The organism is Streptomyces johnsoniae (assembly GCF_031845565.1).
GTDB lineage: Bacteria > Actinomycetota > Actinomycetes > Streptomycetales > Streptomycetaceae > Streptomyces > Streptomyces johnsoniae.
Genome location: NZ_JAVREV010000003.1, coordinates 1 through 56899, shown reverse-complemented (window position 1 = coordinate 56899; position 56899 = coordinate 1). Strand labels below are relative to the sequence as shown.

The 56899-nt window shown below is 74.4% G+C and carries 49 protein-coding genes (1 of these 49 cut by a window edge); 21 read left to right on the top strand and 28 right to left on the bottom strand.

Going from position 1 to position 56899, the window contains the following annotated elements; translation table 11 throughout:
• Both RM779_RS06205 and RM779_RS06200 read right to left on the bottom strand, forming a co-directional pair.
• Positions 1-892: the 5' portion of an APC family permease gene (locus RM779_RS06205; RefSeq protein ID WP_311616631.1), read on the bottom strand. Its footprint begins 383 nt before the window's first position; 892 of the gene's 1275 nt are visible here — the first part of the coding sequence; it begins with the start codon at positions 890-892; the stop codon falls past the left edge of the window.
• Positions 893-1009: 117 nt separating this feature from the next.
• Complete coding sequence (locus RM779_RS06200) at positions 1010-2533, bottom strand: isocitrate lyase/phosphoenolpyruvate mutase family protein (protein ID WP_311616630.1); 1524 nt, start codon at positions 2531-2533, stop codon at positions 1010-1012.
• Positions 2534-2598: 65 nt separating this feature from the next.
• Here RM779_RS06200 and RM779_RS06195 point away from each other — a divergent pair, with 65 nt between their 5' ends.
• On the top strand, positions 2599-3273 hold the full coding sequence (locus tag RM779_RS06195) for an ArsR/SmtB family transcription factor (protein WP_311616629.1): 675 nt from the start codon (positions 2599-2601) through the stop codon (positions 3271-3273).
• 58 nt (positions 3274-3331) lie between these two features.
• Here the strand turns inward: RM779_RS06195 and RM779_RS06190 are convergent, their stop codons facing one another.
• The 3 genes from RM779_RS06190 to RM779_RS06180 all read right to left on the bottom strand — a co-directional run bounded on the left by RM779_RS06190 (position 3332) and on the right by RM779_RS06180 (position 7826).
• Entirely contained in the window at positions 3332-4552 is a 1221-nt protein-coding gene (locus tag RM779_RS06190; RefSeq protein ID WP_311616628.1) for a sensor histidine kinase, read from the bottom strand.
• A 7-nt stretch (positions 4553-4559) separates the two neighbouring features.
• Positions 4560-6734: an MMPL family transporter gene (locus RM779_RS06185; protein ID WP_311616627.1), complete on the bottom strand. Its 2175-nt coding sequence runs from the start codon at positions 6732-6734 to the stop codon at positions 4560-4562.
• A 276-nt stretch (positions 6735-7010) separates the two neighbouring features.
• Positions 7011-7826: a nucleotidyltransferase domain-containing protein gene (locus RM779_RS06180; protein ID WP_311616626.1), complete on the bottom strand. Its 816-nt coding sequence runs from the start codon at positions 7824-7826 to the stop codon at positions 7011-7013.
• Positions 7827-8832: 1006 nt separating this feature from the next.
• Here RM779_RS06180 and RM779_RS06175 point away from each other — a divergent pair.
• The 6 genes from RM779_RS06175 (at position 8833) to RM779_RS06150 (ending at position 16518) form a co-directional block, all read left to right on the top strand.
• Entirely contained in the window at positions 8833-9945 is a 1113-nt protein-coding gene (locus tag RM779_RS06175; protein WP_311616625.1) for a non-reducing end alpha-L-arabinofuranosidase family hydrolase, read from the top strand.
• An 87-nt stretch (positions 9946-10032) separates the two neighbouring features.
• Positions 10033-10983: an alpha/beta hydrolase family protein gene (locus tag RM779_RS06170; RefSeq protein ID WP_311616624.1), complete on the top strand. Its 951-nt coding sequence runs from the start codon at positions 10033-10035 to the stop codon at positions 10981-10983.
• A gap of 49 nt (positions 10984-11032) precedes the next feature.
• Positions 11033-12697 carry a family 43 glycosylhydrolase gene (locus RM779_RS06165; protein WP_311616623.1) on the top strand — a complete coding sequence of 555 codons (1665 nt, stop codon included), beginning with the start codon at positions 11033-11035 and terminating at the stop codon, positions 12695-12697.
• 80 nt (positions 12698-12777) lie between these two features.
• Positions 12778-13902: an endo-1,4-beta-xylanase gene (locus tag RM779_RS06160; protein WP_394813233.1), complete on the top strand. Its 1125-nt coding sequence runs from the start codon at positions 12778-12780 to the stop codon at positions 13900-13902.
• Positions 13903-14075: 173 nt separating this feature from the next.
• A complete protein-coding gene (gene hydA / locus RM779_RS06155; RefSeq protein ID WP_311616622.1) occupies positions 14076-15479 on the top strand; it encodes a dihydropyrimidinase in 1404 nt (467 codons plus the stop codon).
• 25 nt (positions 15480-15504) lie between these two features.
• Positions 15505-16518 (top strand): TIGR03842 family LLM class F420-dependent oxidoreductase, encoded by a 1014-nt coding sequence (locus RM779_RS06150; RefSeq protein WP_311616621.1) that lies wholly within the window; start codon positions 15505-15507, stop codon positions 16516-16518.
• 74 nt (positions 16519-16592) lie between these two features.
• On the opposite strand, the gene RM779_RS06145 is transcribed toward RM779_RS06150, so the two are convergent.
• Together RM779_RS06145 and RM779_RS06140 are read right to left on the bottom strand one after the other, a co-directional pair.
• A complete protein-coding gene (locus RM779_RS06145; protein WP_311616620.1) occupies positions 16593-17474 on the bottom strand; it encodes a hydrolase in 882 nt (293 codons plus the stop codon).
• Between the two features lie 48 nt (positions 17475-17522).
• Positions 17523-18272 carry an SIR2 family NAD-dependent protein deacylase gene (locus RM779_RS06140; RefSeq protein WP_311616619.1) on the bottom strand — a complete coding sequence of 250 codons (750 nt, stop codon included), beginning with the start codon at positions 18270-18272 and terminating at the stop codon, positions 17523-17525.
• A 23-nt stretch (positions 18273-18295) separates the two neighbouring features.
• On the opposite strand from RM779_RS06140, the gene RM779_RS06135 reads away from it, so the two are divergent.
• From RM779_RS06135 to RM779_RS06115, 5 genes are all read left to right on the top strand, one after another.
• The gene (locus RM779_RS06135; protein WP_311616618.1) at positions 18296-20104 is read left to right on the top strand and encodes a gamma-glutamyltransferase family protein; all 1809 of its coding nucleotides are present in this window, start codon (positions 18296-18298) and stop codon (positions 20102-20104) included.
• 116 nt (positions 20105-20220) lie between these two features.
• Complete coding sequence (locus tag RM779_RS06130) at positions 20221-21606, top strand: hypothetical protein (protein WP_311616616.1); 1386 nt, start codon at positions 20221-20223, stop codon at positions 21604-21606.
• Between the two features lie 321 nt (positions 21607-21927).
• On the top strand, positions 21928-22746 hold the full coding sequence (locus RM779_RS06125; RefSeq protein ID WP_311616614.1) for an inositol monophosphatase family protein: 819 nt from the start codon (positions 21928-21930) through the stop codon (positions 22744-22746).
• 110 nt (positions 22747-22856) lie between these two features.
• Entirely contained in the window at positions 22857-24278 is a 1422-nt protein-coding gene (locus RM779_RS06120) for a phytoene desaturase family protein (protein WP_311616612.1), read from the top strand.
• Between the two features lie 104 nt (positions 24279-24382).
• A complete protein-coding gene (locus tag RM779_RS06115) occupies positions 24383-25519 on the top strand; it encodes a glycerate kinase (RefSeq protein WP_311616610.1) in 1137 nt (378 codons plus the stop codon).
• A 166-nt stretch (positions 25520-25685) separates the two neighbouring features.
• Here RM779_RS06115 and RM779_RS06110 read toward each other — a convergent pair whose 3' ends face one another.
• From RM779_RS06110 to RM779_RS06095, 4 genes are read right to left on the bottom strand one after another with little or no spacing between them, the layout of a single operon-like run.
• The gene (locus RM779_RS06110; protein WP_311616608.1) at positions 25686-27122 is read right to left on the bottom strand and encodes a hypothetical protein; all 1437 of its coding nucleotides are present in this window, start codon (positions 27120-27122) and stop codon (positions 25686-25688) included.
• A gap of 34 nt (positions 27123-27156) precedes the next feature.
• Entirely contained in the window at positions 27157-27798 is a 642-nt protein-coding gene (locus tag RM779_RS06105) for a GNAT family N-acetyltransferase (protein ID WP_311616606.1), read from the bottom strand.
• A gap of 16 nt (positions 27799-27814) precedes the next feature.
• Positions 27815-28372 (bottom strand): hypothetical protein, encoded by a 558-nt coding sequence (locus tag RM779_RS06100; RefSeq protein WP_311616604.1) that lies wholly within the window; start codon positions 28370-28372, stop codon positions 27815-27817.
• The gene (locus RM779_RS06095; RefSeq protein WP_077058305.1) at positions 28369-29517 is read right to left on the bottom strand and encodes an ROK family glucokinase; all 1149 of its coding nucleotides are present in this window, start codon (positions 29515-29517) and stop codon (positions 28369-28371) included. The genes RM779_RS06100 and RM779_RS06095 overlap by 4 nt, the downstream gene beginning before the upstream one ends.
• Positions 29518-29760: 243 nt before the next feature.
• Between RM779_RS06095 and RM779_RS06090 the strand changes: the two genes are divergently transcribed.
• Positions 29761-30801: a LacI family DNA-binding transcriptional regulator gene (locus RM779_RS06090; RefSeq protein ID WP_311616601.1), complete on the top strand. Its 1041-nt coding sequence runs from the start codon at positions 29761-29763 to the stop codon at positions 30799-30801.
• A 238-nt stretch (positions 30802-31039) separates the two neighbouring features.
• On the opposite strand, the gene RM779_RS06085 is transcribed toward RM779_RS06090, so the two are convergent.
• The 3 genes from RM779_RS06085 to allB all read right to left on the bottom strand — a co-directional run bounded on the left by RM779_RS06085 (position 31040) and on the right by allB (position 34112).
• Positions 31040-31489: a ribonuclease domain-containing protein gene (locus tag RM779_RS06085; protein ID WP_311616599.1), complete on the bottom strand. Its 450-nt coding sequence runs from the start codon at positions 31487-31489 to the stop codon at positions 31040-31042.
• Positions 31490-31620: 131 nt separating this feature from the next.
• Positions 31621-32748: an allantoicase gene (gene alc, locus RM779_RS06080; RefSeq protein WP_311616597.1), complete on the bottom strand. Its 1128-nt coding sequence runs from the start codon at positions 32746-32748 to the stop codon at positions 31621-31623.
• On the bottom strand, positions 32745-34112 hold the full coding sequence (gene allB, locus RM779_RS06075) for an allantoinase AllB (RefSeq protein ID WP_311616595.1): 1368 nt from the start codon (positions 34110-34112) through the stop codon (positions 32745-32747). The genes alc and allB overlap by 4 nt, the downstream gene beginning before the upstream one ends.
• Before the next feature lie 138 nt (positions 34113-34250).
• On the opposite strand from allB, the gene RM779_RS06070 reads away from it, so the two are divergent.
• The 3 genes from RM779_RS06070 to aceB are packed head-to-tail and all read left to right on the top strand — an operon-like array spanning position 34251 to position 37302.
• Positions 34251-35066: an IclR family transcriptional regulator gene (locus RM779_RS06070; RefSeq protein ID WP_311616593.1), complete on the top strand. Its 816-nt coding sequence runs from the start codon at positions 34251-34253 to the stop codon at positions 35064-35066.
• Between the two features lie 4 nt (positions 35067-35070).
• A complete protein-coding gene (locus RM779_RS06065; protein WP_311616590.1) occupies positions 35071-35658 on the top strand; it encodes a nucleotidyltransferase family protein in 588 nt (195 codons plus the stop codon).
• 45 nt (positions 35659-35703) lie between these two features.
• Positions 35704-37302, top strand: a complete 1599-nt coding sequence (gene aceB / locus RM779_RS06060; protein ID WP_311616588.1) for a malate synthase A — start codon at positions 35704-35706, stop codon at positions 37300-37302.
• Positions 37303-37321: 19 nt separating this feature from the next.
• Here aceB and RM779_RS06055 read toward each other — a convergent pair whose 3' ends face one another.
• The 8 genes from RM779_RS06055 to RM779_RS06020 form a co-directional block, all read right to left on the bottom strand.
• A complete protein-coding gene (locus tag RM779_RS06055) occupies positions 37322-38566 on the bottom strand; it encodes a sulfite oxidase (RefSeq protein ID WP_311616586.1) in 1245 nt (414 codons plus the stop codon).
• 150 nt (positions 38567-38716) lie between these two features.
• The gene (locus tag RM779_RS06050; protein WP_311616584.1) at positions 38717-39322 is read right to left on the bottom strand and encodes a dihydrofolate reductase family protein; all 606 of its coding nucleotides are present in this window, start codon (positions 39320-39322) and stop codon (positions 38717-38719) included.
• Positions 39323-39646: 324 nt separating this feature from the next.
• Positions 39647-41020: an 8-oxoguanine deaminase gene (locus RM779_RS06045; protein ID WP_311616582.1), complete on the bottom strand. Its 1374-nt coding sequence runs from the start codon at positions 41018-41020 to the stop codon at positions 39647-39649.
• Positions 41021-41037: 17 nt separating this feature from the next.
• On the bottom strand, positions 41038-41928 hold the full coding sequence (gene pucL, locus RM779_RS06040) for a factor-independent urate hydroxylase (RefSeq protein WP_311616580.1): 891 nt from the start codon (positions 41926-41928) through the stop codon (positions 41038-41040).
• Between the two features lie 7 nt (positions 41929-41935).
• Positions 41936-42778, bottom strand: a complete 843-nt coding sequence (gene uraD / locus RM779_RS06035) for a 2-oxo-4-hydroxy-4-carboxy-5-ureidoimidazoline decarboxylase (protein WP_311616578.1) — start codon at positions 42776-42778, stop codon at positions 41936-41938.
• A gap of 32 nt (positions 42779-42810) precedes the next feature.
• Positions 42811-43188, bottom strand: a complete 378-nt coding sequence (locus RM779_RS06030) for a helix-turn-helix domain-containing protein (RefSeq protein ID WP_311616576.1) — start codon at positions 43186-43188, stop codon at positions 42811-42813.
• On the bottom strand, positions 43185-43439 hold the full coding sequence (locus tag RM779_RS06025) for a hypothetical protein (protein WP_311616574.1): 255 nt from the start codon (positions 43437-43439) through the stop codon (positions 43185-43187). Before RM779_RS06025 ends, RM779_RS06030 begins: the two co-directional genes overlap by 4 nt.
• A 61-nt stretch (positions 43440-43500) precedes the next feature.
• Entirely contained in the window at positions 43501-43800 is a 300-nt protein-coding gene (locus tag RM779_RS06020) for a DUF5955 family protein (protein WP_077058320.1), read from the bottom strand.
• A 328-nt stretch (positions 43801-44128) separates the two neighbouring features.
• Between RM779_RS06020 and RM779_RS06015 the strand changes: the two genes are divergently transcribed.
• Positions 44129-44812, top strand: a complete 684-nt coding sequence (locus RM779_RS06015) for a hypothetical protein (protein ID WP_311616571.1) — start codon at positions 44129-44131, stop codon at positions 44810-44812.
• 52 nt (positions 44813-44864) lie between these two features.
• Here RM779_RS06015 and RM779_RS06010 read toward each other — a convergent pair whose 3' ends face one another.
• From RM779_RS06010 to RM779_RS05995, 4 genes are read right to left on the bottom strand one after another with little or no spacing between them, the layout of a single operon-like run.
• The gene (locus RM779_RS06010) at positions 44865-46013 is read right to left on the bottom strand and encodes an XdhC family protein (protein ID WP_311616569.1); all 1149 of its coding nucleotides are present in this window, start codon (positions 46011-46013) and stop codon (positions 44865-44867) included.
• Positions 46014-46026: 13 nt separating this feature from the next.
• A complete protein-coding gene (pucD, locus tag RM779_RS06005) occupies positions 46027-48405 on the bottom strand; it encodes a xanthine dehydrogenase subunit D (RefSeq protein WP_311616567.1) in 2379 nt (792 codons plus the stop codon).
• Between the two features lie 2 nt (positions 48406-48407).
• A complete protein-coding gene (locus tag RM779_RS06000; RefSeq protein ID WP_311616565.1) occupies positions 48408-48950 on the bottom strand; it encodes a (2Fe-2S)-binding protein in 543 nt (180 codons plus the stop codon).
• A complete protein-coding gene (locus RM779_RS05995) occupies positions 48941-49837 on the bottom strand; it encodes an FAD binding domain-containing protein (RefSeq protein ID WP_311616563.1) in 897 nt (298 codons plus the stop codon). The genes RM779_RS06000 and RM779_RS05995 overlap by 10 nt, the downstream gene beginning before the upstream one ends.
• Positions 49838-50036: 199 nt before the next feature.
• Between RM779_RS05995 and RM779_RS05990 the strand changes: the two genes are divergently transcribed.
• Positions 50037-51728, top strand: a complete 1692-nt coding sequence (locus RM779_RS05990) for a PucR family transcriptional regulator (RefSeq protein ID WP_311616561.1) — start codon at positions 50037-50039, stop codon at positions 51726-51728.
• On the opposite strand, the gene RM779_RS05985 is transcribed toward RM779_RS05990, so the two are convergent.
• Entirely contained in the window at positions 51661-52716 is a 1056-nt protein-coding gene (locus RM779_RS05985) for a YhgE/Pip domain-containing protein (RefSeq protein ID WP_311616559.1), read from the bottom strand. The two genes, RM779_RS05990 and RM779_RS05985, sit on opposite strands and share 68 nt — an antisense overlap.
• Before the next feature lie 123 nt (positions 52717-52839).
• On the opposite strand from RM779_RS05985, the gene RM779_RS05980 reads away from it, so the two are divergent.
• On the top strand, positions 52840-53721 hold the full coding sequence (locus RM779_RS05980) for a hypothetical protein (protein ID WP_394813232.1): 882 nt from the start codon (positions 52840-52842) through the stop codon (positions 53719-53721).
• A 51-nt stretch (positions 53722-53772) separates the two neighbouring features.
• Here the strand turns inward: RM779_RS05980 and RM779_RS05975 are convergent, their stop codons facing one another.
• On the bottom strand, positions 53773-54492 hold the full coding sequence (locus RM779_RS05975) for a GntR family transcriptional regulator (RefSeq protein WP_311616557.1): 720 nt from the start codon (positions 54490-54492) through the stop codon (positions 53773-53775).
• A gap of 138 nt (positions 54493-54630) precedes the next feature.
• On the opposite strand from RM779_RS05975, the gene RM779_RS05970 reads away from it, so the two are divergent.
• Together RM779_RS05970 and RM779_RS05965 are read left to right on the top strand one after the other, a co-directional pair.
• Positions 54631-55458, top strand: a complete 828-nt coding sequence (locus RM779_RS05970; RefSeq protein WP_311616555.1) for a (2Fe-2S)-binding protein — start codon at positions 54631-54633, stop codon at positions 55456-55458.
• A gap of 169 nt (positions 55459-55627) precedes the next feature.
• A complete protein-coding gene (locus RM779_RS05965; RefSeq protein WP_311616553.1) occupies positions 55628-56617 on the top strand; it encodes a DUF2637 domain-containing protein in 990 nt (329 codons plus the stop codon).
• Positions 56618-56899 lie beyond the last annotated feature (282 nt).

Here is a 56899-nt window from a genome sequence, read left to right as displayed (position 1 = left end):
GCGAAACGCCGAGGATCAGCGCGAGCAGCGAGCCGAGCGCGGCCACCGCGGCGCCGACCCGTACCACGGGCGCCAGGCCGGGCAGCCCGGCGGCCCGGACCGCGTCCGCCAGCGGGGCGTCCGCCTCGCCCAGGCCGCCGCTGCCGAGCACGGCCAGCGCCGAGACCGCGACTGCCGCGTACACGACCAGCGTGATGCCCAGCGCCGTGGGGATGGCCCGGGGGATCGTCCGGGCCGGATCGCGCACCTCCTCCCCCAGCGTGGCGATGCGCGCGTACCCGGCGAAGGCGAAGAACAGCAGGCCCGCGGCTTCGAGCACCCCGCCGAACGTGGCATCCGCACCGAGGTCCAGCCGTCCGGCCCGCGCGTGTCCTGAGGTCAGGGTGGCGGCCACCACGGCGGCCAGCACCGCCAGGACGACGGCGACGATCACGCGGGTGAGCCAGGCGGCCTTCCGTACGCCGGCGTAGTCGAGGGCGGTCAGCGCCACCACTGCCCCGACCGCGACCGCGTGGGACTGGCCGGGCCACACGTACGAACCGACCGTGAGGGCCATGGCCGCGCAGGACGCGGTCTTGCCGACGATGAACGCCCAGCCCGCCAGGTAGCCCCAGAAGTCGCCCAGCCGCTCCCGGCCGTACACGTAGGTACCGCCGGAGGCCGGGTACCGCGCGGCCAGCCGGGCGGAGGAGGTCGCGTTGCAGTAGGCGACCACGGCGGCCAGGGCCAGGCCCGGCAGCAGCCCGGAGCCGGCCGCGTGCGCGGCCGGCGCGAGGGCGGCGAAGATCCCCGCGCCGATCATCGATCCCAGACCGATCACCACCGCGTCGAACGTGCCGAGCCGTCGGCGCAACGCCTCGGGAGGACCGGGCGCGGGCGATGACTTGGGCATGAGGTCACTCCTCGGCGGTACGGCGGCCCATCTTACGGCCTCCGATATCGGCAGACGATATCCCGGGCCCGACGAGCCCGGCCGCGAGCCCCGGGATGTGCGGCGGCGTCCGTCCCCTCACGGCGTTCCCAGCGCCTGAACCTCCGCGTAGGAAAGGCTCGCGAGGTCCGTCGGCCGGCCGTCGCGGACGGCGGTCGCGGTGGTCACGGCCGCCGCCAGGGCCCTGCGGTAGAGCAGCGAGCCGAGGCTGACCCGGCGCACGCCCAGCGCGGCCAGCTCGGCGAGGGTGGGGCCGGTCGGTGTGTACAGGACGTTCAGCGGCACGACGAGGCTCGCCGTCAGGGCGGCGATCCCGCCCGGCTCCGCCAGCCCGGGCACGAACACCCCGTCCGCGCCTGCCTGTTCGTAGACCGCGAGGCGGGCCGCGGTCTCCTCCCTTTGGCATCCGAGCCAGTGGGTGTCCGTGCGGGCGTTCACGAACAGTCCGGGCACCGCGGTTTTGACGGCGGCGATCTTCGCGGCGTGCAGCTCCACGGCGGCCAGGGTGCCGTCCGGGCGGCCGTCTTCGAGGTTGATCCCCGCGGCGCCCGCGTCATGCAGCCTCCGAGCCAGCTCGGCCACTTCCTCCGGGTCGTCGCTGAAGCCGCCTTCGGCGTCGACGGTGAACAGGAAGGAGCCCTGCCCGAGCCGGCGGGCCAGCGCCAGGGTCGCGTCGGCGGTGGCGGCTGCCCCGTCCGGCAGCCCGGCGGCCGCGGCCACGCCCAGGCTCGTGGTGCCGATGGCCCGGAAGCCCTGCGCCGCCAGCGCGGCGGCGGAGGCGTGGTCCCAGGCGTTGGGCAGCAGCAGGGGGGCGGCCTGGTGGTGCAGCCGGGCGAAGGCGGTCAGCGGACGTCCGAGCAGGCCGTCGGCCAGGGCGAGGGCGTGGGCGCGGCCGGGACAGACCCGGGGCGGCGCGCCGAACGTGAGGGGCACGGGGTGCGCGCGCTGGGCGGCCACCAGGTCCAGGAGCACCACATCGCCCTCGGCGATCTCCCGGCCGGCGACCCGGGTGGCACGCGCGGCGACCCGGCGCATGGTCCGCACCGGCGGAGCGTCCCGGAGCACCCGGGCCAGCGGCGCGTCACCGCCGGCCGCGGCCGCCACCAGCGCGGCCGTCGCCGCGCACGCCTGCACCAGCAATCCGATGCGGTTGGCGGCGGCCTCAAGACCGGCTTCATCCGCCCGACCGGGCGCCAGTTGCGCCACCAGCCGGGCCACCGCCTCGTCGGCGGCCGGGTCCACGCCCCCGAAGTAGGCCCCGGCCACCACGGTCACCGCCTCCGCAACCGCCGCCGGCTCCGGCATCCCCAGGGCCTCGGCGAGCGCACACACCACCCGCACCCGGACTTCCCCCTCGGGCCCCGACGCCGCCGTCCGCCGCAGCGCGGCGGGGTCAAGACGGGCCAGTTCGGCCGCCACCAGGGCCCGCCGCCGCCGATGCGGCTCACCGGAGCTGAACCGGGCCACGGTGGCACGCAGCCACGCGACACTCGCCCCGGCCCGGCCGCCGTCCGCGGCCGGCAGTTCGGGGACGAGCGCCGGGTCGGCGAGCGCCGCCCGCACGTCCGCGGGACGGCCGAACTCATGCGTCGTGTGCGTCATGGCCCTGACGCTAGGCCCGGAACGGTTCGGCGCCGCCCGAACCATCCCTGCGGCATCATGACCCCATGCCCACGCTCGCCGAGACCGCCGGCCTGTTCGCCGACCGCACCAGGGCCGCCTTCTGCCAGGCCCTGCTCGACGGGCGCGCCTGGACCGCGGGAGAGCTGGCCCGGCACGCGGGAGTGCGGCCCTCCACCGCCAGCGAGCAGCTTTCCCGACTCGTCGCGGGCGGTGTGCTGGCCGAGGAACGCCAGGGCCGGCACCGCTACGTCCGGCTGGCAGGACCCGAGGCGGCCGCCCTGGTCGAAGCCCTCACCTCGTACGCCCCGGACACCCCGCGCCCGCGGACTTTGCGCGCATCAGTACGGCTCGGCGCCGAAGCCCGGGCCCGCACCTGCTACGACCACCTGGCGGGGCGACTGGGCGTGGCCCTGGCAGACGCCATGATCGCCCGGGGTCTGGTCGCCGACGAATCCGGGCTCGCCGTCACCCCGGCAGGCCGGGCGTGGCTGACCGGCGCCCTGGGCCACGAGCAACGGCCGGGCGTCCGGCGGCCCCTGGTGCGGAGCTGCCTGGACTGGACGGAGCGTCGCCCCCACCTCGCCGGAGCGCTGGGCGCGGCCCTGTGCGCCACGGCACTGGAACGGCGGTGGGTGCGGCGAGTCGGCTCCGGGCGCGCGGTGCAGGTGACCCCGGAAGGGACCGAGGCCTTCCGGGAGTTGCTGGGGGCAGAGGTCTAGGTCCGCCGAGGGCACGGGGCCGCGGTGCGCCGTTGTCCGACGCGCATGGCGAGACCGGTCATGCCTGCTGCCCGAGCTCCTCGATCACGGCGATGGCGGGGAGTTGGGCGGTGACGGCGAAGCCGGGGGCGTCCGCGCGCGGGGCGGCGGCGAGGGTGCCACCGATGCTGCGGGCGCGTTCCCGCATGCCGGTGATGCCGAAGCCGGGCTCGGCGTCCCGGGCGGCCTCCGCCCGGACGCCGCCCGCCGGGCCGTCGTCGACGACCCCGAGGCGGAGCGCGGCGCCCCGACGCACTATCGACACGTCGATGGAGACGCCGGGCCCGGCGTGGCGGACGGCGTTGGTCAGCGCCTCCTGCACGATGCGATACGCCGCCGCGCCGGTGACCGGCGGGACCGGGCCCTCGGCGTCCAGGGTCAGCTTCACCTCGGCACCGGCCGCCTTGGCGACGCGGACGAGACCGGGGATGCCGCCGAGGCCGGGCAGCGGGTCGTGACCGCCGCGGTCGGGCTCGTCGCCGCGCAGCACTTGCAGCGTCGTCCGCAGCTCGACGCGGGCGTCGCGGCAGGTCTCGGCGATGCTGTCGAGGGAATCGGCGAGCGCGGTGCGGTCGAGGCGTTCGGGGTCGGCGATCAGGACGTGGGAGGCGACGGAAGTCTGCACACCGATGAGGGTGATGCTGTGGGCGAGCAGATCGTGCAGGTCGCGGGCGATGCGCAGACGTTCCTCTGCGACGCGGCGGGCGGCCTCCTCCTCGCGGGTGCGTTCGGCGCGCTCGGCGCGCTCGCGGATGGCGGCGATGTACTGGCCGTGCCAGCGCACGGCCTCGCCGAGCACGATGGGCACCAGGAACCAGCCGGAGACCCGCAGCATGTCCACGCCGGTGTCGGTGTCGGTGTTCATCCAGACGACGGCGATGAGGACGGGGACCCCGGTGGCCAGCACCAGGCTGCGGCGCAGCGTTCCGGACACGGCCACCGAGTACAGGGCGAGTCCACCGGCCAGCAGCGGCGCGAGGTGCGGGTAGTCGAGCGCGTGATACGGCTGCACGACGCACGCGTGCGCGAAGAGGACCGCCAGCGGACTGCGGCGGAACCAGGGCAGCGGCAGCATCGCGCCCGCGAGGATCAGCCAGCCGGTGAGGTCGAGCGCCTTGCCGTCCGGCTCGGCGACGACAGCCGTCAGCGCGCAGAACGCGCTGACGAGGACCGCGACGAGTATGTCGTGCCGCGGTACACGGGCGCCCGTGTACCGCGGCAGCTTGAGAGCCCTCACCATGCGGCCATCATCCGGCACCGGCACCGGACTTGTGGGAAATGGGCTCCGGAGAACCGGACTCGGGGGAAGCGGACGTGCGGGAAAGGGGCCCGGGCGACCACACGCGGCGGCCCAGCAGCCAGCTCGCGGCGGTGACGATGTAGGTACGCACCAGGAAGGTGTCGAGCAGCACGCCGATCGCGACGATGAAGCCGATCTCGATCATCATCACCATGGGCATCGACATCAGCACCGCGAAGGTGGCCGCGAGCACGATCCCGGCGGAGGCGATCACGCCCCCCGTGGTGCGCAGCGCGGTGAGCGCCGCCTGACGCGTCTCCAGACCGTTCAGATTCTCCTCGCGCATCCGGTGCATCAGGAAGATGCCGTAGTCCACGCCGAGGGCTACTCCGAAGACGAACGTGATCACCGCCATCGACTGGTCGACGCCCTCGAAGCCGAAGACGGAGGAGAACAGCAGGCCGCCCAGGCCCATGGCCGCGCCCCAGGAGGCGACGACGGCGGCGAGCAGGATCACCGGGGCGGTGACGCTGCGCAGCAGGGCGATGAGGATCAGCAGCACGGCGCCGAGCACGAGGGGGATGACGAGCGTCCGGTCGTCGGCATTGGTGCTGGCGAGGTCCAACTGCTCGGCCGTGGAACCGCCGACCACCGCTTCGGCGCCATCGACGGCGGCCAGGTCCTCGCGCAGCGTCTCGATGGTGCTCTTCTCGCCGTCGGACTCGGGCGGATCGGTGGCGTAGACACTGATCTCGGTCCAGCCGTCGCCGCTGCGGCCTGTCTGGACGTCGGCGACGCCCTCGGTGGCCCGGGCGACGTCGAGGACGGCGTCGGCCTGGTCGCTGTGCGCCATGACCGCGATGGGCTGGGCGCTCTGCTCCGGATACGCCTCGCCCAGTTGTTCCATGGCGGCGATGGACTCGGGGGTGTCGACGAAGGAGTCCTCGCTGCTGAGAGGGCCGGGCATGTTGAAGTTGCCCAGCGCCAGCGCGCCCATCAGCGCGAGGCCGCCGGCGAGGATGGCGACGGGGCGGCGGGTGATCGAGCCGCCGACGCGGGCGAAGTAGCCCCGTTTGGCGTCGGTGCCCTCGCTGCCGTGGGCGGGGACGAAGGGCCAGAACACGCGCCGTCCGCACATGACCAGCAGAGTCGGCAGCAGGGTCAGCATCACCAGCAGCGAGCAGACGATGCCCGCGACGCCGACCGGGCCGAGTCCGGCGGTGCTGTTGAGGTCGGCGGCCATGAGGCAGAGGAGACCGGCGGAGACGGTTGCGGCGGAGGCCAGCAGCGCCGGACCGCAGCCGCGGACGGCGCGGACCATCGCGTCGTAGGGGCGTTCGTGGCGGCGCAGTTCCTCGCGGTAGCGGGCGACGAGCAGCAGTGCGTAGTCCGTTCCGGCGCCGAAGACCAACACGCTCATGACCGCGAGGTTCATGCCGTTGACGGTGACGTCGAACATCTCCACCAGGCCGTAGACCAGCGCCCTGGAGGCCATGACGGCGACGCCCACGCAGAGGAGGGGGAGCAGCCACAGCATGGGGCTGCGGTAGGTGAGGATCAGGAGGACGGCGACGATGGCGGCGGTGGTCATCATCAGGGTGCCGTCCACCGAGGCGAATACCTCGTCGTTGTCGAGGGCCAGTCCGCCGGAGCCGCCGACCATCACGGTCAGGCCGTCCGGGAGCCCTTCGTCGACATCCTCGCGAACGTCGCGGACGGCTTCGACGCGTTCCTCGGGATCGGCGATACCGGTGATCGTGACCGGGTACATCTCGGTGGTGCCGTCGGCGGAGGGTATGCCTTGCGGCGTGGTGTCACCGGCGATCTCGTAGCGGGCGGCGATGCCGTCGACCTGGGCACGGGCCGCCTCGCGGTCGGCGTCGGTGAGGCCGCCGTCGCGCTCGTACACGAGGATCAGTTCGGTGGTCTCGCCGCCGGGCAGGCGTTCCTGTAGCTCCACGACCTGGGTGGAGTCGGCGCTTTCCGGCAGGTAGTCGATGGTCTCGTTGCTCTCGACGTCCCCCACCTTGCCGCCGAGGGGCGCTGCGATGGCGAGCAGGCCGACCCAGAGCGCGACGATGCCCCACAGTATGGCCCGGCGCCGGCCGGGCGGGGACGCGGATGGGCGTTCGGGCGGGGGCGACGTGCGGCTCGGCCCGGTCTCGACGGTTGCGGCTCCCATGCGGGGCTCCTTTGGCGTCTTCCGTGAATCGTGGTCCCAGGCTCCCGTGACGGAACGGCGGATTCGTCGGCCGCCGGAGCGAACTCGGCGTTACTGCGGGCGGCGGAGCGGGCGGGGCGTTACTCCCCGGGGAGTACACCGGCGGAGGGCCCGGCCGGGCAGGGCCTCACGGCATCTCTCAGGCCGGGAAGCAGATTTCGTTCCCACCCATGGCCAACAGGCCAGGGCTGACGGCCGATCGGCGCCCCGGCCCCTGGCCGAGGCACTGGCCGGCCCTCACCGGGCGAGCTGGTGGCATACCTCGGCGGTGAGCCTGTCGGCCTCGTCGAGCGCCGCGGTGAGCGCCGCCGGGGTGGTGCCGAGCGCGGAGAACAACGCATGAGCCCGTTCGGCGAAGTGCACGGGGCCGGCAGCGAGTTGTCCGGCGGCCCGCACCGCGCCCTTCTCGTTGAGCACCCAGCGTCCGGCGTGAGCGTGGAGGGCGTGCATGAGAAGTCCGACGGCGCGGAAAAGACAACCGGCGACATAGAACGTGTCCCCGCCGGCTGCCCCCTTGCGGGCGCCGGCCAGGATGAACGGCGCCTCCCATCGCGCATTGCCGATGAGCGCTCGGCGCAACGGCTCCGGATAGCGGCGCGTCTGCTCCTGGAGCGTGCCCAGCTCGCCGCCGGGATCGGCGAGGACACGTCCGAGCGCCACCTCACCGGCATAGGCGTGGGAGTACACCCCCAGGGGGTGGCCGGGCTGGGCGCCGATCTCGAAGTGTCCGGCCTGGCACTGCTGCCAGACGCGGTGCACCCGGTCCAGGTCGCGGTAGATCCAGTCGACGCGATGGCCGTCGATGGTCAGCCAGCCGCCGCCGTCCACCCACGGTCCCCAGCCGCCCGGCTCGGTCACCTCCACCGGCCCGCCGGTCAGCTCGGCTGCCAGCAGACGCAGAGCACCGGTATCAAGCGGCGGCCGGTAGTACAGCCCCAGGTCATAGTCGGAATCGGGACCGTGCGTTCCCCTCGCCCGGCTGCCTCCCAGGCACACTCCGACGATGCCGCCGATGTCGGCCAGCCGGTTCGCGATCTCCACCAAACGGTCCACGGGCCCCAGTCTGCAGAGCCGGATCACCGCCCGCGACCGACTTTCCCACGTCGGCTCGGGGTCTTCGAGCAAGGTGCGGGCCTTGCGGTACCGCGGGCGCCGACGGCTACCCCGTCATTCTCCCGGTGGAAGTCACCGGACACGACGAGTCCGGCCTGCGCCTCACGGCACCGGCATAAGGGCGGCCGGTGAGTCCTGGCGGGAATTCCCTCCGCATAACCGGCGACCGTTCGGCGTGAAAAGACTGCGGCAATCCACCTGCACCAGGTTGGGCGCACTCGTGCCGGGCCATATGGCGGCTCGCCCTGCATTTCTCGTGCGTGCGGTTCCGCAGGCCGTCGGCAGCACCCTGGCCGGGCGGCGTCAGTTCGGCGGCGGCGAATACTGCCCTTCCGGAGATGGGTCGGCTGACGGTGGAGGGGGACGTGGGCTCACTGCGGCTCCATGGACAGAGGGGGGACGACCCCCGGTAGCTTCCGCGCTTTTTCCGGAAGGTTCTGCAGGGGGCACAGGAGCCAGGTTGACCACCTACCTCGCAGTTCGTCAATCCCCTGTGCGTGACCGGAAGTTGCGCAGGGCGGTCCACCTGCCGTTCCCCGCGGAACTTTTCGGAGCGCTCCGGCGCGGCCGAGCCGGCTCAAGGGCCGGGCCGGCTGATGGAATGCGTGCGTTCTCGCAGTTTTCCGATCTACGCTGTGGAGATATGTAGCACTCAACTCATGTGAGGGCTTCCCGCTGTTTGGGAGCACGCACCCCCGGCCACCATTCGTTTTCCCTCTGATCAATGTGCGGTTCTCCTGGTATTCGAGTAATCGGGCCCGACGCATTGACGGGCTCTTGCACCCTCCCTATTCTTTGTTCGCACTGATGAACGTCGTTCGAGATCTCGGACGCTACTCGGACCGAGCACTGACCGCAGGTCAATTTCCGCGGGCAGGCGTCCCGGTCGCGGTGGCGCCTCGGCGCCACCGGGGCCGCTCCCCCATACACCAGCCTTGGAGTTCTCATGTCCGTTCAACGACACCGGGGCCGCCGCCGCCCGCTGCGTGCGGCGCTCGCCGCCTTCGCCGGCCTGGCGATGGCCCTGACCGCAACGCCCGCCATGTCTTCCGCCTCGGCCTCGGTCGAGGAGCCCGCCGCCGGGCAGCCGTCGGCCGCCGACCTGCCCGGCAACTTCCAATGGACCTCGCCAGGCCCGGTGGTGTCGGTCAAGCCCGACTCCGGCCACGACGTGGTCTCCGTGAAGGACCCCACCGTGGTCCACTACAACGGCGAGTGGCAGGTCTACTTCACCGTCGCCAACACCGACGGAGCCTGGAGCCTGGCCCACACCAGCTTCACCGACTGGTCCCAGGCCAACAACGCCCCGCACACCTTCCTGGACACCAACCCCAACATCGGCAACCGCTACGCCGCCGCCCCGCACCTGTTCTACTTCGAACCACGCGACGAGTGGCACCTCGTCTACCAGACCGGCCTGCCCTCCTACTCGGTCTCCGACGACCCGAGCGACCCCCACAGCTGGTCGGCCCCCCGCAACTACCAGGACGAGATGCCCGACATCGTCCGGGAGAACATTGGCAACGGCCACTGGCTGGACTACTGGGTCATCTGCGACGACACCATGTGCTACCTCTTCTCCGCCGACGACAACGGACACCTCTACCGCGCGGAGACCACGGTCGCCGAGTTCCCCGAGGGCTTCGACAACACCCAGATCGTGCTGGAGGACACGCCCAACAACCTCTTCGAGGGCGAGGCGGTCTACTACGTCGAGGACACCGGCACCTACCTGCTGATCATGGAGGCGATCGGCAGCGACGGCCGGCGCTGGTACCGCTCCTTCACCGCCGACACCCTCGACAGCCCGTGGCAGCCCCTGGCCGACACCCAGGACAACCCCTTCGCCCGGGCCAACAACGTCAGCTTTCCCCAGGGCGCCTGGACCCGGGACATCAGCCACGGCGAACTGCTCCGCAACGGCTATGACCAGCGCATGACCATCGACTCCTGCGAGCTCCAGTTGCTCTACCAGGGCCTGGACCCCGCGGCCGGCGGCGACTACTCCCAGCTCCCCTGGCACCTCGGCCTCGCCACCCAGACCAACTCCACTTGCTGACAGCCGCGTTGACGGGGTGGTCGGCCCGCCGACAGGCGGCCGGCCACCCCGGGAGTCACGGCCCACCCCCCACACCAGGAGCCGCTCATGTCCCCCACCAGGCGCACGCTTCTCACCCTCGGCGCCGGCTCGGCGCTCGCCATCGGCGCGTCCGCTCTGACGGGCAACGCCCTCGCCACCCCCACAGCTCCCTACCGCCCCGCCAGGGTGCGGCCCGCGGCCGACGCGCCGGCCGAGCCGTTCGCCGTGGGGTTGCGCGAGTTCAACTGGAGTCGCGGCGGCCGCACGTTGGTCACCCGCGTCTGGTACCCCGCGCAGGGCTCGCCCGGCGGCGACCCGATCCGCGACGCCCCCGTCGCCGACGGCCCGTTCCCCGTCGTCGAGTGGAGCCACGGCCTGTACGGCACGCCGGAGGTCTACCTCTCGGAGATCCTGCCCCTGGCCGAGGCGGGGTTCGTCGTGCCGGCACCCGTCTTCCCCACCACCGCGGAGGGCACCGAGGGCAACATTCAGGACGTCTACAACGGCAACCAGTCGCGGGACGTCTCCGAGGTCATCACGCGCACCCTCGCGCTCAACGACGCCTCGGGCGACCCCTTCGCCGGGCGCCTGGACGTGGCGGCCGGGGTCGGCGTCGCGGGCCACTCCCTCGGCGGGATGACCACCCACGGCCTGCTCACCGCCTGGCCGGACAGCAGGATCAGGGCCGCCGTCCCGTTCGCCTGCGTGGACATGGGCGACCCGACCGGCGAGGTCGCCGCGAACACCCTGTTCATCCACGGCGACCAGGACCCGGTCTGCCAGTACTCCCTGGCCCGCCAGGCGTACTCCGAACTGGCCGCGCCGAAGGCATTCCTGACACATGTCGGCCAGGGCCACGACGAGTACGTCTGGGGCAATGGGGTGACCTACCCGCAGACTCGCGCCACCTTCGTGGACTGGATGCGCTGGAGCCTCTACGCCGACACCGCCGCCCGCGACCGGCTGGCCGACGACGCCGCCTCCGACGGCACCGCCTGGGAAGCCGAACTCGGCTGACCCGGGCCGCCCCCACGCCCGTCACCTCCCGGGAAGGACACCTCCAGCGATGTCACCCACCCCCCACCCCAGCCGTCGCGGCCTCATCGCGGGGGCATCCGGCCTCGGCCTCGCCGCCGCCCTGCCCACCTGGGCCTCCCGCGACTCCCCGGCATCGGCGGCGCCGACCACAGCCGGCGCCTCGGCCGCCGACGCCTCGGCCGCCGGCGTCCGCCCGCTGGCGGACTTCACCAACCCCGTGCTCTGGCAGGACTTCGCCGACATCGACGTGATCCGCGTCGGCGACACCTTCTACTACTCCGCCTCCACCATGCACTACTCCCCGGGCGCGCCCATTCTGCGCTCCTGGAACCTGGTGGACTGGGAGTTCGCCGGACACTCGGTGCCCCGGCTGGACTTCGGCGCCAAGTACGACCTGGACGGCGGCCGGGCCTATGTGGACGGCATCTGGGCCTCCACCCTCAACCACCGGGCGAGTGAGAACCGTTTCTACTGGCTCGGGCAGACCGACTTCTCCCGGACCCATGTCTACACCGCCACCGATGTCGAGGCGGCCTGGCAGAGGATCGCCACCATCCCGCGCGCCTACTACGACGCCGGGCTGCTCTTCGACGGAGACACCCCGTATGTCGCCTACGGCAACACCCAGATCTCCGTCGCCCAGCTGTCCGACGATCTGACGAGCGAGGTGCGCGACGAGCAGGTGTTCAGCACCCCGCCCGGCATCGGCACGTTGGAGGGTGCCAGGTTCTACAAGATCAACGGCAATTACTACATCTTCCTCACCCGGCCGGCCAACGGCCAGTACATACTCAAGTCCACCTCGCCCTTCGGCCCCTACGAGCTGCGGGAACTCCTGCTCGACCTCCCCGGCCCGATCCAGGGTGGCGGGGTGCCGCACCAGGGCGGGCTGGTCGACACCCCCGGCGGCGACTGGTACTACCTGGCGTTCATCGACGCCTATCCCGGCGGCCGGGTCCCCGCGCTGGCCCCGATCGGCTGGACCGGCGACGGCTGGCCCGAACTCCAGCTCGTGGGCGGCGCCTGGGGAGCCTCCTACCCGGAGCCCGACGTACCGGCGCCGCCGCGCGAGACCAGGCCCATGACCGGCCTCGACACCTTCGACGGCACGGCGCTGGCCCCGCACTGGGAGTGGAACCACAACCCGGACACCAGCAGGTTTTCCGTCGACGACGGGCTGACCCTCGCCACCGCGACCGTCACCGACGACCTCTACAGCGCGCGGAACACCCTCACCCGCCGCATCCAGGGCCCCACCTCCACCGCGACCATCGACATCGACCACAGCGCGCTGACCGACGGGGACCGCGCCGGCCTCGCGCTGCTGCGCGACTCCTCCGCCTGTATCGGGCTGGTCCGTGAGGGCGGCAGCACCCGGTTGGCGATGGTCGACGGCATCGCCATGGATAGCGACTGGAACACCGTCTCCACCGGCACCGAACGGGCCACCGCCGACGTCTCCGGCACCCGGATCTGGCTGCGCGCCCAGGCCGACATCAGCCCCGGCGCCGGGCGGCAGGCCCACTTCTCCTACAGCACCGACGGCTCCAGCTTCACCCCCCTCGGCCCCGGCTTCACTCTCAGACACGAGTGGCAGTTCTTCATGGGCTACCGCTTCGCGATCTTCCACTACGCCACCCAGACCCTCGGCGGCAGTGTCCGGGTCGCGAGTTTCGACCTCACCGCCCCCTGACCCGGGGACGTCCCCCCACCACAGCGCCGCCACCTCGCGGGCGCTGATCCTCTCCCCCACCGAAAGAAAGAGGAGCTTCCATGACCAGCACTTCCGAGAAACGCCCCGCACGCCACCGCGCCCGGACAGCGGTCGCCGCGTTGACGTCCGCGGGACTGGCGGCGACCGGGATGCTCGCGTTCGCGGGCAGCGCGCACGCGGCGGACACCCTCGGCGCGGCAGCGGAGCAGAGCGGCCGATACTACGGTGCCGCCATCGCGCCCCAGTTCCTCGGCGAGGCGGACTACGCGTCCACCCTGAACCGGGAGTTCAACAGCGTGGTGGCCGAGAACGCCATGAAGTGGGACGCCACCGAGCCCAGCCGCGGTCAGTTCAACTTCAGCGGCGGCGACGAGATCGTCAGCCACGCCCGGAGCCAGGGCATGGAGGTGCGCGGCCACACCCTGGTCTGGCACTCCCAGCAGCCCTCCTGGGTCGGCGGGCTGGGCGGGAACGACCTGCGCCAGGCCATGCTCAGCCACATCGACGGGGTGGCGGGGCACTTCGCGGGCCAGATCTCGTCCTGGGACGTGGTCAACGAGGCGTTCGAGTGGGACGGCAGCCGCCGTCAGTCCAACCTCCAGCAGCAACTCGGCGACGGCTGGATCGAAGAGGCGTTCCGCGCCGCCGACGCCGCCGACCCGAGCGCCAAGCTCTGCTACAACGACTACGGCACGGACGGCATCAACGCCAAGAGCGACGGCATCTACGCGATGGTCGAGGACTTCCTCGCCCGCGGAGTGCCGATCGACTGTGTCGGGTTCCAGAGTCACCTCGCCTCGAACTCCGACCTCTCCACTTACCGGAGCAACCTGCAACGCTTCGCGGACCTCGGCGTGGACGTCGAGATCACCGAGTTGGACGTCGGCGGTTCCGGCGCCGCCCAGGCCAACGTCTACCGAGCGGTCACCGAGGCGTGCGTGGCCGTCTCCCGCTGCACCGGCGTGACCGTCTGGGGCGTCACCGACAAGTACTCCTGGCGGTCCGACGAGTCCCCGCTTCTGTTCGACGGCAACTACCAGAAGAAGGAGGCGTATCAGGCCGTTCTCGACGTGCTGAACGGTGCCTCGGCCGAGGGCGAGGGCGAGGGCGAAAGCCGGGGCGGCGACGAGGCCACCGCCTACCAGCCGGCCACCTGGCGCGAGAGCGGCCACGCCACCCCCTGATCGCCGGTCCGACGCGCCGGACGGGTCGGCTCCGCGGAACCGGCGCCCGGAGTCCCCGGACCCGGGCGCCGGCCGCGCTGATCATTTACGGTTACGCTCTTGCCACGGTGTGTGATGCGGTCTACGGTCGCCCCCTCCGGGATCTGAAGTCGTGGACGAAAGGGGGCGGGCGCATGGGGCGCGTCGTCATCCGGGGCGGGCTGGTCGTCACCGCCGCCGACGAGATCGAAGCCGACGTCCTCGTCGAGGACGAGAAGATCGTCGCACTGGCGGCCGGCGGCAGCACGCCGGCCGAGACGTGGACGGCCGGGCAGGTCATCGACGCCACCGGCAAGTACGTCATCCCCGGCGGGGTGGACGTGCACACGCACATGGAGATGCCGTTCGGCGGCACCTTCGCCTCCGACACCTTCGAGACCGGGACGCGTGCCGCGGCCTGGGGCGGGACCACCACCGTGGTGGACTTCGCCGTGCAGACCCGGGGCCGGTCGCTGCGGGAGGGACTGGACGCGTGGCACGCCAAGGCGGCGGGGCGGTGCGCGATCGACTACGGCTTCCACATGATCCTGTCCGACGTCGACGACGGTTCGCTGAAGGAGATGGATCTCCTTGTCGACGAAGGCATCACCTCGTTCAAGCTGTTCATGGCCTACCCCGGCGTCTTCTACAGCGACGACGGGCAGATTCTCCGGGCCATGCAACGGGCCGCGGGGAACGGCGGGACGGTCATGATGCACGCGGAGAACGGCATCGCCATCGACGTTCTGGTGGAGCAGGCGGTGGCGGCCGGGCGGACGGACCCGCGGTATCACGGCGAGGTGCGGAAGGTGCTGCTCGAGGCCGAGGCGACGCACCGGGCCATCCAGCTGGCGCGGGTGGCGGGCGACGCGCCGCTGTACGTGGTGCACGTGTCGGCCCAGGAAGCGGTCGCGGAACTCGCGGCGGCCCGGGACGCCGGGCTGCCGGTGTTCGGCGAGACGTGTCCGCAGTACCTGTTCCTGTCCACCGACAACCTGGCCGAGCCGGACTTCGAGGGCGCCAAGTACGTGTGCAGTACGCCGCTCCGCCCCGCCGCGCACCAGGCCGCGCTGTGGCGGGGCCTGCGCACGGACGACCTCCAGGTGGTCTCGACGGACCACTGCCCGTTCTGCTTCAGCGGGCAGAAGGAGCTGGGCCGCGGGGACTTCTCCCGTATCCCCAACGGGCTTCCCGGCGTTGAGAACCGCATGGACCTGCTGCACCAGGCCGTCGTCGACGGGCATCTCACGCGGCGCCGCTGGATCGACATCGCGTGCGCCGCGCCGGCCAGGATGTTCGGACTCTACGGGCGCAAGGGCACCATCGCGCCGGGCGCGGACGCGGACATCGTCGTCTACGACCCGGCCGCGGAGCAGACGCTGTCGGCCCGGACGCATCACATGAACGTCGACTACTCGGCCTACGAAGGCAAGCGGGTCACCGGCCGCGTGGTGACCGTCCTCTCGCGCGGCCGGACCGTCATCGAGGAACGGCGGTACACCGGGCACGCCGGGCACGGAGTCTTCCTGCCGCGCGACACCTGCCAGTACGTCGGCTGAAGCGGCTCAAGTGAGGGGTGTCGGCATGGACTTCGGACTCGTCCTCCAGACCGATCCGCCCGCGGCGGAGGTCGTCGCGCTGATGCGGCGGGCCGAGGACGCCGGGTTCCGTTATGGCTGGACGTTCGACTCGGCGGTGCTGTGGCAGGAGCCGTTCGTGATCCACAGTCAGATCCTCGCGCGGACGGACCGGCTGCGGGTGGGGCCCATGGTGACCAACCCGGGCACCAGGACCTGGGAAGTGACGGCCTCCACGTTCGCCACGCTGAACGAGATGTTCGGCAACAGGACGGTGTGCGGCATCGGGCGCGGCGATTCGGCGATGCGGGTCGCCGGCCGCAGGCCGGACTCGCTGGCCAGACTCGGCGAGGCGATCGGCGTCATCCGCGATCTCGCCGAGGGCCGCGAGGCGGTGGTGGGCGGCGCGGCCATGCGGCTGCCGTGGGTCAGGAACGGTCGACTGCCGGTGTGGATGGCGGCCTACGGGCCGAAGGCGCTGGCGCTGGCAGGACAGCGGGCCGACGGGTTCATCCTCCAACTCGCCGATGTCTTCCTCACCGAGTGGATGGTGCGGGCCGTCCGGACGGCGGCGGCGGAGGCCGGGCGCGACCCGGCGGCCGTCACGGTCTGCGTGGCCGCTCCCGCGTACGTGACGGCGGACGACTCCCCCGCGGCCCTGGCGCACGCGCGGGAGCAATGCCGGTGGTTCGGCGGCATGGTGGGCAACCACGTGGCGGACCTGGTGGCGCGCTACGGGGCGCGCTCCGGGCTGGTCCCGGAGGAGCTGACGGCCTACATCGCGCGGCGGCGCGGCTACGACTACCGCCACCACGGGCGCTCGGGGAACCCGGACACCGGCTTCGTGCCGGACGGCATCGTGGACCGCTTCTGCCTGATCGGCCCGCCGGAGGCACATGTGGCGAAGCTGCGACGCCTGCGCGCCCTGGGGGTCGACCAGTTCGCGGTGTACGCGATGCACGACGCGCGCCGCGGGGTGGTGGACGCGTACGGCGCCCACGTCATCCCCGCCCTCACCTGACGGCGGAACGGCCCCGCGTACACGGGGGCCCGCCGGGGCCCGAGGGCGCCGGGGCGGCAGCCCTCGGGCGGGGGTCAGCAGCCGGTGCGGGAGGTGCCCACGGCGATGTTGTCGTACCAGAGGGTGTCGGCGCCCTCGCCGTAGCTCTCCCAGCCGAACCTGAGGTTGACGAGGTCCGGGTGCCAGTCGCCGCGGTTCAGCCACTGCGAGTCGATGTCGTGCGTCGGGGTGCCGTCCACGGCGAGGCCGGTGACGGGTTCCCCGTTCAGCCAGGTGGTCAGGTGCCCCGCGGCCGGGTCGATCTCGTACTCGACGCACACCCACTCGTCCACGGGCAGCGGCGCGCTCAGGGCCACGCCCGCCGGGCTCTGTTCCGGGAGGGTGGCGTCGTCGGATTCGCGGTTCCACTGGAGGGCGGCGTTCTGGCCGCCCATCCGCAGGTCGCGGCTGCCGTCGGCGGCGTCCTCCATGGTCAGGAACGTCACGTGCTGGGTGGGCAGCGCGCTGGTGTGCCGCACGTAGTAACGCACGTACAGGCCGGCCGTGGTGTCGACGTCGGCGAGGTCCGTGCCGACGAAGACGTGGTTGCAGTAGCCGGTGCCGCCGTCGACCCGCAGGGACGTGGTGCCCTCCTGGGCGACGGACGTGTCCACGCTCGCGGTGCCGGTGCCGGAACAGTCGGGGAACTCGGTGGCCCACCGGCCGGAGGGTTCGGTTCCGGTCTGGCTCTCGAAGCCCTCGCAGAAGCCGTCGGTGGTGCAGGCGGCCGCGGGTTCGGGCTGTTCCGCGGGGGCGGGTGCGGCCGCGGCCCCGGTGGCCGCGAAGGCCAGGGCGACGGCCGCCGCGGCCGGCCCGGCGAGCCGGAGTCCCGGCCGGGGCCCGGCCGGTGCGGTGGCGGAACGCGCGGAGGGGCGTGTGATGGAACGTGCGGAGGAACGTGTGGGGGGATGCGTCATGTCGGGCTCCTCGTGAGTGCGGCTCTTGGGAGCGCTCCCACGCGGACCTTAGCCGGAAGCCGCCAGCCGGTCCAGAAGGGCGGGCAGGGCCCGGCCGATCGGTTCGCGCACGACTTCGGCGGCCTGCCCGTCGTACGGGGTCGGCTCGGCGTTCACGATGATCAGCCGGGCGCCGTGGTCCGCGGCGAGCCCGGCGAGCCCGGCGGCCGGGTGCACCTGGAGGCTGGTGCCTACCGCGATGAACACGTCGCACGCCTGCGCGACGGCGGTGGCCGCCGCGAGCACCGCCGGGTCGAGGGGCTGTCCGAACATCACGGTGGCCGTCTTCAGGATGCCGCCGCACTCCAGGCAGGCCGGGTCCTGCTCCCCCGCCGCGACGCGCCGCAGCGCGGCCTCGGTCGTGGAGGTGGCCGCGCAGCCGGTGCACACCACCGACCGGGCGCTGCCGTGCAGTTCGAGAACCTTGCGGTCCGCCAGCCCGGCGGCCTGGTGCAGCCCGTCGACGTTCTGGGTGAGCACCCGTACCGGCACGCCGGACCGTGCCAGGCGGACGACGGCCTCGTGGGCGGCGTTGGGGCGGGCGCGGAACACCGGGTTCTCGCCGCGCATCAGCCAGGAACGGCGGCGGATGTCCGGGTCGTTCATGTAGTAGTCGTAGGTCACCAGCTTCTCGGCCTCGGGGTCGCGCCGCCACAGGCCGTTCGGCCCACGGTAGTCCGGGATGCCGGAGTCCGTGGAGATGCCGGCGCCGCTGAGGATGGCCACCAGGGGCCGCCGGGAGACCTCGTCAGTGTTCATGCGAAAAGCGTATGCTCCGCCGCATGTTCACCACCCGGCCCACGCTCCGCGGCACCTTCGGCATGGTCTCAAGCACCCACTGGCTGGCCTCGCAGTCCGCGATGTCCGTGCTGGAGAACGGCGGGAACGCGTACGACGCCGCCGTGACCGCCGGGTTCGTGCTGCACGTGGTGGAGCCGCATCTGAACGGTCCGGCCGGGGACGTTCCGATCATCCTCGCGCCGGCCGGCGGCGAGGTCCGGGTGCTGTGCGGGCAGGGGCCCGCGCCCGCGGGGGCCACCATCGCCCACTACACGGGGCTCGGTCTGGACCTGGTGCCGGGCACGGGGCCGCTGGCCGCCGTGGTGCCCGGCGCGTTCGACGCCTGGCTGACGCTGCTGCGCGACTACGGCACCAAGGAGTTGGCCGAGGTGCTCGATCACGCGATCGGGTACGCCGAGGGCGGGCACCCCGCGGTGGAGGGGGTCGGGCGGACGGTCGAGAGCGTGCGGGCGCTGTTCACCGAGGAGTGGACGACGTCCGCGGCGGTGTACCTGCCGCACGGCCGCTCCCCCGCCGCCGGTGCGCTGCTGCGCAACGCGGAGCTGGCGGCCACCTGGCGGCGGCTGCTGAACGAGGCGGCGGCGGCGAACGGCGGGCGGGAGGCGCGCATCGAGGCCGCGCGCCGCGCCTGGCGCGAAGGCTTCATCGGCGAGGCGCTCGCGGCGCACGCCGCGCGCCCGGCCATGGACTCCTCGGGCCGCCGGCACGCGGGGGTGCTCACCGGCGAGGACCTGGCGGGCTGGTCCGCGGGCTACGAGGCGCCGGTCACCTATGAGTGGCGCGGCTGGACGGTGTGCAAGGCGGGGCCGTGGAGCCAGGGGCCGGTACTGCCGCAGCAACTGGCGCTCCTGGACGACGGGATCGACGCCCGCGGCTACGGTTCGCCGGATTATGTGCACGCGCTCGTCGAGGGGGGCAAGCTTGCCATGGCCGACCGGGAGGCGTGGTACGGCGACGCGGCGCCCGTTCCGCTCGCCGAGCTGCTGTCGCCGGAGTACAACGCGGGCCGCAGGAAGCTGATCGGTGCCGGTGCCTCGCCCGAGCTGCGCCCGGGCTCTCCCGGCGGCAGGGCCCCGCGGCTCGCCGGGCACGTGCGCGCCGCCTTCGACGCGCCGCGGGCCGCGGCGGCCGGGCTCCGGACGGCGGCGGGCGCGGGGGAGCCGACCGTCGCGCGGACCGGCGAGACCAGCGGCGACACCTGCCACGTGGACGTCGTGGACCGCTGGGGGAACATGGTGAGCGCGACGCCGAGCGGCGGCTGGCTCCAGTCGAGCCCGGTGGTGCCAGGACTCGGCTTCCCGCTCGGTACGCGCCTGCAGATGACCTGGCTGGAGCCGGGGCTGCCGTCCTCGCTCACGCCTGGGCGCCGCCCGCGCACGACGCTCAGCCCGTCGCTCGCGCTGCGCGGCGGCGAGCCGGTGCTGGCGTTCGGCACCCCGGGCGGGGACCAGCAGGACCAGTGGCAGATGCACTTCTTCCTCGCCGCGGTGCTGCGTCCCGCGGTGCGTGGCGGCCTCGACCTCCAGGGCGCCATCGACGCGCCGAACTGGCATCAGGAGGCGTTCCCCAGCTCGTTCTTCCCGCGGGGGGCGCGGCCCGGCGCCGTCACCGTGGAGCCGGGAATCGGCGCGGAGACCATAGCCGGGCTGCGGCGGCGCGGCCACGAGGTGACGGTCGGCGAGCCGTGGAGCGAGGGGCGGCTGTGCGCGGTGGCCCGCGATCCGGAGACGGGGGTCGTGTCGGCGGCGGCCAATCCGCGGGGGATGCAAGGTTACGCCGTCGGACGCTGATCGCATTCGATCGGCTGCGCGGTGGATGAAAAACAAGGGCCCGCCGGAGCAGTACGAAAACTGCCTGTAGCCGTCCGGAAACACGACTCGTAACATGCCTTGGATTCAGTACGCCCATGGCAGATGTGCCTTCGGCTCACCAGGACATGGCGGCAGGACGCGCGGCCTTCACGGCCGAGCTGCGCACGCTCACGGGCGTCCTCGACCCGGACGCGGGCTGGTATGCGGCCTTCGCCCGGCGCGAGGGCGGGGAGTTGGCGGACTGGCTGTCGGGGCGAAGACTTCCGCCGTGGGACGCCGTCGCCGATCTGCTCCAGGACCTCGCGGGCCGGCAGGGCACGGCCGTCGCCGAACGGGTGGGCCGGCGGCTCAGGTCCGCCTACGAGTCGGCGGTGGGCACCGAGGACGCGCTGCCCGGCAGCCGCGGGACACTGACCGGGCGGCTGGCGGAGCTTGACCACCGGGAGCGTGAACTGCAAGGCAGGGAACGGCAGTTGACCGCCGCCATGGATGTCGCGCAGCGGGCGGGGCAGTCGCGGGAGGCCGACCGGCTGGCGACCTTGAAGCTGTGGGCGCAGGACGATGAGGGCCGCCTCCTGTCCCGGCGCGCGGAACTGCGGTCCCGCCTGGCGGCGCTCGGGGAAGGCGCCGCGGGAGCGGAGCCGGCGGGAGCGGCCCAGGGGCCCGCGGCGGCGGAGCGGCAGGAGACCGGGAAGAAGGACACGGGAAAGGGAAAGGGAAAGAAGAAGGACAAAGGCAAGGACAAGGACAAGGGCAAGGACCGGGCGAAGAAGACGGCGGCGCGCAGGCCGCGCGGGGCCAGGTTCGCCGGTCTTGAGGAGACGGCCGAGCCGGGGCCGCCCGCGGTGACCGCCGCGGCGCCCGAGGGGGCGGCGGCGCCGACGCCCGGCGGCTCGCGGTTCGCCGGTGCGGTGCGCGAAGCGCCGCGGGAGCGGCCCGTGCCGCGGCTGTCGGCGGAGGACCGGCGGGCGGCGCTCGACACCGCCGAGCGGCTGCGGCGGCTGCGGGCGGACGGGCAGGGCGGGGCCGCGCACGTGCTGCTGTGCGAGGCGGCCGGAGGGCCGGCGGTGCGGCTGCCGGTGCTGGTGGCGGAGCTGGAGCGGACGGGGATGCTCTCGGACGTGACGACGCTGCTGTGGGAGGCGGCACTGCTGCCGGCCGGTCCGCTGGCCGCCGCCGCGGAGGCGCTGGCCGCGGCCGGGCGGGCCGGGGACTGCGGGCAGTTGCTGCGGCAGGCCGCGGCGCGCCCCGCCGCGGAGGCGGGCTCGATCGCCGCGGAGCTGTGTGCCGCTGGCCGCGAGAGCGAGGCGATCACTCTGCTGGCGGCACTGGTGCGGTCGAGGACGGCGGAGGAGGCGGCGCGGACCGCGGCGCCCGCGCCCGGCGTGGTGGTGCCGCTGCTGCTGGACGCGGCCCGCACGGTGTCGGCCGGGCACCACTGGGCGGTGACGAGCGAGCTGCGGCGCGCGGGCATGGCCTGACGGCGCGGGCACGTACGGCCAGGTCCTGTCCGGTGGATCTTCGTGGAGCAGTGAGCGGCGTCCGGTGCGTGCGATCGCATGGGCCCCTCTTGCACGTTGCGTGCAAGAGGGAGCCGGATCGCAGCTCGTACTTGGCCGTACTCGCGCGATTCGGCAACGCAGCGTGGGGGCACCTCCCAGCCGCCAGGCTGGGGGAGTGCGTGCCGGGCGTCGCGAGCCCGCGGAGATCCACCGGACAGGGCCTGGGTCGCGCGGTGGGCGGCGGCACCGGGTCGGGGCCCCGTGGCGAGCGGTACGCGGGGGCCGTGCTTCGATGGACAGGTGATCGATGAACAGCTGGCCGGACAGGTCGAGGAGGCCGTGCGCGCCGCCGCGGCGGCGGAGATCATGCCGCGCTGGCGGCGGCTCGCGGTGGACGAGGTGTCCGAGAAGACCGGACCGCACGACCTGGTGACGGACGCCGACCGGAACGCGGAACTGATGCTGGCGGCAGAGCTGGGCGCGCTGCTGCCCGGCTCCGTGGTCGTCGGCGAGGAGAGCGTGCACGCCGACCCGGCGGGCTACGCGCTGCTGTCGGGCGACGCACCGGTGTGGATCGTCGACCCGGTGGACGGGACGCGGCCTTTCGTCCGCGGCGAGACGGGTTTCTGCACGCTGGTGGCGCTGGCGCACCGCGGGGAGCTGCTGGCCTCCTGGACGTTCGCGCCGGCGCTCGGCCTGCTCGCGTTCGCGCGCCGCGGCGGCGGCGCGTGGCTGAACGGGGAACGGCTGGCGGCGGGCTCCCCCGCGCCGGGCTCGCCGCTGCGGGTGGCGTACTCGCACCCGGACTACACCTCGGGTGCGCAGAAGGACGCGCTGTCGGGACTGTGGGCGGCGGGCGTCGCGCCGCGTCCGTGCGGGGCCGCCGGGATGGAGTACGTGGGCATCGCGCGGGGCGAGGTGGACGCGGTGGCGTTCAGCTGGGAGCTGGCGTGGGACCACGCGGCGGGGCTGCTGCTGGTGGCGGAGGCCGGCGGGACCGCGAGGACGCTGGCGGGTGAACCGTTCCGCCTCGTGGGCGGCAACGCGCTGCCGTTCACCGCGGCACGTGACGCGGCGACGGCCGAGCGGGTGCGGGATCTGCTCACGGTGCCCGCGTGAGGAACTGACGGGCCGTCGGCGCGGCGGCCCGGCCGGAGGGGTACCGCGCGTTCCGCGGGGGTGGCGCGGCGTATCCTCGGGGTGCTGTCCGCCGGTGAGGGGAGTTGCACGTGCCGTCGTTGCGCGACGTGGTCGTGGTGGGCGCCGGGCCGAACGGGCTGACCGCGGCCGTCGAGCTGGCCCGCCGTGGGATGTCCGTGGAGCTGTTCGAGGCGCGGGACGCGGTGGGCGGCGGGGCGCGGACGGAGGAGCTGACGCTGCCCGGGTTCCGCCACGACTCCTGTTCCGCCGCGCATCCGATGGGCGTGGGTTCGCCCGCCTTCCTGGCGATGCCGCTCCACGAGTACGGCCTTGAGTGGCTGCACGCGGAGCTTCCGCTGGCGCACCCGTTCCCCGATGGCTCCGCCGCGGTGCTGGCCCGGTCGGTCGGTGAGTCGGCCGCGTCGTTCGGGCCGCGGGACGCCAGGGCGTACCGCAGGCTGGTCGCCCCCTACGTGGGCAAGTGGGACACGTTGGCGGCCGACTTCCTGAAGGTGCCGTGGGACGGGCTGCCGCGCGATCCGGTGACGCTGGCCCGGTTCGGGCTGACGGGGCTCCAGCCCGCCGCGTGGGTGTCGCGGCGGTTCCGGGACGACCGGGCCCGTGCGCTGTTCTCCGGCCTTGCCGCACATGTCATGGCGCCGCTGTCGACGCCGGCCACGGGTGCCATCGCGCTGGTCTTCGCGCTGGCGGCGCACGAGGTGGGCTGGCCGCTGGCGCGCGGCGGCTCCCAGGCCATCTCGGACGCGCTCGCGGCCTATCTGCGCGATCTCGACGGCGTGGTGCACACGGGGGTGGAGGTGAAGCGGCTGGACGAGCTGCCGCCCGCGCGGGCCTATGTCTTCGACACCTCGCCGACGGCCCTGGCACGGATCGCCGGGCTCGGCCGGGCCTACCACGGCTTCCGGTACGGCCCCGGCGCGTTCAAGATCGACTACGCGCTGGACGGCCCGGTGCCGTGGACGGCGCCGGAGGCGCGGCGGGCGGGGTCGGTCCACATCGGCCCGAGCAGCAAGGAGATCGGGGCGGCGCTGCGGGCCGCTTCGGTGGAGGGGCGGGCGCCCGAGGTGCCGTTCCTGGTCACGACGCAGCCGACGCTGGTCGACCCGGACCGCGCCCCGGCGGGCAAGCACGTGTACTGGGCGTACGGGCACGTGCCGAACGGCTGGGACGGAGATCTCACGGACGCGGTGGAGCGGCAGATCGAACGGTTCGCGCCGGGTTTCCGCGATCTGGTGCTGGCCCGGGCCGTGGCCGGGCCGCCGCAGCTGGCGCGGCGCAATGCCAACTACGTGGGCGGCGACATCGGGTGCGGGGCGTTCTCCGGTCTCCAGACGATGCTGCGTCCGCGCCCCGCGTTCCACCCTTACGGCACCGCGCACCCCGCGGTCTTCCTGTGTTCCTCGGCGGCCTGGCCGGGGCCAGGGGTGCACGGGATGTCCGGGCACAACGCGGCCAAGGCCGTGTGGCGGCGGCTGCGGGGGAACCGCTGACCGCCCGGGTGTGATCCATCCCATCCGGCGACGGCGGCCCATGGTCCCCGGCCGGGGGTGGCGGATAGGGTCGCTGCGAGCCGAGTGATCAAAAAGGGCGGAACATGACGGACACGAGGCGCGTACTGATCGCCGCTGACAAGTTCAAGGGATCGCTGACGGCCCCGGAGGTGGCCGAGCACGTCGCCGCGGGCATCCGCGCGGCCCGGCCGGCGGCCGAGGTGGCGGCGCTGCCGGTCGCGGACGGCGGGGACGGCACGGTGGACGCGGCCGTGGCGGCGGGTTTCTCGCCCGTCGAGGCGGAGGTGACGGGGCCGCTGGGACTGCCGGTGCTCGCCTCGTTCGCGCTGCGCGGCGACGTGGCCATCGTGGAGATGGCGCAGGCGGCGGGGCTGCGGCTGCTGCCGCCGTTCACGTTCGCGCCGATGACGGCGACCACGTACGGCACCGGAGAGCTGATCGAGGCGGCCCTGGACGCGGGGGCGCGCACGGTGGTGCTCGGAGTCGGCGGTTCGGCGACCACGGACGGCGGCGCGGGCATGCTCGCGGCGCTCGGGGCGCAGCTGCTCGACGTGGACGGCGACCCCGTGGCGCACGGCGGCGGGCCGCTGCGCGAGCTGGTGGCGGCCGACCTCTCGGGGCTCGACCCACGACTGAAGGACACCGAGTTCGTGCTGGCCGGCGACGTGGACAATCCGCTGACCGGCCCGCTGGGCGCCGCCGCGGTCTACGGGCCGCAGAAGGGCGCCGACCCGGTGGATGTGGAGACGCTGGACGCGGCGCTCACCAACCTGGTGCGCGTGCTGGAACGCGCCGTGGGCGCGCGGGCCGTGGAGTGCGCCGACGCGCCGGGCGCGGGCGCCGCGGGCGGCATCGGATACGCCGCGCTGCTCGGCCTGAACGCCACCTTCCGCCCGGGCATCGAGGTGCTGCTCGACGTGCTCGGCTTCGCCGCGGCGCTGGAACGGGCCTCCCTCGTCATCACCGGCGAGGGCTCGCTGGACGAGCAGACGCTGCACGGCAAGGCACCGGCCGGCGTGGCCGCCGCGGCCCGCGCCGCGGGCCTGCGGACGGTCGCGGTCTGCGGCCGCCTCGCGATCGGGGAGGACGCGCTGCGCGGTGCGGGCATCGAGAAGGCGTACCCGCTGACCTCCGTCGAGCCGGACGTGGCGGCGTGCATCGAGAACGCGGGCCCCCTGCTCGAACGGGTGGCCCGGCTCCTCGCGGAGGAACAGCTCTGAGGGCTCCGCCCCCGCGGCACCGGTACCGGCGACGGCCGCACCGGACGCCGCCCGGCGCCCCGGGCCGGCGCTCACCCCGCACCCGGCGTTCGGGGGGCGGTGCCCCTGAGACCCGCACGATCGGCACACCGCGAGGAGGCCGCGGGCCGGTCCGTGCGCACCGGGGCTACGGCCGGGCGGGGCGGGCGCGGGCCTCGCGGGTTTCCCTGGCCGCGGTGAGGGCGAGGCCGCCGGCCAGGACGACGAGGCCGGCGCCGGTGACGGCGGCCCACGCCCAGGCGAGGCCGAGGCGCTCGTCGGCCACCGGGCGGGCCCAGTCCAGCGGGTCGGCGGAGACGTCGAGTTCGGCGCCGACGTGGACGGCCTCGTTCGGGCCCGTCCACATGCGGCCGAGGTCCTCGCCGCCCGAGCGCTCCTCGACGGAGTAGTGCGTACCGAAGTCGTACCTGGTCCCGTCGGCCTTCTCCCGCGCGGTGACCAGCGCCGCGGTCCGGTCGCCGAGCAATTGGTGATAGGCGAGTGGCCCGGTCAGCGCGACGACCAGACAGGTGACGCAGGCGGCCACGGCGGGGGCCGTACGCAGCAGGGCGCCGCTGCGGCGCGGGGCGCGGCGGGCGGCGCCCGCCGCGGCGAGGCCCACCGGGATGGCGAGGATCATGCTGGTGTGCAGCATCCACGGCCCGATCCGCGCGGCGAGTGCGAACAGCAGCACCGCCAGGGCGAGCAGCCCGGACAGCAGCGAGGTGGCACGGTGCGTCCGCCCGGCGGTACCCGCGGCGGGCGGCGGAACGAAGCCGGACGTGAGACCGTCGACGCGGTCGAGATCGGCGCGGGCGGCGGCCACGTCGGCGGCGAGGGGCGCCACGTCGGGGGGCGTTCCCGGCTGGTTCCTGGCCCGCCGCTTCAGCTGTGCGGCGGCGCCGCGCTGCACCTCGCGGAGGCGGCCGGACGCGGTGTCGAGGGCGGGCAGCAGGGTGCCCTCCGCCGCCTCCCAGCGCTCCCGCCAGTCGCCCCACGCGGCGGTGTCGCGGGCGGCGGCCCTGCGGGCCGACCTGAGCGGACCCGGCGGCACGGCGGCGGCCTCGCGGGCGAGCCGGTCGTGGTGCGCGCGCAGTTCGCGGGCGGGGACGGAGCCCGCGCGTTCCCCGATCGCGGCCACGGCCTCGGCCCGCTCCCCCAGGGCGGCGGCGCAGGCGCGGGCGTCCCGCAGCACGGCGGCCAGGTCCTGAGGGCTGCCGGCGAGCAGGCCGTCGAGGCGTTCCCCGTACTGCCTGGCCTGATGGGCGACGACGCGGGGCAGCGCCGCGTGGTCCGGCTCGCCCCGGCCCCAGCCGCCGCGGGGCGCGGCGCACTCGGTGGACACCACCCACAGCACCGTGGCGAGCGCGGCGCCCGTCGGGACGGTGACCAGCGGCGAGACGCCGGCGAGTGCGGCACCCACGGCCCACGCGAGACCCGCGAGGACCGCGAGCACGCCGGACCAGGCGAGCAGGACGCGGACCGCGGCATTGTTCAACGACGGTTTGTGAACGGGCAGTTGTGCGGTGACCGGCTGGTCGGGCCCTGCGGCCACGGTCCCCCCCGGGTGGTCGGTTGCTGACACAGCGCAGGAGCGTAGCGCCCTACGGGCGCCGGTGTCAGCCGCTCACGAACAGCACCTCGGCGCAGACCGGCCGGTAGCCCGCGGCCTGGAAGGCCCGGACGCTGCGGGCGTTGCCCGGGGGCTGCTGCGCCCACAGCGGGGTGTTCTCCGGCATCAGGTGGCGGGCCGCGGCGACCAGCGCACGGCCGAGGCCGCGCCCGCGGGCGGCCTCGGCGACCTCCACGGCGATCTCCCAGCGTCCGGCGACGCCGCGGCCGAGGACGACGATGCCGCCTTCGGCGGCCCATACCCGCACGTCGTCGCGGTACTTCCGCGCGCGGCTCACCCGCGGATGGTCCTGGTCGCGGATCTCGCGCAGCGGCAGGTCCGGCGGCCCCGGCAGCGGGGCGGCGCAGGAGAGGAGGTCGGTGTGGCCCGCCTGCCGGCCGGTGCGTGCGGTGAAGGCGGTGAGGAACGGCGGGCTGAGCGACGCGGCCAGCGGATCGGCGGGGGCGGCGCGCAGCGCGGCGGCGACCCAGGCGGGGTCCTCGTCCGTGAACACGACCGAGTGGGCGGTGAACGCGAGCACACCCGCGTCGCGCGGGGACGGCTGCCGAACGACGGTGTGGCCGCCGTCCGGCGGGGGGAAGGCGCCGCGGGCCGCGGCGTCGAGTATGCGCGCCAGTGCGTCGTTCATGCGGGTGGGTCCCGGGTCAGGGCTCGCTGGTGGAGACCACGAACACCCGGGGACGTTCCTCCCGGGTCAGGTCGACCGTGACGGCCACCTCCGGCTCGTCCGGGGACTGCTGCACGACCGTGCCCGCGAAGGTGTGCGCGGGGTCGTCGAACTGCCAGCCGACGACGTCCGCGGAGTCCCGGCCGATGGTCACCGTCTCCTCCAGGGCCGACAGGTCGGTGCCCAGCTCCTCGACGAAGGCGCTCAGCTGCCGTGGCGAGCAGCGGAACTCGACGTACAGGGTGCTGCGGTCCCAGGAGTTGGTCTCGTAGTGGGCGACGTAGGCGGAGCCGCCGGGAATCGGCACGTCGTAGATGCGGCGCTGGACCTTGCTCGGCCACTCGTAGATCAGCGACCGCGCGGACGCGGAACGGGCCTTGTCCTCGCCGCTGTCCCGGCTCTGGTAGGCGGAGAGCACGAGGTAGCCGGCGGGAATGGCGATCAGCAGCGCCACCACGATCGCGGCGAGCCAGCGATGGCGGGGGCGGTGCGGCGGGCGCGGCGGGGTGGCGGGGGCGGCGGTCGTGGTCGTCACGGTCTGGCCTCCCGGCCCAGCGGTGGCAGCCGCAGCTCGAATCCGGTGCGGTGGGCGCGCTCGGCGCGGCGCCGGTTGGCGCGGCGGAAGCGGCGCGCCACGAGGCGGGCGAGGTCGGCGGCGCCGACCATGCCGGCGTCGGTGCCGAGCCTGGCCCGTACGATCTCGGCCTCGGGCCGGTAGCCGCGGCCGGTGAGGTGCCGGCGGAACGCCTCCCTGGCGGGGCCGATCAGGAGGTCGTCGGCCTCGCTGACGCCGCCGCCGATGACGAAGCGGGCCGGGTCGAGGGCCGCGGCGAGGTTGGCGATGCCGATGCCGAGCCAGCGCCCGATGTCTTCGAGCAGCTCGACGCACATGGGGTCGCCCGCGCGGGCCAGCTCGGTGATCAGGGGGCCGGTGATGTCGCGGGTCTGGCCGCCCACCCGGTCCAGGAGGTGATGGGCGACGGGCGAGTCGGCGACGGCCAGCTCCCTGGCCTCGCGGACCAGCGCATTGCCCGAGCTGTACTGCTCCCAGCAGCCGCGGTTGCCGCAGGGGCAGCGGTGGCCGGCCGGCACGACCTGCATATGGCCGAACTCGCCGGCGACGCCGTAGGTGCCACGCTTGACGCGTCCGCCCTCCAGTATCGCGCCGCCGATCCCGGTGCCGAGGGTGATCATGACGAGGTGGTCGGCGCCGCGGCCGGCGCCGAAGCGCCATTCGCCCCAGGCCGCGGTGTTCGCGTCGTTGTCGACCATGATCGGCACGACGAGGCGGGCCGCCAGCGCGTCGCGCAGCGGCTCGTTGCGCCAGGCGAGGTGCGGGGCGAAGAGGACGCGGGAGCGGTCGGCGTCGACCCAGCCTGCGGCGCCGATGCCGACGGCGTGGACGTCGTGCCGGTCGGACAGGTCGAGGACCAGCTCGGTGATGGTGTCCTCGACGACCTTGGGGCTCTTCGACTTCTCCGGGGTCTCGGTGCGCACGCGTTCGAGCACCGTGCCGTCGGCGTCCACGACACCGGCCATCACCTTCGTGCCGCCGATGTCGATGCCGACGGTGGGCACCCGGGGCGCGGACAGATGCGAGCGGCGCTCGCGTGTGGCGATGGCGCGCAGCACAGTCGCCCGCGCCGTCTGGCGATGCGCACGGTCACGGTTGGTACTCATCGGGACCGATTGTGCCCTACGCCTCCGCCGGGCGAGCGGGCGACCGCGATGTGGCCGGACCGGGGCGGCGGTCCCGGTGGCGGGCCGGGCCGTTGAACGGGAGCGGCGGCTCGTGAATCATGCGAGGCGTGGCCGGTAGCGGCTCGGGAGCGAGGGACGGGCCGCGCCGCGCGGCGGAGCGGGGCGGGTGGCGCGTGCCGGGGACGGCACGCCGTTCGGGGAGTTGCGGTGAAACGTCCGACGATGCAGGACATTGCCCGGCGGGCCGGGGTCACGAAGGCGGCGGTCTCCTTCGCGCTGAACGGCAGGCCGGGGGTGTCCGAGCCGACCCGGCGGCGGGTTCTGGCCATCGCCCACGAGCTGGGCTGGCAGCCGAGCAGCGCGGCGCGCGCGCTGTCCGACGGCCGGGCGGGCTCGTTCGGCCTGGTCGTCGACCGGCCCGCCCGCACCCTGGGCCTCGAACCGTTCTTCATGCAGCTCATCTCCGGCATCCAGGCGGAACTGGTGCGCGACGCCACGCCGTTGCTGCTGACGATGGCGGAGGACCAGGCGGCCGAGATCGCCCTCCACCGCGGCTGGTGGGCGCGACGCGTGGTGGACGGGGTCTTCCTCGTCGACCTCCGGGTCGACGACGCCCGGGTGCCGGTGCTCGCCGAGCTGGGGATGCCGGCCGTGGTGATCGGCGCGCCGCTGGGCACCGGCGGCCTGCCGGCCGTCTGGAGCGACGACGACGCGGCGGTGGTCACGGCGGTGCGGCACCTGGCGGGCCTCGGGCATCGCCGCCTCGGCCGCGTCTCGGGCCCCGGCCGCCTGCGGCACACCGCGATCCGCACCGCGGCCTTCGAGCGGGTGACGGCGGAGCTCGGGCTCGCCGGCACCACGATCGAGGGGGACTACAGCGGCGGGACGGGGGCGGCGGCGACCCGCGCACTGCTCGGCGCGCCGCGGCGGCCGACCGCGCTGCTCTACGACAACGACGTGATGGCCGTCTCCGGCCTGACGGCCGCGCAGGGTCTCGGCCTCGCGGTGCCGGGGGACGTGTCGATCGTGGCGTGGGACGATTCGGCGCTGTGCGGCCTGGTCCACCCGTCGCTGACCGCGCTGAGCAGGGACATCGCCGCCTACGGCGCGCACGCGGCGCGGCGGCTGCGGCAGGCGGCGGGCGGCGGCCCCGTGGCGGACCTCCAGGACAAGGCACCGTCGCTGACGCTGCGCGGCTCGACGGGGCCGGTGCCGCGGCGGGTGGCCGGAACCGGCGAACGGCGGGGCCGGGCCCCGGAATGACGCGAAGGTGCGCGCCGCCGCGGTGCGCACCGTGTGGGAGACGCTGGGGCCGGAGCGCCCGCCAGGGGCGCCGGCGCTCTCGGAGCCCGGCAGGCGGTTCCGGACGCGACGAAACCTGGTCGGCCGGACGGGACGGGCGGCGAACGCCGTCCGATCGCCGACGGCACCGGGTCCGAGGCGCGGGGCGGCGCCGGGGCCGCGTGGGGGACGGCCCCGGCGCCGCGGTGGGGGGACGCGGTCAGCAGGCGTAGTCGATGAGGTCGAACGACGCGTAGTGGTCGGAGGTGTAGTAGTCCTCCTCGTACGAGTCACCGGTCACGATGCGCCGCGCACCGCGGTCGTCGCTGCCGGGGGTCTCGACGGTGTACTCGTGGTAGTAGCCGGTCGGCTGACTGGGCAGCAGGCCCTCGCGGTTGTAGAAGGTGCCGCCGTCCTGCGGGTGGGGGTATGGGCCGCCCTGCGCGATCAGGTCGAGCGTGTCGTATGCCTGGGCGGGCAGGTCGCTGTGGCAGATGTCGCCGTAGGCCAGCGGAAGTTCGGCGGTGGCGGTGGGGGTGAGGGCGGGGGACGTGGGGGTCGCGGCGGTGGCCGGGGCCTGGCCGCCGATGAGCAGGCCGGCGACCAGAGCGCCGAGGGCGCCGGTGCGGAGGGTCCTGCGCGCGGTCCTGGAGAGGTAGTTCATGCCCATGCCAATAGTGTGACGCGCGTAGCACGGGCGGCGTCAACCATGCCCCCGGCTTGTTCCCCGGGAGTTCACACGGCCTCTCCGCCGCTCCACACCTTCCCCGCAGCCGGGCCCGGGCGGTGCCCGCCTCGTGGTCAGCCCGCGAGGCGGCGGGCGAGTCCGGCCAGGTGCCGCGCGCCCTCGGGGGTCAGCGAGCCGTACAGCCGCAGCCGCGCGATGCCGCCGTCCGGGTAGACGTCGAGCCTGGCGTGCGTGGCGGGCGGGGCGGCGGCCGGCAGGACGAAACGGTGCACGGTGTCGGGTTGCAGGGCGGTGCGCGGCAGCACCTCGCGCCAGCCGCCCGCCGGGTCCGTCTCCCGGTCCGCGCCGTCCGCGCCATCGGCGTCGCGGACCGAAAGAGCCGCCCAGCCCGGTGCGTTGCCCTTGTAGCTGCCGGTGTCGATCTCCACGGCCCGGATCACGCCCTGGGCCGCCAGCCGGTACCGCAGCCAGTCGTGGCCGCGGTCGCGGCGGCGCCTGGTCTCCCAGCCCTCGGCCATCGTCCGGGGGCGCCCCGGGTGGATGGTGTGCACGGGCGGCGAGTAGAAGCGGTCCGACGCGTCCTCGGCCCGCCCGCCGTTCTCCAGCGCGGCCAGGTCGAACGTGCCGAGCGCCGCGAGCCACTCCGGGTCGGGCACCGGCTCGCCGTGCGCCCGCAGCCGCGCGATGCCGCCGTCCGGGTACTGGCGGAGACGCAGGTGCGTCAGGCGCCGGGGCACGGCGACGCGGAAGGCGTTCGCCGCGTGGCCGCCGACCTCGGTGCGCGGCACCAGCACGGTCCAGCTCGCGCCGTCCTCCGGGGTGGCGGTGCCCTCGACGGCGACGGCCCGCGGATGGTTGCCGCGGAAGTGCGCGGTGTCCACGACGAGGCCGTGCACCACGCCGGGCACGCCGAGGCGGACGAGGGCCCAGTCGTGGTCGTCCTCGCCCGGGTGCGGCCGGTCGGCGGAGGGGCCGCGGCGGCGGCGCGTCTCCCAGCCGTCCATGACCTTGCCCTTGTGCCCGAACGCGGCGGGGTCGAACGCGGGCCGCTCCGGCCGCAGCAGGTTCTCCCGTTCCGCGAAGAACTCGTCGCTCGCGGCGACGACCGAGCCGCCGAGCCGCCGGTCGGCCAGGTCGGGGAGGTCGGTGAAGGGCACCGCGTCCTGGTCCTGCAACCGGTAGTCGGCGTACGGGTCGCCGCCGCGGTAGGGCGGCGCGGCGCCGGTGAAGCGGGTGATCATGCCGTTCCCCTTTCGGTGTCCGCGGCATCGGTGCGGGCGAGGAGCCGCCCGGACCGCCGGGTGACGCGGCCGTCCTCGGCGATCGGCCGGCCGCGGAGCCAGGTGGCGCGCACGACGCCGCGCAGCGTGCGGCCGGCGTAGGCGGTGACCCGGTTGCGATGGTGGAGGGCCGCGGGGTCGACGGTGAACTCGGCCTCCGGGTCGAGGACGGCGAAGTCGGCGTCGTGGCCGGGCGCGACGGCGCCCTTGCGGTGCAGCCCGGCGAGGCGGGCCGGGCCGCCTGCCATCCACCGGGCGACGTCGGCGAGGCCGTGGCCGCGGCGGCGCGCCGCGGTCCACACGGCGGGCAGGCCGAGCTGAAGGGAGGCGATGCCGCCCCAGGCGGCCCCGAAGTCGGGCACCTTGAGGTCGGCCGTGCAGGGCGAATGGTCGGAGACGACGCAGTCGAGGGTGCCCGCGGCGAGGGCGTCCCACAGCAGGTCCTGGTTGGCCGCCTCCCTGATGGGCGGGCAGCATTTGAACTCGGTCGCGCCGTCGGGGACTTCCTCGGCCGTCAGGGTCAGGAAGTGCGGGCAGGTCTCCGCGGTGACGCGCACGCCCTCCGCCCTGGCCGCCGCGATCAGCGGCAGGGCCGCGGCGGAGGACAGGTGCAGCACGTGCACGCGCGCGCCGAGGCGACGGGCCGCGCCCAGCAGCAGCGCCACCGCCTCGGTCTCCGCGGTGTGCGGCCGGGAGGCGAGGAAGTCGGCGTACCTGCGGCTGCCGTCGGGCGGCGGGGCGGCGGCCAGTTGGGCCGGGTCCTCCGCGTGCGCCACGAGCAGCCCGCCGAACGCGGCGATCTCGGTCATGGCGGCCGCCAGCTCCCCGGGCGTCAGCTCGGGGAACTCCTCCACCCCGGAGGGCGAGAGGAAGCATTTGAAGCCGAAGACCCCGGCCGCGTGCAGGCCGCGCAGCTCCGCCGCGTTGCCGGGGACCGCGCCGCCCCAGAAGCCGACGTCCGTGTGCACGGCCGCCCGCGCGGCCGCGCGCTTGACCGCGAGGTGGGCGGGCGTGGTGGTGGGCGGGATGCTGTTGAGCGGCATGTCGAGCAGGGTCGTGATGCCGCCGGCCGCCGCGGCGCGGGTCGCCGACGCGAAGCCCTCCCACTCGGTGCGGCCGGGGTCGTTGACGTGCACGTGGGTGTCGACCAGGCCGGGGAGCAGGGCCGCGTCGCCGTAGTCGACCAGTGCCGCGCCCGCGGGCGGCGGCGTGCCGTGCGGGAGCACGGCGGCGATCCGCTCGCCCGTGACGGCGACGTCGGCGGCGCGGACGCCGTCGGGGGTCACCACGCGGGTCGAGCGCAGTACGAGGCCGGTACCGGTCAACGGGCCACCCCATCCCTTCAGCCGTCTGGTCCGCCGTTCTCCGCCGCTGTCCACAGCCTTCAACGTTTCGTTGAAATGGCCGCTTCGATCCTCGGGTGACCGGGGCGGGACGTCAAGGGCCGCCCGGTAGGCTGCCCCATGACCGCCCGAAAGGAACGCGACGTGCCACCGTCCGACGTGCGCAAGCCCGCAGCCAACGGCGGCGGGGTCCAGTCCCTTGAGCGCGCTTTCGCGCTGCTGGAGCACATGGCCGACGCCGGCGGCGAGACGGGGCTGAGCGAGCTGGCCACCAGCAGCGGGCTGCCGTTGCCGACCATCCACCGGCTGATGCGCACCCTGGTCGCCTGCGGGTACGTCCGCCAGCAGCCCAATCGCCGTTACGCGCTCGGCCCGCGCCTGATCCGGCTCGGCGAGAGCGCGGCCAGACCGCTGGCGACGTGGGCGCGCCCGCACCTGGCCCGGCTGGTGGAGGCGACCGGCGAGACGGCCAACATGGCGCTGCTCGACGGCGACGACGTGGTGTATGTGGCGCAGGTGCCCTCGCGGCACTCGATGCGCATGTTCACCGAGGTGGGCCGCCGGGTCCTGCCGCACTCCACCGGCGTCGGCAAGGCGCTGCTCGCCGGTCTGCCGGACGTGGACGTCCGCGCCCTGCTGCGCCGCACGGGGATGCCGGCGGCGACGGAGCGGACGATCACGACGCCCGACGCGTTCCTCGACGCGCTGCGGACCGTGCGGGAGAACGGCTACGCGGTCGACGACAGCGAGCAGGAGATAGGCGTCCGCTGCATCGCCGTCCTGGTGCCCGAATCCCCCACGGCCGCGGCGATCTCGGTCTCGGGACCGGCCGGGCGGGTGACGGACCAGGCGACGGAGAAGATGGTTCCGCTGCTCAGGGAGGTCGCGCACGACCTCTCGCTCGCCCTGGCCGGCGCCGGCCGGGAGAACGGATAGCCGCATGACCACCTCCCCCGTCGCCGGGCTGCTGCTGGCCGCCGGGGGCGGCCTGCGGCTCGGCGGGCGCCCGAAGGCGCTGCTGACGTACCGCGGGCGGCTGTTCGTGGACCTGGCGGCCGAGGCGTTGCGCGCCGCGGGCTGCGCGCCGGTGCACGTGGTGCTGGGCGCCGCGGCGCCCGAGGTGCGCACGCGGGCGGCGCTGACGGGGTGTGCGGTGGTGGAGAACCCGGACTGGCCGACGGGCATGGGGTCTTCGCTGCGCGCGGGTCTCGCTTCCCTGCCGGCCGCCGCGGGAGCCGCGCTGGTGGCGCTGGTGGACCAGCCCCGGATCGGGGCGGCCGCGATGCGCAGGGTGGCGGGCGCCTACCGGTCGCCCGCGGGTCTTGCCGCCGCGGCGTACGGCGGGCGGCGCGGGCACCCGGTGCTCATCGGTGCCCAGCACTTCGCGGGCGTGTGCGCCGGGGCACGGGGTGATGTGGGCGCGCGCGGGTACTTGCGGGGGCGGGAGGTTGCGCTGGTCGAGTGCGGGGACGTCGCCGCGCCGGACGATGTCGACGAGCCGGGCGATCTCGTTGATCTTCCAACATGAGGAAACTAATATCCGTTTCCAACCCCGTTGAAGGAGTGACCGCACATGTCAGCCGTCACCGTCGCCGCCCCCCGCACCCTGCCCCGGCAGGAGGAGGTCCTCACCGAAGACGCGCTCGGCTTCCTGGCCGAGCTGCACCGGCGGTTCACCCCGCGCCGCGACGAGCTGCTGCTGCTGCGGGCACGGCGCCGCAAGGAGATCGCCGGCACGCACCGGCTGGACTTCCTGCCCGCGACGGCGCACGTGCGAGAGGGCGACTGGCAGGTGGCCGAGGCGCCCCCCGCGCTCCAGGACCGCCGGGTGGAGATCACCGGCCCGACCGACCGCAAGATGACGGTGAACGCGCTCAACTCGGGGGCGCGGATCTGGCTCGCCGACTTCGAGGACGCCTCCTCCCCCACCTGGGAGAACGTGATCGGCGGCCAGCTGAACCTGAACGACGCCTTCCACCGCCGCATCGACTTCACCGACGAGCGCGGCAAGCACTACGCGCTGGGTCCTGACGCCGAGCTGGCGACGGTGGTGACCCGCCCGCGCGGCTGGCATCTCGACGAGCGGCATCTGAGCGTGTCGGGGCGGGCCGTTCCCGGCGCGCTGGTCGACTTCGGCCTGTACTTCTTCCACAACGCCGAGCGGCTGATCGAGCTGGGCAAGGGACCGTACTTCTACCTGCCCAAGCTGGAGTCGCACCTGGAGGCGCGGCTGTGGAACGACGTGTTCGTCTTCGCGCAGCAGGCCCTCGGCATCCCGCAGGGCACGATCCGCGCCACGGTGCTGATCGAGACGATCACGGCGGCCTTCGAGATGGAGGAGATCCTGTACGAGCTGCGCGACCACGCCTCCGGGCTCAACGCGGGCCGCTGGGACTACCTGTTCTCGATCGTGAAGAACTTCAGGGACGCGGGCGAGACGTTCGTGCTGCCCGACCGCAACGCCGTGACGATGACCGCGCCGTTCATGCGTTCCTACACGGAGCTGCTGGTGCGCACCTGCCACCGGCGCGGCGCGCACGCCATCGGCGGGATGGCCGCGTTCATCCCGTCCCGGGACGCGGACGCCAACGCGCTGGCCTTCCAGCGGGTGCGCGCGGACAAGGACCGCGAGGCGGGCGACGGCTTCGACGGCTCCTGGGTGGCGCACCCCGGGCTCGTGCCGGTGGCCAGGGAGTCCTTCGACGCGGTGCTCGGGGACCGGCCGCACCAGAAGGACCGGCTGCGCGAGGACGTGGCGGTCACCGCGGACGACCTGCTGGCGGTCGGCTCGCTCGATGCGCGTCCGACCTGCGAGGGGCTGCGCAACGCCGTGCAGGTCGGCACCCGTTACCTCCAGTCGTGGCTGGCGGGCCGCGGCGCGGTCGCGGTGTTCGGCCTGATGGAGGACGTCGCGACCGCGGAGATCTCCCGCTCGCAGATCTGGCAGTGGATCAACGCCGAGGTGGTGCTCGCGGACACCGGGGACCGCGCCACGCGGGACAACGTCCGGCAGGTCGCGGCGGACCAGCTCCTCGCGATCCGCGACGAGCTGGGCGAGGACGCGTTCGTCGCCGGCGGCTGGCAGCGGGCGTTCGACCTGCTGATGCGCCTGTCCCTGGAAGAGGAGTACGTCGACTTCCTCACCCTGCCCGCCTACGACATGCTCGACTGACCGGGGCGGGGCGGCGCCCTCAGGAGGTGACCGTCACCGGGTGTCTGACCACCGCGCCGAACAGGTAGCCCTGCTCGTTGAACTCCGCGCGCTCCGGCTGGGTGTTGCCGTGCTCGTCCGTGGCACGGGCCAGCAGCTCGGCCGGGCCCGCGGCGGACGGGGTCCAGTCGGCCGACCAGCGCACCCAGGAGCCGCGGCGCGGGCGGTCGTGCAGGCGCGCGGGTTGCCACCGCGCGCCGTCGTCCATGCTGACCTCGACCCGGCGCACGCGCCCGGCGCCCGACCAGGAGCGGCCGGTGAGCCGGTGCGTCCTGCCCACCGGGAACGCGGCGGGAAAGGGCAGCTCGAAGGCGCTCTTGAGGGTCTGCCGGGTGAGCGGTGCGCTGCCCTCCTCGGGGTAAGAGGGGCCGAAGAGGCGGTAGAGGCCGGTGTTCCACGGCGAGTACAGCGGCTCGGCGGACACCTCGATGTCGCCGACCCACTTCACCGAGGCGATGCCCACCCAGGACGGCACCAGCACGCGCACCGGGCTGCCGTGGTCGGGCGGCAGCGGCTCCCCGTTCATCTCGTACGCCAGCAGCACGTCGTCCAGCGCCTTGGCCAGCGGCAGCGGGCGGCGCACGCGCCCGAGATTCACGCCGCCGGAGACGTAGTCGGCGTCCAGGCCGCGCGGCTGGACGTCGACGGCGTGCGGGCCGAGCCCGGCCAGGCGCAGCACCTCGGCCAGCCGGACCCCGCGCCAGCGGGCGACGCCGATGGCGCCGAGCGACCAGGCGGTGCCGGAGACCGTCTCGCCCTGCTGCGAGGTGTAGAAACCGCGGCCGTTGCCGGCGCACTCCACGAACGCGTCGCTCGTGGCCGCCGGCAGGGCCCGCAGCTCGTCGAGCCCGAACTCCCGTGGCCCGCCGCGCAGTCCGTCGCCCCACACGGTCAGCCGCCAGGCATCGGGGTCGATGGCGGGAGTGACGGTGTGGTTGCGCACGAAGAACAGGTCGTTCGGCGTGTGGAAGCCGGTGTCGCGCAGCGCGGACCACCGGGTCTCCGCGTTCGTGCCGTGCACGACGAAGCGGTCCGCGGGCAGCGGTTTGACGATTCCCGCGGCGGGCGCCGCCGCGGCGGCGCGCGCCGCGGGCGCGGCGGCGAGGACGCCCGCGGCCGCGAGGAGTCGGAGCAGGTCACGGCGGCCGAGCCCGTCGGCACGCGCCGTTCCGGTGAGCCACTGACGCAGCCTGCGGCGGTCGTAGGCCCTCTCGTCGACAGTCATGCCCTGATTCTGGCTCGTCGGGCAGACCGACGCCCAAGCTTCCATCGAACCGGCCGAGACGCGCCAGCGTGGCAGGCACGAGGACTTGGGGGAAGAGCTTGCTCCGCGCCCGCCGCCCGGCGGCGGTCGGGGCCGGCGGACGGGGCGATGTCACGCAGGGGCGCCGAGCGGCGGGTGCTGGAGCACGCGGGGCTTGTACTCGACCAGCTGGATGCGGCCGTCGAAGGTGCGGTGCTCGATCATCTCGAGGGCGACGTCCGGATAGCCGTCGTAGATGCGTTCTGCGCCCGTGGCCCCGGTGATCACCGGGAACATCACGACCCGGAAGCGGTCGACGAGTCCGGCCCGCAGCAGGGACCGGCACAGGCTCAGGCTGCCGATCGTGCTGAGGAGCCCGGAGCCACTCGACTTCATGGCGCGGACCGCCTCGACGGCGTCGTCGCGGACGAGCGTGGAGTTGGCCCACGTCAGTGGCTCCTGGAGTGAGGAGGAGAACACCACCTTGGACGCTCGCGTGAGCTCGTCCACGGACGCCTCTTCTTCGGGCCTGAACTCGTCCTGGCCATTGGGGACCTCGCCGGCGGCGAAGCCCGACATCTGGCGGTAGGTGTTCGCTCCCATCAGGTGGGTGGTCTCGGGCTGCTCGCCGAGCCATGCGAGGTACTCCGGCCCTTCGAGGCCCCAGAACCCGGGCCATCCCTCTCCCGATGCGTGGCCGTCGAGGGAGGTGATGAAGTCGACGAGAAGCTCCGACATGGCGCTGTCCTTTCCTGGGGTGTCACGAGCTTTGACCGGCCGGGAGCCACGAACTCATCGGCCGCGCCGTGGGACAACGAGGAAACCCGCGACGCCGCAGCCGGTCGTCTCGTCCGAGGCGTGCGAGGCAGCGTGGCAAGCGCAGCTGGTCGAAGAGACGTCGAGACGCGATCAGGGCCGCGGACGCGGCAACGGCCTGGATGACCGAGCGCGACTTCTGTCTTCTCTTCACTCGGCGATAGCGTTTCTCCTTCACCACGGCCTCGGCGATGGCCCGGAGCGCAGGTAACCCGCCCCGGGGCGATCCCCGCCGTGCGTGAACGGTCAGGCCGCGCGGGTGGTCAGGCGGCGGGCCTGGGTACGGGCCGTGCGGGCGATGGCCTCCTCGTCCGCGGTGAGCAGCCGGCCGTTCTCGACCACGGGGACGCCGTTCACCAGGGAGAGCGTCACCGGCGCCGGAGGGCCGAGCACGAGGGCGGCGACCGGGTCCTCGATGGTGGAGTGGCCCAGGCCGTCCACCTTCCACAGCACCATGTCGGCGAGCATGCCCGGTTCGAGTGAGCCGATCTCGTCCTGCCGGCCGAGGACTTCCGCGCCGCCGCGGGTGCCGAGGCGCAGCGCCGCGCGGGTGGTGAGGGCCTGTTCGCGGTGCGGGCCGAGGCGGTTGACCAGCAGGGCGTTGCGCAGTTCGGTGTGCAGCTCCCCGGCCTCGTTGGACGCGGTGCCGTCCACGCCGAGGCCGACCGGGACGCCGGCGGCGAGCAGGTCGGGAACGCGGGCGATACCGGCCGCCAGGCGGGCGTTGGAGGAGGGGCAGTGGGCGACGCCGGTGCCGGTGCGGGCGAACGCGTCGACGTCGTCGTCGGTCATGTGGACGCAGTGCGCCATCCATACATCGGACCCGAGCCAGCCGACGGAGTCGAAGTACGCCGTCGGGCCCATGCCGAACTGCTGGTGGCAGAACTTCTCCTCCTCCACCGTCTCCGAGCCGTGGGTGTGCAGCCGCACGCCGAGCCGCCGGGCGAGCGCGGCGGATTCGCGCATCAGCTCGGTGGTGACGGAGAACGGCGAGCAGGGCGCGACGGCGATGCGCAGCATGGCGCCGGGCGCGGGGTCGTGGTGCTCGCGCACGGCCGCCTCCGTGGCGCGCAGCGCCTCCTCGGTGCTCTCGACCGCGAAGTCCGGGGGCAGCCCGCCGTCCGAGGCCCCGAGGTCCATGGAGCCGCGGGCCGCGGTGAACCGCAGCCCCATCTCGCGGGCGGCGCGGATCTCGGCGCCGAGCAGGTCCCCCGCGCCGCGGGGGAAGATGTAGTGGTGGTCCATGGCGGTGGTGACGCCACCGCGGGCCATCATGGCCAGCGAGGCGCGGGCGGCGGCGTGCACCATGGGCTCGTCGAGGCGGGCCCAGACCGGGTAGAGGGCGGACAGCCAGTCGAAGAGGTTCGCGTTCTGGGCGAGGCCCCTGGTCAGCCACTGGTAGAAGTGGTGGTGCGCGTTGACCAGGCCGGGGGTGGCCAGGTGGCCGGCGGCGTCGATGCGGCGGGACACGTCGGGCAGCCCCGCGGGAGCGGGGCCGGGGCCGACGGCCTCGATGCGGTTGCCCGCGATGACGAGGTGCCCGTCGGCGTACTCCGTCTCCTCCGCATCAACGGTCGCGATAGCGCAGTTCTCGATCAGGATTCGCGGTGAGGCTGTCACGAAATGGCCTCCTGGGGTCAGGTGTTGGTCAGGTCGACGGGAATCCGGGCCTCCGCGCCCTCGCGCAGCACGGTCGCTTCGATCAGGCCGTAGGGGCGGTCGGCGGCGATGTAGACCGCACCGTCGGGCCCCTCATTCCTCATGCCGAATGGTTCGAGATCGACCAGGAAATGATGCTTGTTCGGCAGCGAAAGGCGAATCTCGTCAATACCGGGCAGGTTGTCGATCACTGCGGACCCCATGGCGAACAGCGTCTGCTGGAGCGAACGCGAGTACGTCCCCGCGAAGGCCGCCAGCAGGTGCCCGCGGGCCACCGCGTGGGAGCCGTCCCAGTCCGCCGGCTCCGCCGCGTGCCGCCACACCGCGGTCACGTCCGTGGCCAGCACACGGTCACCGGTCTCCGGCAGCGTCGTGAACCGGTCCTTCAGGTAGCCGCGGAACTCCGAGTCCGTCGTGTTCAGCAGCGTGACCCCGGTCAGCCCGCTGAGCGTCTCGCACTCCCCGCCGTCGCACGTGACCTGCGCCGTCCGGGTCCCGTTCCCCGCGCGGACGAACGAGTGCGCCTTCTCCCCCGTCGTCGGCACCCGCTCCCACGCGTACTCCTCGACGCGGACGCGGGCGCGGCGGATGGCGGGCCCGGATGCGACGAAGTGGCGCGCGAGCAGCGCCCCGAACGCCTCGGGCGAGGCGATGCCGTGCTCCCTGGCGAACGCGTAGACCGTGTTCTTCATGGTGTCGGTGGGCAGCACGGCCGCGTTGGACCCGGCGAGGTGTACCTCCGCGAGGTCGCCGGAGAGCGCGACCGACACGTTCAGATCGCGCAGCCGGTGCACCGCGCCCTCGCGCGTGACGCGCAGGACGCGCGTCTCCGCCTTGCCGTACTGGTTCTGGCCGAGCGTGGGCGGCATGGGCGGGTCAGCTCCCTCGGTAGACGGAGTAGCCGAACGGGCTGAGCAGCAGCGGCACGTGGAAGTGCTCGCCCGGCGCCACCGCGAAGGTGGTGGTGACCTCGGGGAAGAACGGCGGCTCCGCGCCCGCCCCGGCCGCTCCCTGCGCGATGCCGAAGGTCAGCCTGGCCAGCGTGGCGCCGCCCGGCAGCGGCGGCAGCCCGGCGCAGCGGCCGTCCGCGTCGGTGCGGGCGGCGGCGTGCTCCACCCAGCCGTCGCCGTGGCCCGCGGCGCAGGACAGGGTGACCCGGAGCCCGGCGGCGGGCCGCCCGGCCGCGGTGTCGAGTACGTGCGTGGAAACGGTCGCGGCGGCTTCGGCCAGCCGGGTCAGGCGCAGGCGGTTGATTTTCGCCAGCTCCGCGCGCACGACCTCCCGTTCCGCCTCGGGCGTGTTGCCGAGCCGGGCGCGCAGCGCGTCCCGCATCCGCTCCCCCGGCAGTCCGGTGGCACAGATCAGGAAGACGTGGCCGAACCGTTCCTGGTAGACCAGGTTGAGCCGGCGCATCTCCGCCTTCAGCTCCTCGGGGGCGTCGGCCATGCCCCGCTGCTCGCGCGCGGATGCCGCGTCGCCCGCCTCGGGGCGGCCGATCCGCGGGTGGGCGGCGAGCGCCTCGGCGAGCCCCGCGTCGGTGAGGGCGCCCGCGGCGGCATCCGCGGCCGCCAGCAGGGCCTCGGTGTCACGGAAGGGGCGCGCGGCGGCGACGGCCGCGCCCCAGGCGCTCGCGGCGCACACGCGGCGCAGAGCCGCGCGCAGCGCGGGCTCCGCCGCGCTGTTGATCCAGTCGAGACCGGGCGTCGGACTCAGCGTCATGACCGACAGCTAAGTCGCAGCACCCGCACACGTCAACAGTTTGTTGAACGGTTGAGGTAGTTGTACACGGTGAACCGGCTGACGCCCAGGGCCGCCGCCACCGTCTCCACCCCGTGCCGCAGGGCGAACGCGCCACGCGTCTCCAGGCGGCGCACCACCTGCTGTTTCGTCCTGCGGTCCAGCTCGGCCAGCGGCCTGCCGTGCTGCCGCGCCAGCTCGCCGAGGATGTGATCCAGGGACTCCGACAGCAGCGGGAGCCGCACCGCGGCGACCGGACCGCCCGCCCACGACAGCACCACGTCGTCGTCGCGCGCCTGCTCGGGGGCCAGCAACTCGCCGCCGATGGCGTCGACCAGCGGGGTGACGGCGGCTATGAACTCGGCGCGCGCGGCGCCCTCGGCGCCGCTCATGCGCCTTCCTCCCCCGGCAGGGCGTTCACCTGGAGGGATATCCGGGTGGCACCCGCGGCGAGCGCCCGGCGCAGCAGCGTGTCCACGACCGCCACCACTTCCTCGGCCCGACCCTCCACCGTGTTGCCGAAGGGTCCCACGTCCACCGAGTCGAGCGGGGCCGCCACCACGACCTCGCGGGCCGCCACGGCGTGTGCGGGCGGCTCCTCCAGGTCGAACGGCTCGGTCGTGAACTCAAGTCTCAGTCGCACGGGGCCCAACCTAACGCGCACCCGCGCCCACGCCCCCGGCCGCCGCCGGGAGGCGTACGCCCTACCTGGTCGCCGGCCGGCCGCGCTGGACCGGCTGATGCGGCACGCCGAACAGCTCGATGGCCTGGCGCAGCTGGTGCACCCCGGCCGCGAGCGCGCTGACCGAACCGGCCGCGGCCGCGATCAGCAGCAGCGCCTGGCCCAGGGCCGCGGTGTCGGGCACCCCGGTGGCCAGCACGCCGTCGAGCGCGACGAGCTCGCGCTCGGCGATCTCGCGGTCCGCGAGCGTCGCCGGATAGTTGCGCAGATCCCTGCGCAGCCGGTCCACCGCGGAACGCAAGGTCAGCAGTCGGGGGTCCATCCCGCTGAGCGGGACGCTCCGCACCCCGTGGGCGGTTTCAGCTTCTCCTGCCGCCACTCGGCCCTCCCCTGCCGTCTTGTATGACGCCGGCCGTGTCCGCCGGTGCACGCCCCGTGCGTGCGGGGCGGCCCGCGGACCGAACAAGGAAAGTAAATATCACTGTCCGCGCACCACGCCACACGGAGGGCGAGACGAGCTGTCACATTCCGGCGAACAAATGCGGTGAAGATAGCGGAACGCGAGAAGGCGACCACCGGGTGGCACGTTCAGGTGTTCGCCGGTGGGAGTGTGGGAATCTCGTCGAGAAGTTCCTTCCCTGGAGCGCCAGATGACGAAAAGCGTGTCGGTGCGGTGCCCTTCCTGCCGACGGGAGCACCGCTATCTTCCCCCGCAGTACCCGTGCGCCTGCGGGGCCCCGGTGACCGTCTCCCTGCCGCCGACGAGTTCACCCGTATCGGTGCGCCACCGTTCCTGGGCCGATGCCTGGACGGAGGTGGCCTGCCAGGTCTGCGGGCGCAACGGGCAGTGGCCGCAGGCCGAGTTCGAGTGTCCCTGCGGGGTGACGGTGCGGCTCGGGCCCGGCGACGCGCGGACGCGGCCGGCGGCGGCGGAGGGCGGCGAGCGCCCGCCGTTCCGGCCGCTCACGATCAGGACCGGGCACGACGCGGTGGCCTGCGCGGCGCAGTTCCTGCGCTGGCTCGGCTTCCCCGGCGTGCGCACGGCCGTGCCGAGGCCGCCGTCCGGCGTGGACCTGCACGGCCCCTCGGTGGTCGGCCTGGTCAACGCGGCCACCGAGCCCACCGGCGCCGAGGACGTGGAGACCATCTGGCTGCACGCGCTGGTGGAGCCCGCCGTCGCGGTCGCGTTCTCGCTGGCCGGGTACGACCGCGGGGCGCGCGCCCGGGCGGACGAGCTGCGCCTGCCGCTGTTCGTCCTGGATCTGACGGGCACGCCGCAGCCGGTGAACGAGGCCGCCGACGTACTGATGCGCCGGGGTGCGGAGGAGGCGTGAGCCCACGGCCGGCGCGCCCCTCGTCGGCGCCGTCGCGTGCCGTCGCGTGCCGTCAGCGGGTGGCCGGTGCCCCGATCCGTCCCGGACCACCGTCCGGGGCGCGGTGGATCGGGACGGTGGTGCCGGTCAGCGGCACGCCGGAGCCGCCGCGGCGAACGGCGACGATCTCGGCGGCGATGGCGAGCGCCGTCTCCCGCGGGGTACTGGCCCCCAGATCGAGGCCGATCGGCGAGCGCAGCCTGGCCAGTTCGCGCGCGGTGAGACCGGCCTCGCGCAGCCGCGCCAGGCGGTCGGCGTGGGTGCGCCGGGAGCCCATGGCGCCGATGTAGGCCACGGGCAGCCGCAGCGCGCGGGTCAGCAGCGGCACGTCGAACCTGGCGTCGTGGGTCAGGACGCAGACCGCGGCGCGGCCGTCCAGGACCTGCGTGTCCAGGTAGCGGTGCGGCCAGTCCACGATCACCTCGTCCGCGCCGGGGAACCGTTCCGGCGTCGCGAACACCGGCCTCGCGTCGCACACGGTGACCCGGTATCCGAGGAACGCGCCGGCCTCGGCCAGGGCCGCGGCGAAGTCGACGGCGCCGAAGACCAGCAGCCGCGGCGGCGGCACGTTCGCCTCCACGAGCAGCCTCACCCGCGCCCCGTCAGCGTCCGCGAGCCCGACCGTTCCGGTGCGCCCCGCGTGCAGCAGCGCGGCGGCCTCGGCCGCGGCGGCGCGGTCGAGCGCGGCGCCGCCGTTGAGCGTTCCGGTGTGCGTGCCGTCCGGCGCGGCCAGCAGCGCGCCGCCGCCCAGCAGTTCGGCGGGCCCCGCGACGACGCGGGCCAGCGCCGCGGCGCCGCCGCCGGCCGCGGCCTCGCACGCGGCGGCGACGATCCGGCGGGCGGGGGCCGCGGCCGGGAACGGGGTGACCAGCACCTCGACGCTGCCGCCGCAGGTCAGGCCGACGGCGAACGCGTCGGCGTCCTGGTAGCCGAAGCGCTGGGTACGGCTGACGCCGGTGTCGAGCGCCTCCCGGCACAACTCGTAGACGGCGCCCTCCACACAGCCGCCTGAGACGCTGCCGACGGCCAGGCCCCCGGCGTCCACGGCCATGGCGGCGCCGGGCGGGCGGGGCGCGCTGCCGTGCACGGCGGTGACGGTGGCCACGGCGAAGTCACGCCCGTCGCGGCACCAGGCGGCGAGTTCCGCCGCGATGTCCAGCATGGCGGCCTCCCGGTCAGCCGGCCCGGGACCCGTCCGGCGCCGTCAGGTGCTCGGGCCTGACCGGGACGCGGTGCAGGGCGCGTCCGGTGGCCCGGCGGATGGCGGCGACGATGGCGGGTGTGGCGGACAGGGTGGGGGCCTCGCCCACGCCGCGCAGGCCGTAGGGGGCGTGCTCGTCGGCGAGTTCGAGCACGTCCACCGGCATGTCGGGGGTGTCGAGGACGGTGGGGATCAGGTAGTCGGTGAACGAGGGGTTGCGGACGCGGCCGTCGTCCCCGACGACGATCTCCTCAAGCACCGCGAGGCCGAGCCCCTGGACGGCCCCGCCGTGGATCTGGCCGACGACGGCCTGCGGGTTGACGGCCTTGCCGACGTCCTGGGCGGCGGCCAGCTCCACGACCTTCACCAGGCCGAGTTCGGTGTCCACCTCCACGACCGCGCGGTGGGCGCAGAACGAGTACTGCACGTGCCCGGAGCCCTGCCCCGTCACGCGGTCGAAGGGCTGCGTGGGACGGTGCCGGAACTCCAGCTCCACGTCGATCGCCTCGCCGCCCAGGACGTCGGCCAGCGCGGCCAGCACCTCGCCGTCGCGGCCCACGACCTTGCCGCCGGCCAGCCGTTCGGCGCGGGTGTCGAGCAGCCCGCGTTCGCGGCCCAGGCGCAGCACCTCGGCGCGGACCGCTTCGCAGGTGTTCTTGACGGCGCCGCCGGTCATGTAGGTCTGCCGGGAGGCCGAGGTGGACCCGGCCGAGCCGACGCGGGTGTCCGCGGGCAGCAGGGCGACGCGGGTGACGCCCAGCTCGGTGCGGGCGATCTGGGCGTGCACGGTGACACCGCCCTGGCCGACCTCCGCCATCGCGGTGTGCACGGTGGCGACGGGCTCGCCGCCGGTGACCTCCAGGCGGACGCGGGCGGTGGAGTAGTCGTCGAACCCCTCGGAGAAGCCGACGTTCTTGATGCCGACCGCGTAGCCGACGCCGCGGACCACACCCTCGCCGTGCGTGGTGTTGGACAGGCCGCCCGGGAGGGCGCGGACGTCCGGGCCGTCCGGCGTCTCCCACTGCCGGGCGGGCGGCAGCGGCCGGGCCCTGACCAGGCGCAGCAGTTCGGCGACGGGCGCGGGCGCGTCGACGACCTGGCCGGTGGGCATGGTGGAGCCCTGACTCATGGCGTTGCGCTGCCGCAGCTCGACGGGGTCCATGCCGAGGGCGGCGGCCAGCTTGTCCATCTGCGCCTCGTAGGCGAAGCACGCCTGGACCGCGCCGAAGCCGCGCATGGCGCCGCACGGCGGGTTGTTGGTGTAGAGGGCGATGGCCTCGACGTCGGAGTGCGGCACCTCGTACGGGCCGAGGCCGAGGGAGGCCGCGTTGCCGACGACGGCGGGGGACGAGGAGGCGTAGGCGCCGCCGTCCAGCACGATGCGGGCCTTGACGTGCGTGAGCTTTCCGTCCCTGGTCGCGCCGTGCTCGTACGTCAGCCGGGCGGGGTGGCGGTGTACGTGGCCGAAGAACGACTCGTAACGGTTGTAGACCATCTTGACCGGGCGGCCGGTACGCAGGGCCAGCAGGCAGGCGTGCGCCTGCATCGACAGGTCCTCGCGGGCGCCGAACGCGCCGCCCACCCCGGCGAGGGTGAGCCGCACCCGCTCCGGGGGCAGGCCGAGTACCGGGGCGAGCTGGCGGTGGTCGACGTGCAGCCACTGGGTGGCGATGTGCAGGTCGATGCCGCCGTCCTCGGCGGGGACGGCAAGACCCGATTCGGGGCCCAGGAACGCCTGGTCCTGCATGCCGACTTCGTAAGTGCCGGAGACGACGACGTCGGCGCCGGCCACGGCCCGCGCGACGTCGCCGCGGACGACGGGCTGGCGGTGGACGATGTTGGGGTGCGGGACGTGGGCGGCGTGGTGGTCGGTGCGCCCCGGGTGCAGCACGGGCGCGTCCCTTGCGGTGGCGCTCGCCTCGTCGTGGACGGCCGGCAGCTCCTCCCAGGAGACGCGGATGCGGGCGGCGGCCCGGCGGGCGGTCTCCGGGTGGTCTGCGGCGACGAGGGCGACGGGTTCGCCCTCGTGGCGCACGACGTCGCGGGCCAGCACCGGCTGGTCGGTGAACTCCAGGCCGTAGTGCGTGGCGGCGGGCAGGTCCTCGTGGGTGAGGACGGCGTGCACGCCGGGCAAGGACAGGGCGGCGGAGACGTCGAGACCGGTGATCCTGGCGTGCGGGTGCGGGCTGCGGAGGGTGTGGCCCCAGAGCATGTCCTCGTGCCACAGGTCGGAGGAGTAGGCGAACGCGCCGGTCACCTTCAGCACGGCGTCGGGGCGTTCGGCACTGGCGCCGACGCCGCCGGGCGCGGCGGTGTCCTGCCGGAGCGCGTCGGGGGCGGGGGTGACACCCATGGTCACGCGCCCCCTTCCGCGGCCTTGTGATCCGTGCCAGCCCGGTCCGTGCCAGCCCGGTCCGTGCCGGACCGCTCGGCGGCGGTGCGCTCGGCGGCCAGGCGGACGGCGCCGAGGATGCTCTCGTAGCCGGTGCAGCGGCAGAGGTTCCCCGAAAGGGCCTCGCGGATGTCGGCGTCCGCCGGGCGGGGGTCGCGGGCCAGCAGTTCGTCGGTGGCCATCAGCAGGCCGGGGGTGCAGAAGCCGCACTGGACGGCGCCCGCGTCGATGAACGCCCGCTGCACCGGGGCCAGGCGCGCGTCCGCCTCGGCAAGGCCCTCGACGGTCGTGACCTCGGCGCCCTCGGCGGAGCCGGCCGCCACGAGGCAGGCGCAGACCAGGTCCCCGTCGAGGCGGATCGTGCACGAGCCGCACTCGCCCTGCTCGCAGGCGTTCTTGGCGCCGGGCAGGCCGAGCCGTTCGCGCAGCACGTATAGCAGGCTCTCGCCCGGCCAGACGTCGTCGGCCGTCCGGGGGCGGCCGTTGACGGTGAGGTTCACGCGCACGAGGCGTCTCCTTCCCGTCCCGTTCGGGACGTGTGGGCCGTCCAGGTCCAGTGCAGGGTGCGGCGGGCGAGCACCTTGATGGCGTGCCGGCGGTAGGCGGCGCTGCCGCGTACGTCGTCGAGCGGGGCGCAGGCCGCGGCGGCCAGTTCGGCGAAGCGGCGCGCGGCGGCCGGCGGTACGGGACGGCCGTGCTCCCAGTGGCCGCCCTCGTCCAGCACGCCGGTGAGGAAGTCCTCCGCCTCGCGGGCCCGCAGCGGGGTGGGGGCCGCGGAGCCGATGCCGGTGCGGACGGTGCGGGCGTGCGGGTGCAGCGCGATGGCGAACGCGCAGACCGCGATGACCATGGCGTTGCGGGTGCCGACCTTGGCGAACTCCTGCGGCCCGCGCGCCGCGTCGACGTGCACGGCGCGGATCAGCTCGTCGGGGGCGAGCGCGTTGCGCTTGGGTCCGGTGAAGAAGTCCTCGACCGGGATCATGCGGGTGCCGCGCACCGAGGCCGCCTCGACGCGCGCACCCGCGGCCAGCAGCGCGGGGTGGGCGTCGCCCGCGGGGGACGCGGTGCCGAGGTTGCCGCCGACGCTGCCGCGGTTGCGGATCTGCGGGGAGCCGACGGTGTGCGCGGCGCGCGCGAGCCCCGGCAGCCGGGCGCGGAGCGGACCGACGAGGTCGCGGAACGGGACGCTCGCGCCCAGCCGCACGCCGTCGGGCGACGTCTCCCACTCGTACAGTTCGCGGATGCGGCCGAGGTCGAGGAGCCGCTCCGGTCGACGGCGGTCGAAGTTCAGCTCGACCATCAGGTCGGTGCCGCCGGCCAGGGGCACGGCGTCGGGGTGCGCCGCCTTCGCGGCCAGCGCCTCCGGCCAGCCTGCCGGGCGTAGGAAGTCCATCGGGATGCACACTCCAGGGTCGAACGGTGCGCGCGGGGGGTTCGTCCAGTACAGCGGCGCCCGGCCGCGGCGGGTAGTCACGGAAGGGCCGAAAGCGCCGGGCGGCTCCCGCGCCCGCTCTTGTAGATTCGTACGAGGACCGGGCCGCGGCAACCCGCGGGCCCCCGGCCGGCCATACGCGCGACACGGGCGGAGGGGCATGCGACTGCGCACACTGCTCGACACCGACGCGCTGGGGCTGCGGCTGCTGAGCGGCGGCGGGCCCGAGCTGGAGCGGCAGGTGCGCGGCGTGATGACGACCGACCTGCGCGATCCGAGCCGCTATCTGCACGGCGGGGAGCTGGTCCTGACCGGCCTCGCGTGGTGGCGCGGCCCGCGGGACTCCGAGCCGTTCGTGCGCATCCTCGCCGAGGCGGGGGTGGCGGGCCTCGCCGCGGGCGAGGCGGAGTTCGGCCGCGTGCCGGACGATCTGACAGCCGCCTGTGCGCTGCACCGGCTGCCGCTGTTCGCGGTGGCCGAGGAGGTCGGCTTCGCGGACATCACCGAGCACGTGGTGCGGCAGGTGTCCGGCGAACGGGCCGGGGACCTGGCCGCCGTCGTCGACCGGCACCGGCGGCTGATGTCGGCCGGGCCCGCGGGCGGCGGGCCGCGGGCCGTGCTCGACCTGCTCGCCGCCGATCTGGACCTGCGCGCCTGGGTGCTGTCCGCCACCGGCCGCCGGATCGCCGCCGCACGGGAAGGGCCGCTGCCGGAGGGGCTCGGCCCGCGGCTGGCCGCGCATCGGCTGGCCGCCGCCGCGGGCGGGCGTCCAGGACCCTGCCGGGTCGTGCTCGACGGGGTGGCGCACACCCTGTTCCCCCTCGGCGGCGACAGCGACAGCGACAGCAGCGGCGACGTGCGGCGCACGCTGCTGTCCGACTGGCTGCTCGCGGTACGCGCCGACGCGCGCGACTGGCCGCCGCAGCGCCTCGACCTGCTGAACGGCGTGGCCCGGCTCATCGCGGCGGAGCGCGACCGCAGGGACGCCGCCCGTTCCGTGCCGCGCCGGCTGGCGCAGGAGGTGCTCGCGCTGCTCGGCGCCGGGGCGCCGCCCGCCGAGATCGGCGCCCGGCTGCGGGTGGTCGCGCCGGTGCTCGTGCCGGGACCGGCCGGCGCCAGGTGGCAGGTGGTGGTGGCCCGGGTGGAGTGGCCGGACGCACCGTTCGACGCGGGCCCTCCTGCGCGCGCCGCGCTGGAGGAGCTGCTGGCACCGGCCGCCGAGGCCGCGGTGGCGCACGAGGGCGGCGAGGCGGTGGCGTTCGTCCCGCTCGCCGAGGGCGACGACGGGGAGCCGGTGGCCGCGGAAACGGTGCTCGGCCCGGTGCGGGAGGTCCTGGCCCGCGGGCTGCGGCCGGGCGGGCGGCTGACGCTCGGGGTGAGCGCCGCGGTGCCGTCCGCCGAGGGGCTGCGCGGCGCGGTGGCGGAGGCGCGGCACGCGCGCCGGGTCGCGGCGGCCCGGCGGGAGACGGTGTCGGGGGCGGGCCACGACGAGCTGGCCTCACACGTGCTGCTGCTGCCGTTCGTGCCCGACGACGTGCGGCTGGCGTTCACCGCCGGGCTGCTCGATCCGCTGCGGGACTACGACCGCAGGCACCGCTCCGGTCTCGTCGCCACGCTGGAGGCGTTCCTGGCGGCCGACGGCTCCTGGACGCGCTGCGCCGCCCGGCTGCACCTGCACGTGAACACGCTGCGGTACCGCATCGGCCGCATCGAGCAGTTGACGGGGCGTGACCTGACGAAGCTGGAGGACAAGGTGGACTTCTTCCTCGCGCTGCGGATGGACCTCACGCGAAGCTCAGCTCGTTCAGCGGCGAACGTGCCGGGGTCCGCAGGCGGGCGAGGAACAGGGTGAGGGCCGCGCCCGCCACCGCCCAGGCGGCGAGCACCAGCAGCGGGCCGAGGACCGCCTGCCCGTCGAAGTAGGCGATCGACCGGGCGGTCCAGGTGCCCGCGCCGGGTATCAGCACCGGGCCGATCGCCTGCCAGAACGGCGGCAGCAGCGGGTAGGGATACGCCCCGCCCGCGCTCGGGTTGCCCAGGACGACGACCACCAGGATCGCCACGCCGATGCCCATGATGCCGAACAGTCCCTGGAGCGCCAGGGTGAACGCCCCGGTCGCGAAGACCACCAGCGCGCCGAGCCCCGCCAGTGCCGCCACGCGGCCCGGCAGCGCGTCCAGCACGGGCCCGGCCAGCACCGCGCCGCCCAGGCCCGCGGCCACGGCGTAGCCCGCGAGAACCGCGAGCCGCCGTATCGCGCGCCTGACGGTGGCGGGGCGGGCGCCCGCGCTGATCGCGAGAGCCGCCGCGCACAGATAACCGCCCACGCACCAGCCGATGACCAGGTAGAACGCGGAGAGGCCGCGGCTGTCCCCGTCCGCGGCGGGCGCCACGTCCACCACCTCCACGGTGCGGTCCTGTTCCCGCCCCGCCTCGGTGACCACCTCCGTCACCGCCTGCGCGAGCGACGTGCCCGCGCCGGAGGCCACGTACAGCAGGTCCGCGGCGCCCGCGTCGTTCACGATCAGCGCGCCGTCGAGGTCGCGCCGTGCCACGCGGTCCCGCGCTTCGTCGGCGTCCTCCGCCTCCCGCGTGGCGTCCAGCGGACGGCCGGGCAGGCCGTCCAGGCGCTCCACCATCTCCGCGCGCACCTCCTCGGACGCGACGACGGCGACGGGGACGCGGTCGGGTTCCGGGTCGTGCAGGGCGCCGAGGTAGGAGGTGATGAAGGCGAGGTGCAGCAGCAGCACGCCGAACACCAGCAGCGCGGCCCGCGGGGTCACCGCGCCGCGCGCCTCTCCGCGGCTGTCGCCAATGCCGTATCCGGCTATCCGGTCCATACCTGGCATCGTCCGCACCCGGCCCGCCGTCCGCACCCGCGGCAAGTCCGTTCGGCTGACGGTGGGGAACTTGTGAACTGGTTCACGCAGCCCTCTTGGCCAGGCGATGTTCCCCGTGCTGAGATGCATTCACATCTGTCGACGATCATCGGTCGACGATCAACGGCTCGACGACGCGCTGGGGAGGGCGATGTGACGGAGACCGCCGTACCACATCCGGTTCGGACCGCGGGCGGGGATACGCCCTGGGGCCGGGGTCCGGGAAGGCTGGGGGGTGCCCCGACGGGCACCGCGGTGTGGCGGCTGCGGTCCCGGGGCTGTTGGGACGACGCCGCGGCACTGCTCGACGCGCTGGCGCGCAGCGAGCCGCCCGCGGCCCTGCTGCGCGCCGAACTGCTGGTGGAGCGCTGCATGTTCACCTCCGAGGGGTGGGGCCAGGCCGAGGAGGCACTGCGCGCCGCTGAGTCCCTCTCGCTCGACGACGAGGAACGGGGCGCCGCCGCCTGCGAACGGGGCTACCTCGCCTACGCGGCCACGCTGCTGCGGGTGCGCGACCGGGCGGACGAGGCGCGCGCCGCACTGGGCCGGGCCGCCGCGCTGCTGGCCCCCGACTCCCCCGGCCGCCCGCTGCTGGACTTCAGGCGCGGGCTGATGGCCCAGCACATCGGCGGCAACCCGCAGGCCGCGGAGGCGGCCTACCGGCGGGCGCACAATGCGGCGCTGGCCGGTGGCGACGCGCTGCTCGGCTCGTACACCTGGCGCCACCTCGCGGCCCTCGCGCTGGACGCGGGCGAGGTGTCGGAGGCGCGGCACGGCTTCGCGGAGTCGCTGCGGATGCGCGAGGAGACCGGCTTCCTCATCGGCATCGCCCCGGCCCTGGTGGCGCTCGCCGACGCCATGACCGAGCCGGAGGCGGGGCGCCTGATGGCCGAGGCGGGGCGGCTGTACCGGCTGCTCGGCGGGGTTCCCCGCTGGCTGGCCGACCGTCTGCCCGGCACGCCCTGACCGGCGGCGTCCGGTGGCGGCCCGGCGGCGGGCCGCCACCGGACGCCGTTCTCACAGCCCGGTCAGGTGCTCACGGGCCAGCCGCTCCGCGGTGACCAGGTCCCCGGCGCGCAGCGCGTCGAGCAGCGCGGTGTGCTCCAGCGCGTCGGCCAGCAGCTCGGCCGTGCCGGGCAGCGGCCGGTGCAGCACGGGGCACTGGGCCTTGCGGTGCAGGTCCTCGGCGACGGCCACCAGGTGGCGGTTGCCCGTCAGGCGCAGCAGTTCGCGGTGGAAGCCGCGGTCGGCCTCGGCATACGCGGCCCGGTCGCCGACCGTGGCCGCGGTCACGGTGGCCTCGGCCAGCGGGCGCAGCTCCTCCCACCGCTCGGGCGGCAGGCTGCGGGCCAGGCGCAGCACCGCGGGCACTTCGAGCGAGGCGCGCACCTCGGCCAGCTCCGCGAAGTCCCGCGGGCTGTGCCCGGCGACACGGAAGCCGCGGTTGGGCAGCGTCTCCACGATGCCCTCGCCGGCCAGCCGCTGCATCGCCTCGCGCACCGGCGTCGCCGAGACGCCGTAGCGCTCGGCGAGCGCGGGGGCCGAGTACGTCTCGCCAGGGGCGAGTTCACCGCTGGCCAGCGCGTCGCGCAGGGCGGCGAGCACCTGGGCACGCACCGAGTGCCGTTCGGGCAGGGAACGGGGCCTGACGGGCAGGGGCGGGCGCTCCGGCACCGGAGCGGCTCGCACGGCGGTCGCGGCCACCGATATGGCCGACTCCGTTCGGGTGGGCTCCATCTGTCCGCTCCGTCCCCTCCTGCCCCCGAATCAACACGGTTCCAGCACCCTAGGCGGAGTTGACGCCCCGGCAAACCCCTAACCTTGATCGGGTAAGGTAAGGCTTACCTGCCCGAGATCAAGAGGTTCGGTGGCTCCATGACCCTGTCCGCCCTCGCCGGCACCAGCCCGCTCGCATCCGCATTCTCCCGGGTCGGCGACGTGCTGCCGTCGCTGCGGATCACCGAGGAGGCGCCGCGCGACGGCGACGGCTGGGTCTCGGGCGGCGATCTCGCGGCCGGCGGCGAGGCCCTTGAGGCGTTCCTGGGCAGGGACGACGCGCGCATCCTCGCGGACTACGGCCGGCGGGCCAGGCCCGACGTCGTCGCCGCCTTCTCGCTGCACCGCTACGCCTGGCCCGCCGCCGTGCTGTTCACCGTGCCGTGGTTCCTGCTGCGCCGGGTGCCGTGGCTCGCGCCGCGGGACGTGTCCTTCCACCGGGACGAGGGGCGGCTCACCGCGCGGGCCACCGCGTTCAGCTGCCTGCCCGACGATCCGGCGGCCGACCTGCCGCAGGCGCGGGTCGTTCCGGACGAGGAGGCGCTGCGCGCCGCCGTGCGGCAGGCCGCCGCCGACCATCTCGGCCCGGTGCTGGCCGCGTTCGGCCCCCGCATGCGGCGCGGGCCGCGGGCGCTGTGGGGCGCGGCGACCGACGAGCTGGTCGAGTCGCTGTGGTACCTCGGGCACCTGCTGGGCGAGGAGGGACGCGCCGTCGCCGAGGCGGGCGAGCTGCTGCCCGGCGCCACCGCGCCGTTCACGCGCGGGGCCGCGTTCCGCGACCTCGCCGGGCCGGACGGCGGGCCGCTGCGGACGCGGGACCGGGCCAGCTGCTGCATGTTCTACACGCTGCGCCCAGAAAGCACGTGCGTCACCTGTCCGCGGACGTGCGATGCCGAACGAGTGAGCAGGCTGGCCGCGAGCCGATAACAGATTCGAACGTCAGGCGCCAACTCTCCCAGGATTACCACCCGTTGGTGTGATTCGGGCCGAATTGGCGCCCGTACGGGCTCGGGTAGCATCAGGATGCTCGCGGAGGGTCATCACCAAATCACCACACCCGCCCGCGCTTTCCGCACACCCACACAGGGGGCACCCCATGGCATTGACGGACATAGAGCTGAGCTGGGTGCTGCCCGCCGCCGTGCTGCTGGCCGGGGTGGTCGTGGCGGTGGCCCTGCTGACGCGCGGCAAGAAAGGCACGCAGGACGGCGTTGAGGGCGACTCCTGGGAGCGGCTCGAAGCGGCCAGGCGGCGCCGCGAGCGCGCGTACGCGTCCGCCTCCTACACGCTGCTGTTCTGCTGCGCGGGCGTGGCCGCGGCCCTCTCCTTCCAGGGACTGGTCGGCTTCGGCCGGGAAAATCTGAACCTGTCGGGCGGCTGGGAGTACCTGGTGCCCTTCGGCCTCGACGGCGCGGCGATGTTCTGCGCGGTGATCGCGGTGCGCGAGGCAAGCCACGGCGACTCCTCGATGGGCTCGCGGATGCTGGTGTGGCTGTTCGCGGGCGCGGCCGCCTGGTTCAACTGGGTGCACGCGCCGCGCGGCGCCGCGCACGCGGGCGCCCCGCACTTCTTCGCGGGCATGTCGCTGTCGGCCGCCGTGCTCTTCGACCGGGCGCTGAAGCAGACCCGCAGGGCGGCGCTGCGCGAGCAGGGCCTGGTGCCGCGCCCGATGCCGCAGATCCGCTTCGTGCGGTGGATGCGCGCCCCGCGCGAGACGTACGCGGCCTGGTCGCTGATGCTCCTGGAAAACGTGCGCACCCTGGACGAGGCCGTCGAAGAGGTGCGCGAGGAGCGCAGGACCAAGGCGGAGAAGCAGGCCACGCGCCGCGAACAGCGGAAGCTGGAGCGGGCCAGGCTCAAGGCGCTCGGCCGGCAGCGGCAGATGCTCCCCGCGGCGGCGGAGCCGCAGGTCGAGGTCGCCGTCACCCAGGAGCCGGCCGCCCTGGAGGCCGCCGGGCAGCGGCGCGCGCTCCACTCCTCGCGGGACACGGACGAGACGCTGGACGCGACGTCCATCTCACAGGCCAGCCCCCGGCTGGACTCCCTGGAGGAGAAGCTGGCCAGGATCGAGCGGCAGTTCGGCTGAGCGCAGCCCTAGGCCCTGTCCTGCCGATCTTGCCGGGCCCACGACTCCCCCAGACTCCGTCCGGGAGGTACCCCCAGCTACGGCACTCCCCCAGCCTGGCGGCTGGGAGGTGCCCCCACGCTGCGTTACCGAATCGCGCGAATACGGCCAAGTATGAGCTGCGATCCGGTGCCGATGGGGGCACCTCCCAGGCCCCCAAGGGCCTGGGGGAGCACCGCATCTGGGGGCACCTCCCTGGGGGCACCTCCCAGACGAAGTCTGGGGGAGGAGCCTGGGGGAGCC

Coding starts and splice junctions, on each gene's coding strand:
- RM779_RS05965 (WP_311616553.1), top strand. CDS start 55,628: ATGGCATTGACGGACATAGAGCTGAGCTGGGTGCTGCCCGCCGCCGTG.
- RM779_RS05990 (WP_311616561.1), top strand. CDS start 50,037: ATGCGACTGCGCACACTGCTCGACACCGACGCGCTGGGGCTGCGGCTG.
- RM779_RS05980 (WP_394813232.1), top strand. CDS start 52,840: ATGCATTCACATCTGTCGACGATCATCGGTCGACGATCAACGGCTCGA.
- RM779_RS05995 (WP_311616563.1), bottom strand. CDS start 49,837: ATGGACTTCCTACGCCCGGCAGGCTGGCCGGAGGCGCTGGCCGCGAAG.
- RM779_RS06160 (WP_394813233.1), top strand. CDS start 12,778: ATGACCAGCACTTCCGAGAAACGCCCCGCACGCCACCGCGCCCGGACA.
- RM779_RS06115 (WP_311616610.1), top strand. CDS start 24,383: ATGACGGACACGAGGCGCGTACTGATCGCCGCTGACAAGTTCAAGGGA.
- RM779_RS06150 (WP_311616621.1), top strand. CDS start 15,505: ATGGACTTCGGACTCGTCCTCCAGACCGATCCGCCCGCGGCGGAGGTC.
- RM779_RS06090 (WP_311616601.1), top strand. CDS start 29,761: ATGCAGGACATTGCCCGGCGGGCCGGGGTCACGAAGGCGGCGGTCTCC.
- RM779_RS06085 (WP_311616599.1), bottom strand. CDS start 31,489: ATGGGCATGAACTACCTCTCCAGGACCGCGCGCAGGACCCTCCGCACC.
- RM779_RS06170 (WP_311616624.1), top strand. CDS start 10,033: ATGTCCCCCACCAGGCGCACGCTTCTCACCCTCGGCGCCGGCTCGGCG.
- uraD (WP_311616578.1), bottom strand. CDS start 42,778: ATGACGCTGAGTCCGACGCCCGGTCTCGACTGGATCAACAGCGCGGCG.
- RM779_RS06145 (WP_311616620.1), bottom strand. CDS start 17,474: ATGACGCATCCCCCCACACGTTCCTCCGCACGTTCCATCACACGCCCC.
- RM779_RS06190 (WP_311616628.1), bottom strand. CDS start 4,552: ATGGTGAGGGCTCTCAAGCTGCCGCGGTACACGGGCGCCCGTGTACCG.
- RM779_RS06015 (WP_311616571.1), top strand. CDS start 44,129: ATGACGAAAAGCGTGTCGGTGCGGTGCCCTTCCTGCCGACGGGAGCAC.
- RM779_RS06020 (WP_077058320.1), bottom strand. CDS start 43,800: ATGGACCCCCGACTGCTGACCTTGCGTTCCGCGGTGGACCGGCTGCGC.
- RM779_RS06140 (WP_311616619.1), bottom strand. CDS start 18,272: ATGAACACTGACGAGGTCTCCCGGCGGCCCCTGGTGGCCATCCTCAGC.
- RM779_RS06010 (WP_311616569.1), bottom strand. CDS start 46,013: ATGCTGGACATCGCGGCGGAACTCGCCGCCTGGTGCCGCGACGGGCGT.
- RM779_RS06055 (WP_311616586.1), bottom strand. CDS start 38,566: ATGACTGTCGACGAGAGGGCCTACGACCGCCGCAGGCTGCGTCAGTGG.
- RM779_RS06050 (WP_311616584.1), bottom strand. CDS start 39,322: ATGTCGGAGCTTCTCGTCGACTTCATCACCTCCCTCGACGGCCACGCA.
- RM779_RS05975 (WP_311616557.1), bottom strand. CDS start 54,492: ATGGAGCCCACCCGAACGGAGTCGGCCATATCGGTGGCCGCGACCGCC.
- RM779_RS06195 (WP_311616629.1), top strand. CDS start 2,599: ATGCCCACGCTCGCCGAGACCGCCGGCCTGTTCGCCGACCGCACCAGG.
- RM779_RS06065 (WP_311616590.1), top strand. CDS start 35,071: ATGACCACCTCCCCCGTCGCCGGGCTGCTGCTGGCCGCCGGGGGCGGC.
- RM779_RS06165 (WP_311616623.1), top strand. CDS start 11,033: ATGTCACCCACCCCCCACCCCAGCCGTCGCGGCCTCATCGCGGGGGCA.
- RM779_RS06130 (WP_311616616.1), top strand. CDS start 20,221: ATGGCAGATGTGCCTTCGGCTCACCAGGACATGGCGGCAGGACGCGCG.
- pucD (WP_311616567.1), bottom strand. CDS start 48,405: ATGGGTGTCACCCCCGCCCCCGACGCGCTCCGGCAGGACACCGCCGCG.
- pucL (WP_311616580.1), bottom strand. CDS start 41,928: ATGCCGCCCACGCTCGGCCAGAACCAGTACGGCAAGGCGGAGACGCGC.
- RM779_RS05970 (WP_311616555.1), top strand. CDS start 54,631: ATGACCCTGTCCGCCCTCGCCGGCACCAGCCCGCTCGCATCCGCATTC.
- RM779_RS06095 (WP_077058305.1), bottom strand. CDS start 29,517: ATGAGTACCAACCGTGACCGTGCGCATCGCCAGACGGCGCGGGCGACT.
- RM779_RS06175 (WP_311616625.1), top strand. CDS start 8,833: ATGTCCGTTCAACGACACCGGGGCCGCCGCCGCCCGCTGCGTGCGGCG.
- aceB (WP_311616588.1), top strand. CDS start 35,704: ATGTCAGCCGTCACCGTCGCCGCCCCCCGCACCCTGCCCCGGCAGGAG.
- RM779_RS06135 (WP_311616618.1), top strand. CDS start 18,296: ATGTTCACCACCCGGCCCACGCTCCGCGGCACCTTCGGCATGGTCTCA.
- RM779_RS06105 (WP_311616606.1), bottom strand. CDS start 27,798: ATGAACGACGCACTGGCGCGCATACTCGACGCCGCGGCCCGCGGCGCC.
- RM779_RS06030 (WP_311616576.1), bottom strand. CDS start 43,188: ATGAGCGGCGCCGAGGGCGCCGCGCGCGCCGAGTTCATAGCCGCCGTC.
- RM779_RS05985 (WP_311616559.1), bottom strand. CDS start 52,716: ATGGACCGGATAGCCGGATACGGCATTGGCGACAGCCGCGGAGAGGCG.
- alc (WP_311616597.1), bottom strand. CDS start 32,748: ATGATCACCCGCTTCACCGGCGCCGCGCCGCCCTACCGCGGCGGCGAC.
- RM779_RS06200 (WP_311616630.1), bottom strand. CDS start 2,533: ATGACGCACACGACGCATGAGTTCGGCCGTCCCGCGGACGTGCGGGCG.
- RM779_RS06070 (WP_311616593.1), top strand. CDS start 34,251: ATGACCGCCCGAAAGGAACGCGACGTGCCACCGTCCGACGTGCGCAAG.
- RM779_RS06185 (WP_311616627.1), bottom strand. CDS start 6,734: ATGGGAGCCGCAACCGTCGAGACCGGGCCGAGCCGCACGTCGCCCCCG.
- hydA (WP_311616622.1), top strand. CDS start 14,076: ATGGGGCGCGTCGTCATCCGGGGCGGGCTGGTCGTCACCGCCGCCGAC.